The organism is Candidatus Methanomethylophilus sp. 1R26 (genome assembly GCF_001481295.1).
In the GTDB taxonomy this organism is placed as follows: domain Archaea; phylum Thermoplasmatota; class Thermoplasmata; order Methanomassiliicoccales; family Methanomethylophilaceae; genus Methanomethylophilus.
In genome coordinates this window covers 1-56,676 of the sequence record NZ_LOPS01000048.1, presented here as the reverse complement: position 1 = coordinate 56,676, position 56,676 = coordinate 1, and the positions used below count along the sequence as shown (strand labels likewise).

The following is a 56,676-nucleotide window of genomic DNA, read 5'->3' as shown; positions in this document are numbered from 1 at the left end:
TGTAGTATGTGTAGCCTGTGTAATCGGCCGCCGGCACCAGAGCTGACGGGCCTGTGCTGCGCGCCCACGCGACTATCTGATAGTCGGACACGTCGGTCTGAGAGGGGTCTGAGGACTTCCACTCCCCTCCTTCCATCACGTAAAATCCCCAGGATATGTTCAGCTCGTTCTCGGACCCGTTGACAGAAATTACCGCGCCGTTCACGCGGTTGACTGTATATCCTTTGGACCCGCAGACAATGTCCAAGGCCGCATCTCCATCCGTGCCTTCTGGAAAATCCGATTCAACCCATTCGACGTTCCAGTGCCCGAAATCGAGTATCAGCCCCGATTTAGCGTCCGACGACGTTTCAGTGAGGCCTACGAAAGGGAGAGATGCCACAACCAGGGCCGCAATCACTGCAGATGTTGCGATCTTGATGTTGAGCGCTCTCAGTGAGCCCCCCTCCTGCGGATATAATACAGTGCCAGCATTACCGCGGCAAAGATGATTGCAGCGGCCGCAGCGACAGACGCAAGAGGCAGTCCATCGTCGCTGCCGCTGCCGCGGACCTCGATCTCGGCAGCAGCAGGAAAGGCCTTCGATCCTATCTCTGGCTCATCGCCCTCGAACACAGCATGCTCGAGCGCAGTGCATCCCCAGAACGCACTGTCCCCGATCTTCCCGAGCGATGCAGGAAAAGAAACCTCGCATAGGGATCTGCAGTTCTCAAAAGAATTCGAGCCGACGTATTTCAGGGACTTCCCAAAATCTACGTTCTCCAGCGAAGTGCATTCACGGAAGGCGCTGTCCCCGACGGATGTCACTCCATCCGGCAGATCCACCGACACAAGGGCAGGGCACATGTAGAAGGCGCTGTCCCCGACAGATCTCAGAGTTTCCGGGAGAGCTATCCTCTCCAGTCTGTCCCCGTACTCGAAGCAGTGCGCAGGAATCTCTGAGATTCCAACGCCCACAGTTATCTGGATCGCCCCGCGGCAGAGTCTGAAGGAACCGTCGCACAACTCGGTAACCGAATCAGGTACGGTTATAGACGTCAGGGATATGCACTCCCTGAACGTCTCGAAACCTATCCTCCGGACAGAAGAGGGAAGATCGATGGATTCCAGCGAGCCGTCGCTGCGGAACGCCTCGTCCATGATGTCCGTAACGCTTCCGGGGATGGAAACAGATTCCAACGCCCCCTGATAGAAGAACGCTCTTTCGCGTATTAAGCGGACCCCATCGCTGATTGATACTGTCTTCAGATCCGTCCGGTGAACCTTGTTGTTGTCTCCGCTGTCCGATGCGCCGAACGCATAAGGTCCGATAGAATCGACCGGATATCCTCCGGCCGATGACGGTACAGTGAGCGAGCCGGACGCCGAGACCGTTCCGGAAATTATCATTGCTTTTCCGCCGATGACTGCGCAGACGACCGAGGAGCCGTCTTCGGAGCCGACAGTGCATGTCTCGATCGTATCGCTGTCCTTGCCCCAGCCGGACGTTCCGGGGAGGTGTGCCGATCCTTCTGGGACATCCCCTTCCGGCCTGTCGCCGAGGAATATCTCCTCGGAGCCGGCCGGAAGGCCGAGCTCCCCACAGTCCGAACAGTGCCCGGCACTACGACCGTCGGAGACCCAGAGATCCCGGACATAGCGCCTCCACCTATCTCGGTGACATTGTATCCTTCGAGAGCGGCCGGTAGGAACACAGTATCCTCGGATGATGATACCGACTTGAGGGTGCAGCGGTATGGATCGGAAATCCCATTCCCGAAGGTCTCGTATGTAAAACTCGAACCTTCGGCTGAGTACACAGAGTATCCTTCGGACTCGGAGGACAGGGGAACGGAAACGGCCAGGAGTACGGCGGCAAGGACGGCCGCTGCCGCCGCAGGAGACATCCTCATTGTGAGGATTTCCTCCGGTGCATGACCAGGACTGCTGCCGCCAAAACGGCGATTGCAATCACGGCCGCTGCGGCAACAGCCGCTGTCGGCAGCCCGCCGTCGTCATCCGACGACTGGGACCTGACGTTCACGGCATAAACCGAGAGGTGATCCGTTTCGAAGGTTGCCCTGCCGTTGATGGGATCGTACTCCGCCGGCCCGACTTCCACCAGGGAATCCCCGTCGACGCGCCAGACATAAAGATCCCCTGACGGTGCCGTCCCGGTGATATTCACAGTCAGCGTTATCTTTTCGAAGGATGTCTGCTCCTGCCCGCCGCACTTCAGGGTTATAACGAACACCTGCGTGTCCTCCTTCCCTCCGACTGCGCTGTACTGGTCTTCGGTCAGCAATTCTTGGGAGAGATCCCGGGCGAGGGAGAATTCCGCGTCCCCTGCAGACGAGAGGGAGTTCAGCTCGTCGCCGGAAATGAGGATGTTTCCCTCGTTGCCGACCATTTTCAGGGAGATTCCAGCGTCCGACGCTTGGCCATGTCAGAGGCGGTGATCTTTCCATGAACAACAAGCGTCAGGTCCGCACTGCCCAGATCGCCTGTCTTCAGCGAAGTTAGGCTGTCGATCGCCGCCTCCGCAGACAATCCTCCCTGAACTTCGGCGGAGATGGATGATCCAGAACCGGACTTGGAAATGGTGAGTTCATATCCATCGGCATATCTGACCTCTGAGTCGGTAGCGGACACCTTCCCGTCCGAGTCGGTCGTCTTCTCAATCACGGTGTAAGACAGCACCTCCCCTTCGGAATCCCGGTTATAACTGGTCGCAGTCTCCACCGTGCGGATGAGGCTCCCCGAAGAGTCATAAGCATACCTAGTCACCGCCCTTGACATCAGATGGCCGGCCGCATCGGAAACGCTGATCTCCGAGGACAGGCGGTTGCCGGAAGAATCTGAGGATTCCACGGTCTCCGTCCGACCGCTATCCGAGAACACCGTCGTATCGGTCTTGGTGCCTGTCTTATTCCCGTAGAAATCCACCACAGTCATGTTGCGAGTGACGGTCCTTCCGTCCTCTGAGGCAACCGTCGAATCAGTCTTGTCCATACGCACCGCATCTGGAGTTCCCAAAGCGATGGTTCCGGTAGGTTCCTCGGAAGTGGTCCTGAGCCAGAGCCCGAATACGCTGTCTACGGAGATGTCGTAGAGGCCGAAGGACAACTGGTTGTAGGTCCAATTGTCGGGGTCCGCGAGATTTCCGGACGAAAGGTCGTAACGGTACTGCGACCAGTAGGTCCAAGTCCCGTACCCTCCGCCGCCCGCGGAACTTTCCTTGGTATCCTGCCATCCCAGGAAGTCCAGGAACCACCCGTACATGTCGGATTTGATCCCGTACTGGAAGAACTGTTCGCCTCCGACATACCATGTCACGCGGTCAGTGGCGGTGGTGTCGATATTGCAGGAGTACTGCGAGAAGAACTCGTTGTAGACCGCATGTGCCAGAGCATCATTGTTGTTGAAGCCGTTGCCGTAGATCCAGAATCCGGCCTTCATGCTCTCCCACCCGACTTGGTCATAAATGGCTCTCATCCATCTGTTGCTGTTCAACTGGTCGGTCCATTTGTCCCATCTGAGGAAGAAATGGACAGTGTACTCCACATCGATGTCCGGGGCCTGGTACGTGTTCCTCCCGTCAGCGGTCTTCACCCTCTCAGAGAATGCGACCGCGAGGCTCGCACCGGAGTGGCAGTCCGAATTGGTGTTGGATACTGGGTTCCAGCCCGTAGGAGACTTCCATATGAACACGACCCAGGATGAATCCTCTGTGTTTTCCTTCCCGTCGATGCTCTTGATCTGCCCGTTGGCCTTAACCTCCAGACTGTGATGTCCCTGTGTGCTCACGGCATCGGTAACAGCGGCGCGGACGGTCGTCCGATTGGAACCACTGATAGTGAAGGTGTCATAGGTTCCGTCCTCTTTGACCAGATAAACGTGGGTCTCCAATTCGAGAGGATCGTCTGGAACCGCATCGGAGCCCTCGTCGGAGACCGCCGAGATGGAGATCGAGGCAAGGGCGACTGCGGCGGCTGCGAGGATGAGGACCTTGAACCAGGCTTTCATGCTCTCGCCCTCCTGCGGAACAGGAACCCGGCCGCGAACAGGCAGGCTGCAATTGCAGCTATGACTGCGACGGCTGCGACAACGGGGAACGAATCTCCATCGTCGCCGTCCTCTTCCGGCATATAGCCTAAGGCATAGAGCGACAGATGGTCTGCCTGGAAGGTCATCACCCCATCGCTGTACGATGCGCCGGGAATCTCGGTAACGGTGCCGTCGTCGCCGATACGCCATACTGCGGGCGAAACACCGTCACGCAGGGCGATGCTGCAGCTCACCGAAACGGAAACCGCGCCAGCGATGCTGTGAATGACGTCCCCTCCGCTCCTGAGAGTGATGTCGAAGACCGCAGCGTCCCCTGCGACCTTTCTCTGGACGTCGCTCATGGAGGGAGAGGAGATAGACTCGAACGCCACATCCCCTGACAGGGCCCCGAGGGTCTGGGGACCGAGCGTGATCGTTGTGTTCCCGTAAACCATTGTGACTGAGGCCCCAGCCGAATCGGCATAGGCGCTGTCTTCCGCCGTCAGCGAAGAACCGGTCCTGAACATCAGGTTCCCGGCATCGCTCCCGAGAAGGGCGACCGCGTCCGCACAGTCGGCTATCGACGTTCCGTCCGGAACTTCGATGATACAGCTTCCATCGCCCCGGAGGACATCGAAATTAATCAGCCCGTCGGTCACATCGGAGGAGACGGTGTCGGTACCGATCTTCTCATTAGTTGCATGTTGGAACTTCTGCACGGTGATGTCTGTACGAACGGCTGAGTTCAGGGTCTTCCTGACCGTATGGGTATCCGTGCGGATGCCTGAGATCTTATCAAGGCTGTTCTCGGTCGTGTCCGATATCACGACTCCGCCGGTCCCGCTCTCCGTGACTGTGGACGAGTAGTACTCGATGTCTGCCGTCTTGGTCCCGTCCGCAGCGGTGGTGACAGTCGTGCTCTCCGTGACTGTGGAGCCGTCCGACTCCGAGGTCTCAGAGTGGAACACGGTTTCAGAGACTGTAGCGCCTTCAGCGTCGGTCACGACGATAACGGTGTCCCTCACGATCGACTTGCCGTCTGCACTGGTAACGATCTTATCCGAAGTATGTTCCAGGCCGCCGCCATCAATCGCCTTCACAGTCTCGGATTCTACGATCCTGTTCCCGTTCTCGTCAACGGTGGACTTCGGGAGAACGTTCACGTTGATCTCGAAGGCCCTGTCGGCGACGACAACTGTTACGACTGCAGTACCGACGGTTATACCAGTGACAGTAAAGCTGCCGTCTTCTTTATCGACCTTTACGACGCCTTCGTCCGACGTTGAGATGGATGCTACGGAAACATCGACCGTCTCAGTTCCCTCGAATGGCACATTCATCGTTTCCGGCAGAGGGACATCGTCGGCGGTGGGCGCGCTGTCCCTGTAGATCATGACATGGCCGACGGCATCGTCCATGGAGCCGGTGCTTCTGAGGTTGCATTTGATGTATTCCCCCTTCAGAAGGTAATACCATCCTGCGTCTCCTGTGGCGTCCGTGTGTTTGTTCGAACCGTCTGCAAGAAGGATGACATACCTGTACTGAGCGTTGATCGCAGAGCTGTCTCTCGATGTCGCCGAATAATCAGAGGTAAGATCGGAAACACTGTTCCATGTGTTTCTGGCCACGCTCATTCCATAAATGCGGTAGGTCTTCTCGCCCATGATCGCGGTATCTTTGTCGATGATGCATCCGGGATAGAGGCTCTCCACTACCGCCTTCGCATTGACTCCGGTGCCCGAGGACACGGTCGCCGATGTTCCGTCTATGGTTATCACGTTCACGGTGAACTTGCTCGCTGTTGTGTAGCAGTCGACCTTGCCGCTGTCAATGTAATAAATTAGTTCGCCGTTAGGGCCGGCGCGAACCGCCTGAGACCCCCACTCAACCACAGGAGTGTCAAATTTGGTGTAATCGGAGGCGAGCGACCATTTCCCGTCCTTGTATTCATCGGCGAAAAGATAGACTCCCTGCCGCGAACTGTCGTACGGGAGCATATAGATGTACACCTTCCCTTCGTCTTCGTAGGCGGTGTTGACCACCAGCCCTCCGTGTGAGAAGGGGACGTTGTTCGATATCGCAGACTCGGGAACGGGAGTGCCGTCCTCAGCGATATCGTACGCAATGAAACTGTTGCTTCCTGGGTCTTCGTCCGGAACTGCCCTCACCAACAGGTATCCGCGCCCGTTGTTTATGACCAGCCCCGATGCAATCCCTTTGAAGGTATCGCCGGAAGGGGTCTTGATATCCTGATAGTTCGGAGTGCAGAACTTGCCTTCGCCGAAATCGAACTTCACCCACATGATTGCTGAGTTCTTGTTTTCCAGCCCTTTGATGACTCCGTCGAAGAGCCCGGCACAGTACGCTGTCAGATAGAAATACCCATTATAGAATGTCAGCCAACCGTCGTCCCACGGCATCCCAGTGAAGCCCGTGAGCTCCTGGGTGACAGATTCCTCGGTCTCCATGTTGAATGCGGTTATCGCTCTATACCCCGTGCTCCCGACCATCGTTGTCGCTTCCAGGAAGAATATCCACCCGTTCTTCACGATCAGCGAGGAGTACTGCCCGTACTGAGCGAACAGCTGATATCTCTGCAGCGGGTGGCTCTCATTCTGCCCGTATAGGTTGATCTTCGTCCCGGAACTGTCCAGGTCCTTGTCCGGTTCGGCGCTGGTCTTGAACATGGAGAGATATCCGGTGCCGTTGTCGATGCAGCCGTAGAAATAGCCGTCGTAATACGTCGCGAACCTCAGTGTAGATGGGATATCATATAGGTAGTTCAGATTGAGATCGTAGGCCTTGTATCCAGTCGTGTCCAAGATGGTGCCGTTTCCGTAGCTTATGTAATGGTAATAGTTCATCGCCAGACTGTCGGATTCGACATAATGGAGGATGGCGCCGGTCGCGATATCGATCTGGTAAAGATACCCTCCGGCGCGCGTATAAGCCCAATCGCCGACGATCAGAGGGGTGCAGGGCGCACCCTGCCAGACTCCGTCGGTCTTAGTGAAATTCTCGCTGCCGACCGACCATATTTTCACAAGAGTGTCGTCCTCACGGGGCATGCCCTCGACATCGATGATGCTGAAAAGATTAGTGGATGGGGAATAATTCCTCGTTTCCGCAGTGACAGTGATGTCGCTTGCGACGCTCTTGATAGTTATCGAGGAGCCTTTCTGGGTATATTCAGAGTCGCCGATAACGGCCCACCCCGTGAACTCGTATCCGGTTTCAGCCTCGAATTCTAAGGTCATACCGTTCTCAAACGCGGCGGATCCGAAGACGTTCCCGTCGGAGTCCGTGATGATCCCGTGTCCGGAAACCGCAGTGACCGTATACTCGCCCTGCGCATCGGATTGCGGAGAGCACAGCACCGCTACGGCCGCCAGCAAAGAGACCACAACAGCCGCAAAAATCAGTTTCTTCGTTGACATGATAGCTCATCCCGAGTGTCGTCGGGAAGGGATGAATCCCTCCCCCGGAAAATTTCATACCCTCCTGGAATAGGCGTAGACTATTCCAGCAACCAGGCAGACCGCTACGGCCGCCAGTGCGACCGCCATGATGGCCGTGCTGTCATCTTCATCATCGCTGCCCGTGTCTATGTGGCCGACGGCGTACAGAGAAGACAGGTTCCCGGTCGCGAAGGTGACAGTGCCGTCGGAGTACTGGGCCTCGATCGTCTCTGCTACCGAGCCGTCCGAAATGCGGTAGATGCTCACGTCATCCGCACTCTGACCGTCTTTCAGGGTGTAGGGAACGGTAACGGTAACGGTGCCGCCGTTGAGGTAGGTATTGCTCCCGAAACCAACGGCGTACACGGCCGCATCCTTCGTCAATGCAGCGGTCTCATCATCGAGATTCTCCATCGCCCGGATAGTGAGCGTTCCAGCGTTCAGCGCAGCCACGGCCTTGCTGTCGAAGGTGAAGGTACTGTCGCCCATCGAGACTCTGAGGAATGCACTGTCGCTCGAGGCATAAGATTTCAGAGTTCCTATGCTCTCGTCGGTAAGAGTAAGGTTTCCATCCGTCTCCGCATTCAGCGAGATGACCCCGTTCACAGGTGCAGGAATATACAGTTTCCAGGATGCCTTGAGGGTCAGGTCCCCTGCCGGCATGGTCTCAGGCACGGAGTACGCTGCACCGTCCTTCAGCCAGCCTGCGAAGGTGTATCCTTCCTTCGTCGGTTCGGGAACCGCGATCGCAGTTCCGCAGTCGGCGACTATCGAATCTATAGCCGAGCCCCCGTTGGTATCGAAGAAGATTGTGTAGCTGTTGGCGGTCCAAACAGCAGTCAGCGCTATAGTCAGAACCCCGTCCTCGCTCACTGCTTTCGATAGATCGATGGTGCTGATCAGGGAGCCGTCACTGTAGGTCCTGTTTCCGTCAGACCATCCGGCGAAGGAATAGCCGGCCCTCTGGAACCCGTTGAGGCTCAGCACAGCCGTGGCGTATCCTTCGTCCTCTACGGTGAACCTCTGCATCTCCGTAGTTCCGGAAACTGGATCATCGGATACAAACGAGATAGTGTAACTGTTTACGATCCAGACAGCAGTAAATGTCAGTTCCGCATCCGCTTCCGAGGTGAGGTTGAGGATATACGCTTCATCTGCGAAGACAACATCCTTGAACATCCATCCTCCGAAAGAATAACCGTCTTTCGAGAAGGCATTGGCCGACAGCTTGGTGTTTTCACCGTATGTGACGGCCTGGTCTGCCATGTGCCCAGACCCCCCGTTGGAAATGAACTTCACCGTGAATGTATTGGGAGTCCATTTAGGGTACATTCTGAGCGTATGATCAGGCATCGTCCCGGTAGCTTCCACGGGAACAGTGAAACCGGCATCGGAATACCATCCGCCGAAAGTGTGCCTATTTTTCTATCAGTGTCACGGAATATTCTGCTCCGTACTCAAGATACATGCTCTTGACGGGGCCATTATTCTGAACCGTGAACAAATACGACTGCAGATTCCATCCGCAAGCATATAGGGTGATGCACCCGTTCGATTCGGATGTGAGGTTCAAGACATTTGCAATATTCCCATAATCCTTCCCGGAACCATCCGCTTCCGTGTTCCAAGTGGCCAGAAGATAGCCCGTCTTCTCGAATTTGCACGGAACCAGGTTCTGGGCAACTCCATAGACGAATTCCTGAGTGTAAGGCTCTCCGGTCGCGCCGTTGGGCTCGAAAGCAACAATGTAACGATTGGGAGTCCAATGAGCATAGAGCGTAGTCTCCGCCGACTGCGGAACCCAGGCCCCGTTTTCTATCTTGTTCCCGTCCGCCTCCGAATCGAACCAGCCGGAGAAGGTGTACCCTAAGCGGGTTGCAGTCTGGGTGAAGACAAGCGCCGATCCGCTGGACAGGGTCAGGGTCTGCGTTCCGCTCAGCATTCCGCCGGCGGGATCGAAGATCACCACGCATTGAGAGGACTCTACCCACTGCGCATACAAAGTTACCGTTGCGCCGTCCGCCGAAGCCAGATTGACCACAGCGGAATTATTGGCATACAGTGTGCCTGTTCCGTCGGCAGCGGTGTTCCAGCCGCTGAACACACTGCTGTCTTTCGTGAAAACGTTCGGATTCAGGCGGATGCCGTCCCGTAGGCCATGGTCTGGCTCTCCATAGTGCCTTCGCCTCCGTTGGGGTTGAAGGCCACCGTATAGGAAACTGGCGTCCATTTCGCGTACAGCGTCATATCTCCCGCTGGCACAGTTATCGGCGACGAAAGTATGCTGAGCAGGGCGCTGTCACTGCACCACCCTGCGAATATGTAGCCTTCGCGCACAGGGGCGTCCGGGAGCAGCATCTCCGAACCATATGCCGCAGTCTTGCTTTCTATCGCGGATCCGCATTCGAATCGAAATCGATGGTGTACATCACTGCTGAGGTCTTGGCGTAAATAGTGAGATCGGAACTGACAGGCCCCGCAGCATAGGCTGTCGATAACTCTGCATCCGTATACCAGCATTCAATGCTGTTTCCCGTTACCGAGATCGCCGGGACAGAGAAATTGCCAGAGAGGGGCGATGCGCACAGATAGGCTTTGCCTCCCGCAATGCATCTGACGGTATGGGTTTTGATCAGCTTCTCCCCGTCGGACGCGAACGCGCAGCCCTTGATGTTATCGGCTGACGCAGATATAGCAGTGGTTCCGTCAGAATCGAGGAGAGATATCGTGCCGAAGGCAGAACTGCCAACTTTTGCCAATGATGCCGGGAACGCAATGTTGAGTGAAGTGCAGCCGTCGAAAGAGCTCTTCCCGATGGAACTGACGGTTTCCGGCATGACGATATACGATAGAGATGCACAGTTTTGGAATGCATAATCGCCGATGGATTCGGTATTGTAGAGGTATACCTTTTCCAGGGACATGCAATTTTTAAACATGTTCTTTGTAACGTTTCCGTAAATCGATATCTCCTTCAGACTGCTGCATTCAGAAAAATCAGACGTTATCGTCGTATTCTCGTTGGTGATGACAGTCTGCAGGGCCGCGTGACCGAACAAGGCGCCAGTGACTTTTGTGTCGGAGAGATCCAGATACTCGAGAGCAGGGCAATTGAGGAACGGTTTACCTTTCAGTACATCTATGCTCGTCCAGGTAACCGACTTTAGCATGTCGCAGTTGGTGAACAGGTTCCCTGAGCCTTTGTTGATAATATTGGGCAGTTCGACCGATACCAGCGATGCATGTGCATAAGTATTGAAGAAACTGTTCGAGACCATGGTGACGGTCGCATCTGCGTCCTCGAATGCGATGTCAGTGATGCTTCTGCAGCGATCGAACGGTATCGAACTTTTGCTGTAACCGATCTGAGTGACCGATGAGGGGATCACTATTTTGCCGACCGCGCTCTGAAGACATGAATAGAGGATCGTTCCGTCATTGCTTATTGCCAAAGGCCCGCACTGGTTCCAGAGCGTGAAATCAGGGCCGGTGTAGACGATTGCATTAGGGCAGTCGGTTGAAATCATTCCGAAAGCAGATTCGTCTGCAGAGACATTGTTCAGGGTTATCGATTCAAAACTTTCGCCTTTGAAAACCCCTACGTTCAGTTTTACAACTGTCGAATAATCCCCTACAGAAATTTCCCTTATCGATGTGTTTGAGAATGCGCCCTTGCCGATGTCGGCAACAAGGGGGGGAAGACTGATTGATGTAAGGCCCGTATTATTAAAGCAAGCGTCACCGATTGTTTGAAGGTTCTCCGGAAGAGTCAGAGCGGTGAGGGATATACAGGAACTAAACGCATTATCACCCATAGCAACTATACCTGCTGGGAGCGTTACATCTGAGATAGCGCTGCAAGTATTGAATGATGATTTGGGCAATTCAGTGATGTTGGCCGGAAGTACGGCTTTTTCAAGATTTTTGCAAAATGCAAATACGCCCTCGCCCAGTGATGTGACGGAGTCTGCTATTTTGACAGTTTTAATTCCTGAATATTTGAGCGCGTAATTTCCGATATACTGCGCACCGTCAAGAACCTCGATGCTGTCGAGCGAAGTATAAGAGAATGCATATGCTTCGATGTTGACCGAAACAGAGAAACTTCCGGTTTTCGAACGGTCGAAGAATATGACGTTACCTGCAGAATTGTAAACGGCCCCGTTTTCGGAGCGATAATTGGGATTGCTGTCTGAAACGGTGATCACTTTGATGTCTGCCGGCCATATTCCGATAAAGGTAGATTTCCCATCGCCGTCGTGAAGATCTGAGATTTTAGATGGGACGCATATCGATGTGAAACTGCATCCTTCGAAGACCCTGATTCCGATGCTTTTCAGATTTTCATCCAGAACCACGCTTGCCAGACTGCTGCAATTCATAAATGCACAATCATAAACGGCTTCGACGCTGTCCGGGAGCACTAACGATATGATTTTCGTACCAGCGAACCCGGAGGCACCGATTCCTTTCAAAGCGGTACAATCCTCAAAATTGACATCCTTCAGGGAACTGGACGAAAATGCGTTCTTCCCGATTGTTGTCAATGAAGATGGGAGGGTAATCTGCTGGAGAGAGGTGCAGGAGGCAAATGCATTGTCATCTATTGTTGTCAATGAAGATGGAAGGGTAATCTGCTGGAGAGAGGTGCAATTGCTGAAGAGGTTGTTTCCCGTCGACTGAATTCCCTCTCCAATAACAGCAGAAGTGAGACTGCGGCATATTTCAAATGCGCTGGCACCGATAGTGAGTTTATCGTTCTTTTCGATGACTACAGATTTCAGGGAGGAATAATTTCTGAAAGCTTTAGCCTCGATATGAGTCACATAATATGTTTTCCCATCATCAGTAGTTATTGTCGCCGGGATGGTGATGTCTGCAACCGACTTGTCTCCTCCGGTAACGATGGCCTCATTTGTATCGCCGGTCAGAAGCCCATATTTCACCCCCCTGTTTCATAAGTTCCATCATACACGTCCCCCGAAGAATCCGGAGAAATCAAAGATCCCGCGGCCACGATAGCAGTTATAAATAAACCCACAATCACAAGTTTAACATCAATATTCACAACTCTCACTAATCCTACCCATCCCGGTTAACACCCCCTTTGGGGGGAAATGGTTTACAGGATCAACCGGCAATTCGCAACTGTTGAATCGTCCTTTATCGGCCCTGATCAGACCTCGAATTTCAGAGTGTCCGAGTTCGGAAGTCCAGGGAAGGCAGGCATGACACTGCTGCTCGGCGATTCCCAGAATATTAGGCCGATGTACTGCGACTCGACAGATGTGATGTATGCCATGGTGGTATTGTTGAAGGCCCACCCCGCATCGTTACCTGATGTCGCATGGTACTGTGCCCAGTAAATCCAAGATCCATTGGTTCCCTCATAAGTGCCGAGCCCCAGGAAAGTATCTATCCATCCGTAGGAACTTGCGGAGAACTGCCAGCCATCATTTTGACTGCAGAAATATTCGAACGCAGTCAGCGCATTGAAATCGTTCGAGCCGAAGGCTTGTGAGTTGTAAGTAACGCTGACCCAGAAGCCTTCCTGAATCTCATCTTGCGTTACGTCGGCGGGCAAGTTTTCATTATTGAAGTAGGAGTAGACTCCGGGGTATATTTTGATGAAGTAGTAGAACGTGCTGGCAGTTTCAGTGGGTGCGCTGAATACCACCACGATGCCTGACGCGTAGTAGTTCGTGCCGCTGATGTACGCTTCGATTTCGAGGGTTCCGACAGCCTTCCCGTAAACGGTCACGGAAGAGACACCAGTCATGGTGTAAGTGTCGGTGGTGTCGCTGAAAGAGACGAGGGTTGTACCGTCGTCGAGGTCATTGAGTTTCCAGCTGATGCTGCTTGCGGAATATCCGCTCGGGATAGTGGAGAGATCCACAGAGAACGTGGCGGAGTGGCCGTCCCCGGACGCGACGTAAACGATCGCGCTGTCGTTCGTGAGGTCGAGCACATTGTCGCCCGTGAGTGCAGAGGAGTCGTCAGCGCCTTCGGAATAGACCAGAGGCGCCGCGGCCATCATAAGTGCTACAGCAAGGGCTATCATAATGTATTTTTGTTTCATTTTCTCATATCCTTTGGTCTGTTGTGTCCGGGACACGGTTCCGGTCTGCGGCCGCATGTGCCTTCTCTTTACAGCACCGTGCAAGCGCTCCGTTGCAACCTGCCTCCGGGTCGGTCCGTACAGGTCAGTCCTGTGCCGACATTCAAAAATCCTGCAGTGTATCTTTATATCCACTCATTTTTGGTTGGTTTCTTTCCGCAACAGTCTACACCAAGAAACCCCGCAGCTCGAACCATCACGCAGGACACTTCACATTAAGATGTGCCAGACAAACAGATTTTACAAAACCAGAACGATAATCCAGACCGTATCGTGCTTCAGCATCAGATACCATGAGAATAGTATCAGATCATCATACACGTATTGGAATAATAATCCAACAAATCATCCGACAAGGCTCAGCGCGGCCCCTACCGCCGCCGCACGGGCATCCCTGAGCGTCGGCCCTCCGCCTATGACGAGAGCATCTCCCTCGGCCAGGGACACCGAACCGCGGATGGCCGCGGCCGACCGCGGATCGTTCGCATCAACGTCCCATTCGGGGGCCATCAGGAGCTTTCCCCCGCGGATTACCCAGGTGGTGCATCCCGAACCTCCCGAGCGGATGCCCGCATCGCGCTGGGCGGTCCCGCTGCCTACCCTTCCTGCGGCACCTGCGACGACCAGCGAGAAGGAGAATTCCCCGATGACGCAGCCCGGAGCGGACACATCTGCGAAACGGATCCCCATGGCACCCACCATGTTCCGGCCGGCGGGCCTTATTGAAATCCCGAACCTCCCGACATCCACGAGACCGTATCCTTTCATCAGATCGACCAGCCTGCGCATGCTCCCCTCGCCTATCTCCAATGCTGCGCACGCCTCCGAACGGCTTACGGACCTGCCGTCCCAGATCATCTTCAGGAGCCCAATGACATCCGAATCATCGAAACGGACAGAAGGACCCCTTCTCCCAGTCTCAATGATCAGCATCCGAGCCGTTCCTCCTGCCGGGGTCCGAACGGAACCTCCAGACTTCCTCCCCGAAGCGCGAGCGCACGACGGACATCACCTTGAACAGGGGGCGCCCGGTCTCGCATGCAATGTCGACGCAGCCCTCCCCTCTGAGATAGCGTTTCTCGATCCAGCGGTCCACTATCTCATCGCTCACTGCGCTGTCCTCGGCCGGAACCCCTGAGAGCGGCCCGATCTTCCACCGTTCCGATTTGCATTTAGGGCATTTCACCGGGCCTCCCGGCCTGCGGGGCTCCCATTCATATCCGCAGACGCGGCATTTGCACCTCTCCGCCGGGACGTTCCAAGAGTAAGAGCCGCATTTGGGGCATTTCTTCGGCTCCGGTCCACGGCTCTCCCATTCGTGCCCGCAGCGGAGGCAAACGCACAGCTCCGGAGCGGAAGCGGCATTGAAGCGCCTGCCGCAGTAAGGGCATGAGCAGATGCCATCCGCATCCATCACGGAACGGAGAAAGGGCTCCTTAGAGATGGGGGCATCCTAGTTGGACATATAATCCAATATGACTCCACTTGATATTTATCTTTCTTTCATGCACTCGTATCGGACTGATGATGTGGCTGCAAAGCGCCTCATTATCGAAGGATTTGATGGATGCGAAAGGACTCGTGTTTAGACTCGGGCCCGCAGAGGATTCAGAACTCGTGAATGACACCTGCAGATCTGAAAACGACCATCGAGACCCTGCATCTCGATGTGATCGTAAATCTCGGAGAGATGGGGATCTACAGGCTCCGGAGCCGGTGCATTCAGCGAGAAGGTGCCGGACCTGAGCATCTTGCTGTAATTGATGCACGAATCGTAGAAAATGCAGGATACGGCAGGAAACAGTTCCCTATGTCCCTGAATGGCCGCTCTGCAGACCTCGCAGAAAGGTACGGGGCCGTCATCAGTCGCGGAGGCAGCCTATGGGGACCACCGCGACGCCGTCCGAGCGCATGTACGCCTGATTGCCGCCGGTCAGCACCATCTTGAAGCTCGGAAGCTTCAGACCTTTCTCTTTGACAAGGCTCTCAATCCTGCACAGGTGCATGGCACCCTCGTCGATCTCCCTGCTGCCGAGCTTCACCTCTGCGAGAGCGTAGCGCCCGTCGTCCAGATGTATCACGGCATCTGCTTCGAGACCGTACCGGTCATGATAATAATCGATGTCCCCCCTGAGAGCGGACGAATATACCCTGAGGTCGCGTATGCACATGCTCTCGAAGAGGAACCCGAACGTGTTGAAATCCTCGACGAAGTTGTCCGACGTTATGCCTAGATAATATGCTGCGATCGACGGGTCCACCAGGTTCCTCTTTTCCGATGTCCTGATGGCCGATTTCGATCTGATCGCCGGATTCCAGGCAGGAACGTCGGATATCAGGTAAGTGTTCCTCAGGGCCGTGATGTACGCATAGAACTTGTCCTCAGACAGGGAGATATCGACATTCTGAACGTCTTTGTATATAGTCTGAAGAGAGGCCATGGTGCAGATGTTCCTGGAATACGACCTGACGATGCTCTTGGCCAACTGCACGTCCTTGCCGTACCTCTCGATACTGAAATCCTCCCCTTCGAAGATCGCTTCCAGGTAGCCTGCCATCCTGTCTCTGCATATCTCCTGACCGAGGCCGAGATTGGCAGGCCATCCTCCGCGGCAGATGCATTCCGCCAGTTTCCTGACCGTGAGATCGGCGGTCGCTCCTCTGAGATCGGCCGTCCCTGAGAACAGGTCCCTGAGGGAGACCGTCCCGTTGGATTCCCCCGATTCGAAGAGGCTCATCGGGTACATGTCCAGGAACCCGATCCTGCCGGCTCCGCTGTGCTTCGTGGATCCCTCCTTGGGGACGCTCGATCCGGTGAGTATGAACTGGCCTGCGCCATTCCGTTCGTCCACTTCGTAACGCACTGAATCCCATATCTGCGGATACTCTTGCCATTCATCGATCAGCCGGGGGGTCGGTCCATCGAGAATCAGGGAGAGATCGGTATCTGCTGCCCTCAGATAGGCCTTGGCATCCTTGCCCTGCATCATGATCCTGCTCTTCGCATACCTGGATGCGGTGGTGGTTTTGCCGCACCATTTCGGCCCTCTGAGGCAGACGGCTCCGAAAGCATTCAGCTGGCTTTCGAAACGTTCATCGATGGCCCTGCGGAGATACTTTTCGGACATGGATGATTCAACGCATTGCCAGTATATTAATTACGGTAATTTGTGGCAATTTCTGCGGTAACTTTGCGGTATCTCAGTACGGAGATTTGCGCTGTTTCAGTACGGTAATTTGCGGTAAATTCTGCGGTAACGTTGCGGTGGATGCGCATGCCCATGAATCCTGGGTCAAGCAAAGTTCAGAATGGAAGCGAAAGCACGATGGCCGGAACCGAGGAACAGAGAAAGAAGATGAAAAACCCTGGCCGGTTCAGTAGGTCTCGAGCACGAGATGGGTCCCGGACCTGAGATAGATCAGGGGGATGCAGAGTTTGCGGGCCCTGCGCCGGAGCTCCTTGTCGTTGGTGAGGATGTAGGCATGCTCCCTCTGGGCGACCTCGAGGACGGAATCGTCCCCGTGCGCCTCCGAGGGCACGATCTCCCTGGACCTCGCCAGCGCCAGGGCCGCCTTCGCCCACTTGCTGTCGAGGTGCTTGAGCTCGCCCACCAAAGGCCCGGGGACGACGAAACGGACGTCCCCGAGGAGGCCGGACACCTCGGCATCGAGGTTGATGCCGATCTCGAACGGCATCAGCAGGGCATTGGTGTCCAGCACTACGGTCTGCATCGGCTCACTGTTCGATCACGCCGTAGCCGATGAGGCGCCACTTGTTAGAGATCCTCCTTGAGATGGCGACCCTCTGGCCCGGCAGGATGCAGACGGGGAGTTTGAGGACGACGTCGGCCTCGCCCTTGCGGGCGCTCCTGACGACGCCGACGGTGGTGGCGATGCCGACGCTCAGCATCAGCGGCTCGCTGCTCTTGATCTCGTCGACGTTGAGCTCGTCGGCGGCGCCGACGACGCGGTCCATCAGGGTGATCTTCATCGTGAAGGAGCTGACCACCTTGGGGGTCTTGCCGGGGAACCCGATGACCTTACCGGTGAGGCCGTCCGATTTGGTGATGGACGGGTCGAGCTCGGTCCCGAGGGCGATGAGGCCTCCGGGGACGACGGACTTGACCGCCCTCTCGCCGGCCTCGAGGGAGACGATCTTCGCGATGATCTTCTCGTAGGTGACCTTCTTGTCGGGAGCGACGACGCGCCTGCCGGGGACGATCTCGATCTCATCGCCGATCTTCAGCTTCCCCTGGACGAGGGTGCCGCCGATGACGCCGCCCTTGATGTCCTCGGGCACGGTGCCGGGGGAGTTGATGTCGAACGACCTCGCGACGTACATGATAGGGTCCGCATCGGGGTCCCTCTTCACCTTCGAGACGATGGTCTTCTCGATGGCCTCGATCAGGAGGTCGATGTTCACGCCGCGGTTGGCGGACACGGGGACGATGGGGGCGTTCTCGGCGACGGTGCCTTTGACGAACTCCTTGATCTCCCTGTAGTTCTGCATCGCCTGCTCGCGGGTGACGATGTCGATCTTGTTCTGGACGATGACGATCTTGTCGATGCCGATGATCGAGAGCGCCATGAGGTGCTCCCTGGTCTGGGGCTGGGGGCAGTGCTCGTTGGCAGCGACCAGGAGCAGAGCCCCGTCCATCAGGGCGGCGCCCGAGAGCATGGTGGCCATCAGGGTCTCGTGCCCCGGGGCGTCCACGAAGGAGACCGCCCTCAGGAACTCAGTGTCCGCGCCGCACACAGGGCACTTCTTCTTGGTGCTGTACGCGGCCGCTCCCCGGCAGTTCGGGCACTTGTAGAACGCGACATCGGCATAGCCGAGGCGGATGGAGATGCCCCTCTTGATCTCCTCGGAATGGCGGTCGGTCCACTCGCCGGAAAGCGCCTTGGTAAGGGTCGTCTTCCCGTGGTCGACGTGGCCGATCATCCCGATGTTGATCTCGGGCTGCTTGGGGACCTTCATTCTTCCTTCTTCTCGCTGGGCGCGAGAAGCTCCTCGACGGGCTTGGGTCCGTACTCGGCGATGATCATGTTGATCTGCACGATCTCAGAGGAAATGGCGGAGCCGCGGGCGGCGACGCGCTTCCTCTGCCCAGGGTACTTCTCGTGGAACCCCTTGCCGTCGGCGAGGAGGAGCATGGTCCTCTTCTTGCCGGGCAGGTCTGCCCTCATGGGGGTCCCGGTCTTGTCGGAACCTCCGGTGATCTTCACTTTGTATCCGGGGAGGCCCACGAAGATACCGTCGACGACTTCCCCGATGTTCTTGCCATCAAGGGAGTTCGCGTAGTTTCCCGACACGGCAACGTTGTAGGATTTGCCGGTCTTCACATCGTTGAGAACGACTTTGAATTCAGCCATTTGAACACCTTTGTGTGAACGACCCATCGGTGCTTGGATTATAAATATTTCTTAAAGGGAAGCAGGGGGAAGGCCGCGGTTTCTTACTTGTATCTTAAATTCAGAACCGCAGTTTCATACCCGTATCTTAAAAACAGACCTGACGCGGCCTATGCGCGGCAGGCCCGGATGGTACGGAGAATTCCGAGCAGGCAGGGGGCTCACATGCCCCAGAAGGGCTCGGCGCGGCGCTTGATGGCCGCGATGTCGCTGAGGGCGAGCTTCTCGTCGTCGGTGAGGTCGGATTTCTGCACCTCTTTGAAGCCGGACTCGATCATGTCGGTGTAGAGGACGCTGCCCTCGTTCACCTGGCGGCCGACGGTGACGCCGTCGATGGCGACGGACACCTCATCGCCCTGAACGGCCTCTTTGAGGACGGTCCCGTCGTCGGCGCGGACGCTCTTGATCTCCCCGCAGGCCCTGCCGTCGGTGTCGATGAGCCCCTCCCCCACGCGGATGCGGCCGGCGAGCACGCGCACGCCGACGACGGCGGGCTTGCTCACGCGGAACACGTGGTCGGGGAGGATGGCGATCTTCGCCGGGAAGGTGTATGCCAGCCTCTTGTCGCTGTCGCTCTGCTTGGAGGACTCCTCGAGCCAGAGCTTGTAATCGTCGATGAGGGCGTAGACGATCTCGTTCGTCATCACCTTGATGCTGTGGGTGGCTATCTCGGCCTCCGCGTCCTTGGACACGGGGACGTTGAACCCCAGGATGACATGGTGCGTATCGTTGCCGTAAGAGCTCTCCAGGACGTCCCTGCGGGTGATCTCGCCGATGCCGTACTTCCTGATGGGTATGCCGGCGGCCTTCGCCTCATAGGCCAGAGCCTCCAGCGAGCCGATGGCGTCGGCCTTGATGGTTATGCCGCGGTCCTCGGTCTCGATCTTGATGGAGGTCTCCTCCTTGATCTCGGAGACGGCCGGGTCCTTGGCGTTCTTCACGACGCGGATGGGGGCGCCGGCGATGACCCCCTCGGCGTCCTGGACGGCGATCTTCACGCCGGCGGCCGCGTGGAGCTCCTTGACGCTGTCGAAGCGGTCGCGGGGGTCGCGGATCTCGTCGAGGGGCTTGGGCTTGAGGATGGCCTTGACGCGGGTGACCAGGGGGGCGCCCCGGGTCCCGATGGCGACGGTGGCGCCGGTCTTGAGGGTCCCGGAGTAGAGGATCATGTCGAGGGTCTGTCCCAGGCCCTTGACCTCCTTGACCTCGAGGATGGTCCCCTTGCCGGGGCCCTCCTCGTTGGCTAGCCTGGACTCCAGGAAGCGCTGTGCCAGGCCGATGAGCATCAGCATGAGGTCGGGTATCCCCTCGCCGGTCTTGGCGGACACCGGGATGAGGGCGACGGCCTTGGTGAAATCCTCGATCCTGTCGTACCTGTCGGCGAAGACGCCGTTCTCGGAGAGCTGGGATATGACGTTGTACATGTGCTCCTCGAAGACCTGGCGGGTGTGGTCCGACTGCTCCTTCTCGGCGAGGACGAACGGCCGGTCCTCGACGGAGTTCCAGCCCTCGATCGTATCGATCTTGTTCAGGACGATGACGAACGGGGTCTTGTACTGCCTGAGGATGCGGATGGACTCGATGGTCTGGGGCATCAGGCCTTCGCGGATGTCGATGACCAGCACCGCGATGTCGGCGAGAGATCCTCCCCTGGCGCGGAGCGAGGTGAACGCCTGGTGGCCGGGGGTGTCGATGAACAGCAGGCCCGGCACCGTGAACCTCTTGGCGCCGATGATGGGGCCGCACATCTCGTAGATGCGCTCGATGGGAACCTCGGTGGCGCCGATATGCTGGGTGATGCGCCCGCCTCGCGGTCCCCGACCGCGGTCCCGCGGATCTTGTCGAGGAGCTTGGTCTTACCATGGTCGACATGTCCCAGAACGCTAACAACAGGCTGCCTGATCGTCGTCATATGATGCCTCCCGGCCGGACCGTCTCGAGCAGGGCCCGTCTAGGGATAATAGTGAAAGGAAAGGGTTTGGGAAGGGGCCTTGCGGCCCCGGGAGCGGGGACAGGCCTCACTCGTAGATCCACTTGTCGGCGTCCCTCTTGTAGTCCACGAGTTCCTCGGGCCTGAAGAAGATGCCGATCTCCCTGGCGGCGGACTCGGGGGAGTCGCTGCCGTGGATGATGTTGACGCCGGTGACCATGCAGTAGTCGCCGCGGATGGTCCCGGGAGCGGACTCCTGAGGGTTGGTCTTGCCCATGAGGTTCCTGCACACCTTGACCGCGTTCTCGCCCTCCCAGACCATCGCGAAGACAGGTCCGGAGGTGATGTAGGCGATCAGGGAGGGGAAGAAGGGCTTGTCCTTGTGCTCGGCGTAGTGCTTCTCGGCGGTCTCCTTGGGGATCGTCATGAGCTTGGCCGCGACGAGCTTGAGGCCTTTCTTCTCGAAGCGGGACACGATCTCGCCGACGAGGCCGCGCTGGACCCCGTCGGGCTTGATCATGGTGTAGGTCCTCTCGATTGCCATGGGGCTTCACTCCTTCTTGTCGGCGGCGGCCTTGGCGGCGGCGTTCTTGAGACGGCTGTCCTTCTCGTCGTGCGCTTTGGCGGTCCAGCGGGTGGTCCTGGCGACCCTCTTCATCTGGATCATGTTCTTGTAGCACTTGCTGGAGTCGAAGTAGAGGACGGTTCCGTCCTTCCTGACGAACATCTTGCCCGTGCCGGGCTCGATGACTTTCCCGCAGAACGAGCATTTCTTCTCTTCTACCATCGAAATCACCTGCCCATTCCGAGTTTCTTGGCCTCTCTCGAGGTCTCCCTGAGCATGAGGATGTCGCCCATCCTGACGGGGCCCATGATGTTCCTGACGATAACGCGGCCTTTGTCGCGTCCGTCGAGGACGCGGACCTGGACCTGCGTGGCCTCTCCGGTCATCCCGGTGCGGCCGATGATCTTGACCACCTCGGACGGGATGCTGTCTGTGTCGACCATTCGGATCCCCCGCTTACTGCCTGAGGTCCTTCACGGCCGCAGCGATCTCGTCGACCTGGGTCTTCCCGTTGCCGGCGTCGACGATGGCGACGGAGGCGGTGGGCTTGGAGAGTCCGATGGCCTTCCCGAGCTCCTCTTTGGAGGGAACGTACACGTAGGGGACGTTCTTCTCGTCGCAGAGGGCGGGCATGTGGGCGAGGATCTCCGGGGGCTCGACATCGGCTGCCATGATGACGATGGCGGCCTCTCCGCGCTCCACGACCTTGGTGACCTCGTTGGTCCCTTTCTTCACCTTTCCGGAGTCGCGGGCGACTTCGGCGAGGGCGTAGGCTTTGTCGGAAACTTCCTTGGGGGTCTCGAATTTGACGTAAACTGCCATTTCAAACTACCTCTTTCGGGCGCTCAAACAGCGCCTTCATTATTCATCGGCTCGATTAGAGCAACTTGACTATAGGGCAGTCCTATAAAAAAGGATGCGTGGAGAAGGATGCGCTCAGCGGCTCTTCGACAGGGCCGGATCGGGATGCTCTCCCAGATAACAGCGAGGAAACCGGCAACTGCGGGATTCAAGCAACGTTGGCAGAACTCCTGCACCGTCGGTCAGGGAAAGACTCCCGCCGGTTACACCTGCATGCAATCAGCGGCATTGAAAACTCAGAAGGCTAAGTGCATCCGATGGCTGAAAGAAAAGCAGGGGGCATGAGCGTATTCAAAAACGCGACGATAGCGATGGCCGATGTTCTGGGTTCTCGCAATTACATCAAAAATGCCGGCAAAGACCCGAAAACCGATGCTGAAAGGCATTACGCTGAGATGCTACACAATCTGATGGCAGATGCTGTGTCATTGTTCGAAGATTCAGAAGATATATCCCTCAAAGCATTCTCGGACAATTTCATCATCTATTCTGAAGACAATTCGCCGAATACAGCCAAGAGGATAGTGCAGGGAATGGCCGGACTTCAGTATAATGCCATCTGCAAATACGGCCTGCTCCTCCGCGGCGGAATAACTGAAGGAAAGATGTATTGGAGCGAGGATGGGGCATACGATGATTTCGTGACAGGGAAGGCACTCCTGCGCGCCCATGAACTGGAGTCCGAAATAGCGGTATATCCGCGCATAATTGTTGACGGTCCGGTCGCAGATAAGATCGATGCCGGCGGTCTCGTTGTAAGGAACGAGAATATTTTCTTTATCAACTACCTCACATACACTAAACTGCAGGAGACGAGCGATTCCCCTGCGCCCTATGCAGAAGACAGCCCATACGAGAACGGCGGGATGATAGCGGATCATGCCAGCGCATTGAAGAAGCATGTCAGCGAGGACCTGGGCCTCAACATCAAAGGGCATGAATGGGACAGCATCAGGGACAAGGATGTATGGGCTCTGGCATATCACAACTACTTCTGCGGCAGGCATTCGGCGGATGCATACCGGATCGACTTCTCAGAAACATATGATGATACTGACAGAATCGTGATCAGGATCGAGGACGGCAACAGCGATGGCGGAAGAGTACAGCGACGAAGATTTCCTGGAGGATGATTATGGCGACCTTTCTGATTCCGATAAAACGGCGCTGCTTGTCATCGGATACAGCAACGGAATCATGAAACCCCGCCTCCAGAAGCTTTCGTTGATCTACGATATGGTCTACGGAGAAGGCAACCCCCCTTCCGACGGGGCGTACTTCCTCGGCGGTTATTCGGACGACCTCGATGGATCCGCTGAGAACATGGTAGAGGACGGGATAGCCTCGGAACATGAGATGAGATACGAACTTACTCCGTACGGCAGGAAACTGCTGAGATTGCTGGAAGAGAATGACGGAGAGAGGAGTCAGAGGATGAAGAATATCGTCAGATGCCTGAAGAGCGTAGACGACCGCCACCTCATAGGCCTGACTTACAGGTTCTGGCCGGCATTGGCCAAAGAATCAGTGATCGCCGAAGCGGTCGCACGCACGAACAGGAACGCGGTGCTGAACGGCAGAAAACTGGATGATTGGAGCAGAGACGAGTTCGCAGACGATATCCGCAGGGGCGCAGAACTGACAGGAGGCGACGCGCATGATAGGGAAATGTGAGATAAAGAGCCGTTTCGCCGATACTGACGGCGGATCATCGATCAAGCTCTCGACTCTGAGAGTGAACGGGTTCAAAGAAGTGGACCGGCTCTGCAAATGCACCGAACGGACAACAGACACGAAGACCCTCGGGCACACAGGCGAGAAGATACTGAACGAATGCTACATCGACCTGACCCTGGACAAGCTCAGGGAACTGGATGACGACAGGTACGCCCAAGACAGGTACATCATGCAGCGCTCCAGATTCCTGGACAGGGGGATGGTCAATGCTCTCGTGATCAAACTCCGTATGCCGTATGGTTCCGAGATGGAGAAGGCCGATTACGATTATCTCTGCTCGCTGCTCACATGGAGCCGCAATGACATCTTCATCATGCCGATCCTTGAATTCGAGGGAACCGCCGACCGCAAGATCATGCCCAGCCGCTACAATTCATTCACGGAGAAGATGCTTGAACTGAAGGATTCCTGGACGGCCAACGCCGATGCGGCAATGGGCGTCCCCCATTATTACTCAAGAAGACGCATCGACGACCTGTTCGGAATTTATGAAAGGAAGGGAGAGGACCCAAGGTTCGTGGCCGTTGATTATAACAACGGGCGCATGGACAAACCGGGCGCTACTGCCGGAACCATCATCAAACACTTCAAAGAGGGAGGGATCGATGATACTTTCCTGTATGCCGTCAACGTCAGGCCTTACAGGAAAGCCGCACGCACAGCAGAGGACATCGCAGGAATATCGGATGCCTGGGACATGTATATGGTCAATTACATGTTCAATGCCGTCGGGCCCACGCATTCGAGGCCTCATTCCGTAAGAGTAGAGCTGGGCTGGAGCAATATGGGGCGCCTTTTCGACGAGAGCAGGATAAAGTACCTCAGGCTCAACAGAAAAGACGACCGCGCGCCTTTCTGCGAGTGGATCGAAGACAGGTACGGCATCGTTCTGGACGATGACCCTATGAAGAACCCCTCGGTATACCAGTACCTGAGAAGATACAACTTCGAGAAGACCAACGCCGCTTTGGCCGAAACGTCTGAGGCGATCAGGAAGAACGATACCGACGAGATTAGGGAATTCATCGCCAAGAGCATGCCCGATGAGGTCAAGGAGCCGCGATTGGGATGCTAAAAGGCGCTGCAGCGAAGCAGCGCCTCATACCATTCATGTACGCACAGTTCCTCTGCGACAGCCAGCATTGAATCTGCAGACCTGATCGAAATACTCGGGAGCCTGGGGCCCATCGAACATCCAAAATCAGTTATAATTACGCAAATCAAATAATTTAAATTTAAAATTTGCAGGTATACGGTAAATTTAAGGACTAAAATATCGATTAGATGATTATGTTGATTAGCTTCAGTGTTACTAACTTCAAGCTTTTCAAAGACACGGCAACCCTTGACATGACCGCGACCGCCGACAGGAAGCTCATTGATAACGTCATGGACGCGGGAATGAAGCGCGGAATCCTCAGAACCGCCTCGGTCTACGGGGCGAACGCCTCCGGGAAGACTACGCTGTTCCAGGCGATGGCCATGTTCAGGAATTTCGTCATGCTCTCTCCCTCCCACATGGACAATTCAAGGCTCAACTATACCCCGTTCGCCTTGGATCCTGACTGTGCGAACAGGCCCACCGGCTTCGAAACTGTAGCGGTTATCAAAGGAGTGAGATACGCCTACTCATTCTCATACAATATCGAGAGGATTACCGAGGAGTCCCTCTTCTATTACCCCAACGGCAGGAAGACGAAGGTATTCGAAAGAGCAGGTCAGGATTTCTCCTTCGGAAGCGACAAAAGGTTCAGGGAGGGCAATGCCAGGAGGGTCAAGGAAAAAGTATTGTTCCTCTCGGTATCGGCACAGTTCAACGACGAGGTCTGCGCAGAGCTTTACAACTGGATATCCTCCGCCTGATGATAATGTGCGGCTACGACCAGGCATTGTCCCTGGATATCCTCACGGACTCCATGTCCAAAGATGAGAGATTCAGGAAACTCGTCCTGAAGGCGTTCAAGATCGCCGATTTCGAAATCACAGACGTGTTCGACAGCAACAAGAAAAAGTCTCAAGCTCCCCCAGGATGGTTCGGAACTCCCTTTCCTCGCTGTGCAGGACCTGAGAGTGAAGCATTCGGTAAACGGCAAGACCGTTGTGTTCCCCATATCTTCGGAATCATCGGGAACCGTCCGCTTCATGAGCGTCATAGGCCCGGTCGTGAGCGCCCTCATCAACGGTTGGACCCTTGTCATCGATGAGATTGACATGAGCTTCCACACCGACGTCTGCCAATGGATAGTGAACCTCTTCCTGGATCCGGCTGAGAACAGGCACGGTGCCCAGCTGATATTCAACACCCATGAAGTGGGCCTTCTCGATCAGAGCATCGTCAGAAGGGACCAGATATGGTTCACCGTCAGAGACTGGAGTACCGGCGCAAGCGACCTGCGGAGACTGTCTGACTATAAGGTAAGAAACAACACGGATATTCGGAAGGCCTATCTCAACGGCAGTTTCGGAGCAAAGCCTTTCATAGCCCCCGAAAGGCTGATGGAGTGAGAAATGCGCAGCTATCCGCAGGTCCCGGTCGTACTTGTAGTTACAGAAGGATACACTGAGAAGACATTCCTTAACCATCTTCGCGAAAGAAACATGGGGTGTTCCCTTACGGTGATGAAGTCACCTGAGGCAAACCCCCGGAAACTCCTTAGATATACTGCCACCCAAATCAAAAACCGTGGTATCGATATCAAGAGGGGAGACAGAGCATTCTGCGTTTTCGACACAGATTATAATCCCCAAGAGGAGTTAGAAAGGGTCTCTGCACAGGCAATCAGGCGCGGCATCAGCCTCATCGTCTCCAAGCCATGCTTCGAAACGGTGTTCCTAGCTCATTTCGGATATGATCTGTCGCTGCTGAGAAATCCGGCGGACACACAGTCGGCCCTGGAGAAGTTCATACCGGACTATTCAAAGACAGGAGATTACTGGGACCTCCTTCTCAAAAAGCGTAGTGCGGCAGAGAAGGCCCTGAGGGGCTGCGATACCGCTGTCCGTTTTCAGGAAGCAGAGAACGGATCCAATATTTTCGAGTTGTTTGATGCCGTCAAAGGATACGGGCGCTGATAGCACGAATAAAGTGATATCCCTTCGCCACGTCTTCAGAGGCATAAGATAGATTTTCTTCGGATACACTTTCCGTATTCAGAGCCCCAATCACTGGCTATATCCAATAAATACAATGCCGGCCGCATGAAACCCCGCGGTTACTGCATTTGCCTGCATGGCCTGAGGCATCGTTTGCGCTCATCAGTCTTAACCGGAAAGGGAATCGGGACGGAACTGTATCGCACCTCTTCAGGCAGGGTCCGCACCCCTGCGCTCCGCGAGATATCTCCTGAACCTGCCGTAGTATGCGAACAGCAGGATCGAGAACGAGCCGAAGTACTGGAATATGCTCCCGATCACGAACTGCACGTTCCATACCGACCAGGTGCCGCCGGCATTCCATACATCGAAGAAATGGGCGAGCGATGAGACCTCTATCCAGCCCGTGCTCACCGCTATCGGGAGCAGATGGGTGCTGAGGGACACTGTCATCACCACCGTCGCACCTACTGCAAGCAGCTTCCACGACAGCATGTAATCGCGGTTGATGGACACTGCATAGACTGCCAGGAGCGGCACGACGACGCATATGTACTGGGTCGCAGGCGGATAGGCCATGGTCAGCGCCATGGTGATCATGCTGCCCCTGAGGAGCGCCGTGTCCAGATCCTTCGCGTCGGCCCTGTAGATCGCGCGAGCCACCAGCGCAGAGGCGGCAATCACCAGCAGGTACACTATGATGCGCGAACGGCCGATGACGAAGCTCAGGACGGATGATGAGCCGCTGCCCGATGATGACCCGGTGCGGTCGCTGATGAAACGGAACGCATCGGCGATGTTGCCGTCGATGATCTGGGGCGCGAATATTATCAGCGCGACGGCTGCAACCCCTGCGGCGGCCATCGCCACATCCGCGGCGCCTGTCTTCAGATCGCCCTTCCTCCTGCTGAGGACATAAGCGACGAGAGGGAACAGCAGGAACACAGGGAAGAACTTCGTCAGCGCCGCCATGGAGAAGCAGGCGCCTCCCAGGAAGTTGCGCCCTCTCATCACGAGGATGACGGACATCATCATGAACATGCGGAGATGGAGTCCGGCATCCCGATCACGGCCGACGACCCGATTATCACAGGGCAGAGATATACGAGGGCGAACGCCGTTGCGGCCTTCCTGCTGTCGTGCGTGAAGTCCCTGGTGAGCACATACGCAAGATATGCCAGCACGGTGTCCGCGATGAGCAGCGGGACTTTGGTGAGGTAGTTGAACGCCAGATACGTCACCGTGGCCGTGGTCTGGTGCTCGCTGTCCTCGAAATAGAAGATGTCCTCGACCCTTACCGCGGACTCCCCCAGACCCAGGAATAGGTTCTGGAACGCATTGGCAAGGCCCAGGATGTACCCCCAGACCGGGGTGTAATAGTATCCCTGATAATCATAGAGCCCGCCGCCGGCGTGATGTTCCTGATCACTATCGCCCAGTAGTTGGAATCGTACACCATCGCAAGGGACATGATCAGGAGCCTTGCGACGAGTCCTGCCAGGAAGATCGCCAGAATAGGATGCTTTATCCCGTCGAGACGCCCGCAGACGGCCCTCCAGGCGCTGCGGACGGCCGCGCCGTATTCAGCCAGAGTGCCACGCCCCGTAGTATTGGTATGTTCCGCCCATGTAGATGTACACTCCCATATGGGACGACGGCACGAATTCGAAAGTGCCGCTGACATTCCCGCGGACCACCTTCCCCTCATCGTAGTCCACGAGCTTCGAGCTGCATGTCAGATGCGATGCGATGACCTGCGCCGGATCGTCGAAGGTGTCCTTCGAGAAGTCCCCGGAAAACACGATGACCTGCCCGCCGCCGCAGGATACCATCGAAACGCTGGCATATGCTCCTTTGGAGAATCCCAGCTGGATGCCGCTCATGCTGCTGATGTCCAATGCGAATCCCAGATGCGAGTTCTTGAGCGACAGCGCGTCCGTGAAGCCGGAGACCTTCCCATCGGCCGTCAGATCGTCCTCGGAGACGTTCACGGCCCCTTCCGTGCCGAAGAACAGCATCTGACCGTTGGCTTCATGAAGGCCGTCGGACGCCACATAGAACCTGCCGATCTCGGAGCCCCACCAATACAGGGACCCGCCCGCATGCACCCAGTCCAGCAGCTTGTCCGACGCTCCGTAGACGCTTCCCGGCAGCGCATAGGACATGACCAGTATGCCGATCCCCGAAGCATTCGCGGTATCTTCGGTTATCGCGAGAAGACCCTCCTCCCCGATGAATTCGACATTGCCGAACCCGCGGTACGCCAGATACTTCCCGAACTGGTCCGTGTCATAGTCCTGGTCGATGCTGTACGGCTTCAGGCCCTGGGACATGCTGCATGCATCGTCGTAGTAGTCGTCGTAGGTGCTGTCCCTGTAGATGTAGAGGGTGTCCACGGGCGCTGTCTCCCCGTTATCCACCATGACGGCATCGAACGCATCGGAACCGTCGGATGTCACCGTGTAAGACGCCGAGCCGGACCCCCAGGCGACCGCGGATCCTCTGGAGATGTCATGATCGTACGTGCAGTACTCCCCTGCGATGACAGCGGCGACGGCGATGACCGCCAGTATCGCCACATAGTCCTTCTTGAGCTTCAGCGTCACGGAATCCGTTGATGTATGCCCCGACGCATATATAGGGTTCCCGAACAGCAGCCGAGGCCGCCCTCAGGCCGAGCTGCGTGGGGGAATTGACATAACGTCCGGCATCTGGCACTGCCTGCCGTCCCGGTGACCGGCCGCGTTCATCGTGCCCAAATTATTATAAATGGCAAACCCTAGACTCACTCCGATGAAAGTATCCGTGGTGGGAACTGGATACGTCGGCCTGTCCCTTGCCGTCCTCATATCGCGCAGGCACGAAGTTGTTGCCGTTGACATAGTGAAGGAGAAGGTCGACCTGATCAATTCGGGAAGGTCCCCTATCGCCGACGCGGACATCCAAGGGTTCCTGAGCTCCGGCAGCCTCAGGCTGAAGGCCACCACCGACATCGGGGAGACCTCCGGTTCGCGCTTCGTGATCGTGGCGACGCCCACGAACTACGACCCGGACACCGGGAAGTTCGACACGTCATCGGTCGAGGGCGCGGTCGCGGAGATCCGCGGGACCTGCCCGAACGCAACGATCGTCATCAAATCCACCGTGCCGATCGGATTCACAGAGGACCTCTGCAGGAGGACCGGAGCGAAGGACATCATCTTCTCGCCGGAATTCCTCAGGGAGGGGAAGGCGCTCCACGACAACCTGCACCCCTCTAGGATCATCGTGGGCGTGCCGGGGCCGGACCCCGAGCTCGACAGGTCCGGCAGGGAGTTCGCCGGCCTGCTCGCAGACTGCGCCGTGGACTCCGATGTCCCGACGGGCGTCATGGGGTCCACGGAGGCCGAGTCCGTGAAGCTGTTCTCCAACACCTATCTTGCCATGAGAGTGGCGTTCTTCAACGAACTGGACACCTTCGCGGAGATGCACGGCCTGAGCTCCAAGGCCATAATCAAAGGGGTTTGCATGGACCCCAGGATCGGGGACTTCTACAACAACCCGTCATTCGGATACGGCGGCTACTGCCTCCCGAAGGACACCAAGCAGCTCCTCTCCGAATACCGCGACGTCCCGAACAGCCTCATCCACGCCGTCGTCGAGAGCAACAACGTCAGGAAGAGCTTCATCGCAGAGGAGATAGAAAAGAGGCTGGCCAAGGGAGCCGCCGTCGGGGTCTACCGCCTCATCATGAAGTCCGGGTCCGACAACTTCAGGGAGTCGTCGATCTTCGACATCATCAGGAGACTGAAGGACGGCGGATACAGGATCATCATCTTCGAACCGACCCTGAAGGGGGACTACGGCGGCCTCAGGGTGGAGCCGGACCTCGGAAGGTTCGCCTCGGAGTCCGACATCATACTCGCCAACCGCATGGACCCTCAGATCGCCCCGTACAGGGACAAGGTGTTCTGCAGGGACATCTTCAACAGGGACTGATACTGTGAAAGTCGCTCTGCTTTGCAGCTGGGGAGGGCACATGCAGCAGATGTTCGAGCTGCGCGATGCCTGGGGGAAGCACGATTACGAGATAATCACGTACGAGAGCGAGCGCATAAAGGGGATGGACGAGCCGCTGATCCGCATATTCCCGCCCTGGATAAGCCGGCTGAAGTTCCTGTGGTCCCTCGGCAAGGCCGTCGTGAAGCTGACGTTCGACCGCCCGGACGTGCTGATAAGCACCGGGATGGGGATGACCGACATCTTCCTGTTCCCTTATTGCAAGAAGATCCTCCGCACATACACGATCTACATCGAGTCCGCGGCCGATGTCTGCAAGATATCAGGCACAGGAGCGTTCGTGCGCAGGTTCAGCGACCGCTTCCTGGTGAAGTGGGAGGAGCTCGCAGAGGAGATCGGCGCGGAGTACAAGGGGGGAGTCTTCTGATCCTCGTGACGATCGGGATGAACGACTACGACTTCGACCCCCTCTTCCGGGCGGTCGACGACCTGGCGCCCCATCTGGGGGAACCGGTGTGCCAGCAGATCGGGCACAGCACCTTCGTCGGGAAGAACACTGAATGTTTCCCTTACAAGAAGGACGCGGAGATGCAGGAACTGTTCGACAGGACGGACCTGCTGATAACCCATGCCGGCGTGGGATCGATCCTCAACGGCATCAACCGCAACATCCCCATGGTGGTGTTCCCCCGGTCCGCGATAGTCGGCAGGAGCGGCGGGCCCGACCAGCAGGAGTACGTGGCCAGGAAGGTCGCCGGCATGGGAAGGGCGGTGGTCATGGAATCGCTGGACCAGCTTCCTGAGAAGATTGCCGAGGCCAGGAACCTGCATTTCCCGCCTTATGTCAAAGACCGGTCGCTCGTCACCTGGCTGGACGCCCTGCTCTCGGAGATCGCCGGGAAGAAGGAAAGACACGAGAAGATCGAGAACCTGAAGAACCGACGGTGCACATGGCGAAGAGCATACACTACATCACAAGGGACCCCTGGTGGGACACCGACAGGACGCTGCTCCCGGAGCTGACCGCCCTGAACACCGTACGCATATCGGTGGAGAACGGCACCGGCAGCCTGAAATATCCCGTCAAAGAGGCATACTCGGCCGCAGAGCTGAACGTCCGGAACGAAAGGTACCATTACTACGACCCGCGGATCCTGTTCAGTACGTGGAAATACTGCAGGAACCTGGCACGCGTCTCGGACAACACCGATGCCACCGTCTTCGTCATGGGCGGGTCCCCGTTCTACCTTGTCTTCAGCTGCCTCCTGCTGGATGCGGACCGCACCGTGATCGCCGTGCACAACTACGAGCAGCACAACGGGGGCAGGAGGAGCCTCGCGGAACGGCTGATATACCGGAAGTTCCGGCACTTCCTCTTCTTCTCCGAGCTTCAGAAGAAGGCGTTCGGCAGATCGCACCCGGACATGGACGCCACAGCCGTCAGGATGCCCCTCAAGACCTTCGGGGCTGCGGAGAGGAAGGAGGGGAGGGGAGTGCCGCGTTTCCTTTTCTTCGGGTTCATCAGGGACTACAAGAGGCTCGACCTCTTCATAGAGGCCGCCGAGAAGACGGACGCGGATGCGGACTTCATCATCGCCGGCAAGGGAGACTGGGAAAAGTACGATGAGATGATCGGGGACGACCGCCGCTTCATATGCCGCAGGGGGTTCATCTCCGACGGGGAGGCCGCGGAACTGTACGCCTCGGCGGATTTCCTGGTCCTCCCGTACCGCGACGCCACCCAGTCCGGGCCGGCGCTCACGGCGATGTCGTATTCGCTTCCGGTCATATGCTCCGACATCCCGTTCTTCTCGTCCATCGTCGAGGACGGCGTCAACGGGTTCTTATTCGATGCGGGAGATGCGGACGCGCTTGCGGCAGTGATGGAGAGGGCCGCCCGCATGGGCCCGGAGCAGTATTCCGCCATGAGGGAGGCGCAGAGGGCTAAAGCGGCGGAGTATTCGTCCGGGCCCTCTCCCGCGAAGGCCGTATCGGATTATATCGAGGGCCTCAGGCGAGGCCGCAGGAGGGAGGGGGCGCATGGTGGAGACCGATCGCACATTCTGGCAGAGGACATCGCTCAATGCGGTCACCAACATAATCCGGACGGTCGTGATGGCCCTGATCGGCATCATGCTCGTCCCGTACTACCTCGACGAACTCGGGATGGCAACATATGGGATCATACCGCTGGCCACCACCATGACGTCGTACGTCATGATACTCGCGGACTCGCTTGAATCTGCATGTGCCAGATACTCCACTATCGCGATCCAGAAGGACGAGGAGGCCTCGAAGACCCTCAGCACGGCGTTTTTCGGCGTCGTGCGCGCATGCCTGATGCTGCTGCCCGTTGTCATCATCGTATCGTACGCGTCCCCCTACGTGTTCAACGTCGACGGGAACGCATCGGGCGACGTCCAGATCCTCTTCCTGCTGGTCCTGCTGTCATCGCTCATCGTCACGATGTCGTCCTCGCTGATGTGCGTGTTCACCGCGTTCAACAACACATATCTGGAATACCTTTCGAGGCTGACCTACACGGTCATCCAGGTGGGGCTCATAGTCGCCATGTTCTCCTTCGGGACCCCGTCGCTCGTCTATGTCGGGCTCGCCTACCTGATATCGTCGGCGGTGCTGATCGCCATGAAGTATGTCCTGGCCAAGCATGTCTACCCGCAGATGGAGCTGCGCCGCCGCGGGTACGACGGCACCCTCTTCCGCGAGATGGGCGTGCTGGGCGCCTGGGCGATCGTCTACAAGGTCGGCAACCTCCTGTACATCCAGGCGTCCCTGGTGGTGATCAACCTCTACCTGGGTTCGGAAGCAGGCGGAGGGTTCTCGATAGTCTCGTCGCTCGTATCGATGATACATACCGCATGCTACTCGGTCACGACGTCGGTCGAGCCCCTCCTCTACAAATGCTATTCCGCGGAGGACTACGGGGACATGTACAAGATCATGAGGACGGGCGTCAAGTTCGTGGCTCTGCTGTTCGCCATGCCCATCGCCTTCGTCTTCACATTCTCCGCGGAGATCCTGACTGCATGGGTCGGTTCCGGCTACACGTACCTGAGCGGCATGCTGAGGGTCGCGCTGCTCTGCGACGTCATGTTCTGCGCGGCATCCGTGGTGAACAGCCTGTCGACGCTGTACCTTAAGGTGAACGCCCTGGCCAAGATCACCCTGGTCTTCGGCCTCCTGAACGTTGCCGGCGCATGCGCGTGCTGCAGTTCACGGACGAGGGGGACGGCGGGGTCATGTGGGCATACACGATCTGCACGCTGGGATATCTCATCGCCAACGTGCTCTACATCGAGGATTTCACCGGCATAGGGCGCTTCGCTCTCATACGCCCGATAGCCTTGGGATATCTGGTGATGGGCGCGTGCATCCTGCTGTTCTACGGGCTGGAGGCCCTGGTGGAGGTCCCGGGGGAATGGATCCCTATCATCATCGTCTTCCTCCTGCTGTTCGCAGTATACGTCCCGTGCATGTTCCGCGCCATCACCCCGGAGGAGCGCAGGGCCGCTTCCATGATGATGCCGAGGGCGTTCTCCAGCATCTTCAAGAGGTTCAGCTGACGGCACGGAGGCCGCGGGCTGAGATGTCCGGAACGTGAGCGCCTTCTGCATTATCCTTTAATATCTTCAATGTGAACATGCCCCCGATGCCCCAACTGCGGAGGATCGAGGACAGATATCTCATCTGCATCAGCGCCGTCGTCTTCCTGGTGCTCTTCGCAGCATTCGGATTCCTGTCCAAGCATCCCACAGTCGACGTACGCGATTACTACATGTACGTCCGGCTCATGGATGACGGCCAGGTCCCGTACCTGGACTTCAATCCCGGCTATCCGCCCGTATCGATGCTGATCCTCTCCGTCCCGTACCTGCTCTCCTCTGATTTCAGCGGGTACTGCGTCGCATTCGCCGCGATGACGACCGTATTCTTCTTCCTGACCGGACTGGTGCTGATCAGGACCCTGCGTAACTGCGGCATCGGAAGGACGGCCCCGGTGATCCTTTACCTCATCATATCGGCGATGTTCTTCTCCCGCGGCATATGGAGGTTCGATATCGCGGTATGCCTCCTGACCGCGCTGTCCCTGATGCTGTTCCTCGAGAAGCATTACTTCTCCGCTACGGCGATTGCATTCATAGGGGCGCTGACGAAGATCGCTCCGATACTCCTGGTCGCAGTCTTCCTGATATACGCCGTGAAGAACAGGGAATGCAGAAAGCCCGTGCTGGGCTGCACAGTGCTGTTCGCCGCCGCGACCTCCGTCGCAGTCGGCGCGCTGGCTCTTGCGGGATGCGACATGAGCGCAGTGTTCTCCTTCCTCAATTCCAACATGAGTCGCGGATTCCACAAGGAGAGCACCGTGGCGCTCATCGCCATGATCGCAGATGCGCTCGGAGGCCCTGCGGCGCACTTCGAATATGCGAATTCCACACTGAACGTCGTATCTCCGCTGATAGACGGGCTGTCAGGCGTATGGCCTTACGTCACGGCATGCGTGATGTGCATCGCTCTGGCCGCTGTTGCATACGCCATCGTCCGGAGCGGCCGTCCGAGCGATGCCCGCTCCGCCGCGGAGGACCTATGCCCGAGCGTGCTTCTCCTGACCGTCGTCCTTCTGCTGATATTCAACGTCTTCAGCACTTCCTTCATACTCTGGCTCTTCGCATTGATCCCTCTGTGCGCGGCCCTTTCAGACGGCCGCGGATTCCGCATGATCGCCGTCTCCTCGGTCTTGATGGTATGGCTTTCCATAGCATTCCTGGCAGACGGAAACTATGCTGTGCTCCTTCTGCGCGATATCTGCCTTGCCGCCATCGCGGTTACGGCGTCGAAGAGCCTGTTCGATAGGGAAAGGATAGGGAGATGCGGCGGCCGCGGATGCACAGTTAAACAGAGAAAAGCCTGAGTCTGGGTCTTCGAACCGCCGCCGTCATCATTTCCGGCATGAACCGAACTCCTTTTCGAAGCATTCCTCGGCTCCAGCGACGGAGAAGTAACGCCCGACGTACTCTGAATGCCTGACGGATTCCGCCTCTGCGGCCGCACGGTCGGTGTAGAGCCTCACGACCTCCTTCGCGAAGGACTCCGCGTCATCGAACGCGCTGATGTAATCCCCGATGTCCATCAGGCCCTCCAGCCCCACCGACGTGGAGACCAGGGGGATCTTCATGCGGAGCGCTTCGACCGCCTTCCCCTTGACGCCTGCGCCGTAGCGCAGCGGCACCACACACACCGCAGTGCTGCGGTAGAACGCATCCAGCTCCGAGTCCGGAAGATGGCTGTGGAAGATCACATGATCGGACGCCTGGGACATCAGGTCGTCTGGCGCGTTGGAGCCTATGATGTGGAGTCTTACATCCGGCAGTTCCGAGAGGATCTTCGGGAATATCTCTCCGAGGAACCACCGCATGGCATCGGCATTAGGCCTGTGATTGAAGCTTCCGACGAACATGATGTCCTTCTGGCCGGCATAGTCTCTGTGTCCGATGTCGGGCCGGTCGTAGCAGAATATGGGGAAGACCGAGACATCCTTCAGACCGAATTCACCCTCTAGGATCTTCGCCTCATCGCAACTGACGGTGATCACGCGGTCCGCATCGTGCATCTGCTTCTGTTCTTTCTTCCTCATCCTTTCGGACTCGCGAAGACGGGCCTCGTCCCCGGTGATCTCATACTCCCTTCTCAGCCTCAGGCAGTGGAGGTCGGCGAGGTTGTAATGCACAGCCGCCTTGGTATTCTTCTTTATGAAATCCAGGTATTTCTCCGCGTTCTCCGGCCTGAAGATCATGACGTGATCGATCGCGTAGCCGTTATCGGAGATCCATTTCTTCCATCCGAATACGTACTTCCTGCCGTAGAGTACTTCGACTCCCATCTTCTGATAGATCGGGGTGTAGACGGGGTCGTAGCTGAAATCATCAGGGATGAATTTGACGCAGTATCCCATCCTGCACAGGACGCGGATGTAGTCGTACACCGTCCGGTTGCCGGCATTGTCGTCGAAACGCGGAATCCCGCTGTCGATGAAGAGTATCGTCTTCCTGTGACATGCCCTTTCACGGGCCTGGAATGCACGCTCCCCTTCCGGAAGGTTCTCCTCTTCGAGCGTGCATCTCCATTTATCGCGGAACTTCTCCGTGTTCACTGCCTGGTAATGTTTTATCCCGGAATCGATGCGCCTGCCGTTGCTCATGCCTTCGAAATGAATTACCTCTGAAAACGGCTGATATCTCACGATCTTGCCGAGCTTTCTGATGCCGAAGGCAAGATCGCTGTCCTCGCAGTATGCGGGTGCGTAACGGGGATCGAATCCGCCCAGGGCGTCGAAGAGGTCCTTCTTCACAAGTATGGCCGCCCCGCTGGCATAATCAACATCGCGGACATAGCAGTATTCCGGATCGGAGGGATCCATACCGTTGCCCCAGTTGCAGGCGCTGCCGTCCTTCCATACGATGCAGCCGGCCTCCTGAAGGCTTCCGTCCGGATAGAGGAGTTTCGAACCGACGATCCCTGTGTCGGGAGATGCCTCCATCATGTCCACTGACGGTCTCAGCCAGTCGCCGATGACCAGCGTATCGTTGTTCAGGAAGAACAGATATTTTCCGCGTGCATGCTTGGAAGCGTTGTTGCAGTTGAGCGTGAAACCGAGGTTTTTCTCGGTTACGGCGACCTTGACGCCTGGAAGGAGTTCGCTGAGCTTCTCGGTCCCATCCTCTGAGTGATCATCGGCGACTATGATCTCATATGGGACGTCGGTATGCGAATCGGCTATGGACCTTATGCATTGATAAGTCATCTCCACGCCTTTGTATGTTGGTATTATGATGCTTACGGCAGGGTTGTCGCTTACTCCGGAGGGACTCTCCGCGATTTGAAGGCCGCAATAGTGCGTTACAATCCCGCTGAGGTCTTTCTTGTCCTGAAAATACGGCTTGAGATAACTGCTGTATATCCTGAAGACCGTTCCGCGCACTCCGCGCTGTTTCAGACTGTACGTAAACTTATCGTAATAATCCCTGATCATGAGCGTCAGTGCCTGCAGTTGGACCGTCCTGTGCGGTTTGGTTTGATCGTCATCGCATATTCTGAAATAGAATTGTCTTTGCTGACAGATGAACTCGAACAGTAATATAAGCACATATGCGGAGTTCAATGGAGACCGTCAGAACCGATTATCGTCAGAGGAAAGACCTTGCTATTTTTCGATGGAAAAAAAATTCTGCGTCCAATCAACATTATTAATACCTATTCAAGATTTGATGATTGATGAACTCTGAGGGGGAATTGAACAAAGACGTAGCGGAAATGAGATCGGCCCTTTTGGAAAGATACTCCCGCATCTATAAACGGGACCTTTCGACCGTAACATCCTTTTCCGCTGACGCCAAAGGCCGTTCCGTCAACACTCCCGGTAAGCGCTCTGTTATCAAAGATGCTCCTCAGTCTGCACAAACAATATCGGCACGGATAGTTCCGGAGAAAAACAGCCTCAGAGAAAGATTGGATTCGTACTGGTTCTATTTCAAAAAAGCAGCATATGAGAAAGGAACTTCCGAAGCCATCAGGATTGCCTATCGCTACGTCTTCCGTAAAGGTAACGAGCCTGAACGCAGCATACCCCAGCAGGTCCAAGAGGCCCCGAAACCGTACTCTCATTTGGACGCTGCAGCGTTCCCCTCTCTTCAGGCGCACAGCAGCTATCCGTTATTGTCTTTCCCGAAGTTCGATGATCCTCAGGTATCGATAATAATTCCTGTGTACAACCAGTGGAACTACACGTACTTCTGTCTGAAGTCAATCCTCGAAACCTGCAGGCAAACAACATATGAGATCATAGTCGGCGATGATTGCTCATCAGATAAGACTGCAGAATTGGAAAAGTACGCGGAGAACGTCATCCACATCCGCAATCCTGAGAACCTCAGATTCCTCCGCAACTGCAACAACGCATCCAAATACGCACGCGGAAAGTACCTGGTATTCCTGAACAACGATACCGTCGTGATGGAGGGCTGGCTTGATTCTCTTGTAAAACTCATAGAGTCCCGCGATGACGTCGGGATGGTGGGCTCGAAATTCCTCTATCCGGACGGAACCCTTCAGGAGGCCGGCGGCATCGTTTGGTCGAACGGCGACGGCCTCAACTATGGGAGAGGAAATGACCCGTCGGATTATAAATACAATTATGTGCGCGAGGTCGATTACATCTCCGGCGCATCCATACTCATCCCCAGGTCCCTCTGGAACGAAATCGGCGGATTCGATCCCCGTTACACGCCGGCGTATTTCGAAGACAGCGACCTCGCCTCGAGATAAGGAAACGCGGACTGAAAGTGCTGTACCAGCCACGCTCCGAGCTTGTACATTTCGAAAGGACCAGTTCCGGGGATTCTGCATGGGCCCTCATGAAAAACAACAAAGTCAAATTCTTGAGAAATGGGGGGATGTCCTGCGTACGGACTCGTTCTTCCCGAACGGACCTGCAGATGTCCAGAGGGGACGCTCCAAATGGAGAAAGTCCGTATTGTTGATCGATGATATGCCGATCCATTTCGATGAAAATGCAGGTTCGAAGACAATTTTCAACTTCCTGCAGCTCTTCATCGGTCTCGGCTACGATGTCACATTCTTGAACGACAGCTGCTGGGGATATGACGGCAAATATACTGACATACTGCAGCAGATGGGCGTAGAAGTCGTCTACGGCAACAAGTACTGGCATAATCAAACTGATTGGATGGATAAAAACGCAGGAAGGTTCGACCTCGTCCTCCTCAGCAGACCGAACATAGGCATGAAATACCTGGATCGGTTCAAACACGAACCGAACTGCAAGATCGCATATTACGGACATGATCTGCATTATGTCAGAGAAATGCGTGAATACGAACTCACTGGGAACAAAGAGCTTCTGGATCGGTCTGTGAATCACAAGATAGAGGAGCTTCATCTGCATGAGGAGGCGGACATCTCCCTCGTCGTGAGCTCTGATGAGAAGAGGATCGTCGACGGAGAGCTCGGAACCGCCAGAACCGTCGTTACGCCGATATTCTTCTACAAGAACATCCCATACAAGGAACCGGATTTCGACCGCAAGAACGGCCTCCTGTTCGTAGGGGGATTCGATCACACTCCGAATGTGGACGGCATACTTTGGTTCGTCAAGGAGATCCTTCCGCTTGTCAGGAAAAGAATCCCGGGGATAAAACTGACAATCGCTGGCTCCAATCCGAAGAAGAAAATACTCGACCTTGCAGGCAAAGACATCACCGTGACCGGATATCTTCCCGATGATGAACTCGACAAACTTTACGATGCCTCACTCATATCGATAGTGCCGGTCAGGTTCGGGGCAGGGGTCAAGGGAAAGACAGTGGATGCGATGCATCACAAAATGGCCGTCGTATCCACTTCCATCGGACTGGAGGGGCTTCCTGGCATAAACGACTGCATCCGTCCGCATGATACCCCCGAGGAATTCGCAGATGAGATTGTTCGGCTCTGCAGCGACAAAGATGCCGTCAGAAAGGAATCCCGTGCAAATTACAGCTATGTTATGAATAGGTTCTCTTACGATGCGGCCCTGGACCTGTTCCGTTCGGTGTTCGGAGACGGACACAAGGAAAAACACAGACCGATCCGCATCCTTGACATCGTCTATTACATGGCCTGCCCGCCCAAATCGGGAGGCGCGCTCAGGGTGATCTCCCCTCTGGAAAAATGGATGCGGACTGCGGATTGGAATTTGACATCGTATTCTCCAACGGAGCCCGGGAAAACATATCGCGCTGCGAGCAGTATCTGAACAACATACCTGCAGTAGGTTTTGCGAAGGGCATCCTCACAGACCAATACCTGAACAATATAAACGGCAAGCCGAACGATATCCCTGAAGATGTGTGGAACACCATGAGCATGGAGCTTATGGACTATCTGAGAGAGCTTGTAACGCAGATACATTACGACATCATACAGATCGAGCACAGTCAACTGTCCTGGATCGTTCCGGAACTTAGAACTCTCAGCCCCGAATCGATATTCGTTCTGGACTCCCACAACATAGAGTATCGGAAGTTCGAGACATGGATGCCGTACGCAAAACCCGATGAGGCCCAGCATATCTCGGAACAGCTGTCGGAGATGAAGGCCTGGGAGGAGAGGATGTGGCAATGGTATGATGCGGCGATCTCGATTTCCGCTGAGGAATGCGGAATTCTCAAGTCAGGCGGACTGCGCAGAGTAGCCACGGTGCCTACGGGCGGCGGAGTGGATTTGAACAAATACGCCCCTGAGAAGATGATCGAAAAACCCATCGATATCCTGTACATAGGAACCATGAACTGGTATCCTAATGCCCACGGCCTGAGATGGTTTATCGAGAAAGTTATACCGCTCATAGAGAGAGAACGCCCCGGGACTGTGTTCCATGTAGTGGGATCGGGAAAGCCGGAAACAGAGTTCCTGAATACACTGAAGGCAGATGTCCCAGTGAAATTCTGGGGCTTCCAGGGGGATGATGCCTGGTTCTTGCACAGAGCGAAAGTGTTTGTGATCCCCCTGTGGATCGGCGCAGGTGCCAGAGTGAAACTCATTACCGCATGGGGAGCGGGCACCCCTGTGGTATCCACTACGTTCGGCGCCGAAGGGTCGGATGCCAGGGACGGCGAGAACATCCTGCTGGCGGACGATCCTCAGGCATTCGCGGATTCGGTGCTGAGACTTCTGAACGATAGAAAGTACGGCGAGAATATTGCTCATGCGGCTTTTGAAACAGTGCGCGAAAAATACACCGTCGAACGGTGCGCCGATATGCTCATCGTTTTTACAGGGACCTGGCAAAGAAGGACTGAAGGGATCGCTGTCTGCCCGAACCGAGCATGAAATCGGAATAAGCGTCGCAGACTTCCTTGCTGGGACCCATCATCTTTATGCGCCCGTTATCGAGCCAGATAGTCCTGTCGCATATGCCGGCGGCCTGTTCAGGGTTCTGCGTCACCAGAACGATGGTCACGCCGGACTCCTTCAATTCGCGTATCTTGTCCATGCATTTCTTCTGATAGGCTATGTCCCCGACAGAAAGAATCTCGTCGACGATGAGTATATTGGCGCTCACGTTGATAGCTATAGAGAAGGCGAGCCTCATATACATCCCGGACGAATAGTCGCGGACCCTCTCGTCTATGTGCTCCTCGATCTCCGAGAAATCGAGGATGTCCTGCATCCTCTCGTCGGTCTCCTTCTTGTCCAGACCGAAGATGGATGCATTGATGTAGATGTTCTCGCGGCCCGACATGTCCGGATGGAATCCTGCGCCGAGCTCGATCAGGCACGAAATCCTCCCCTGGGTCTCGATGGTCCCGCTGTCGGGACGTATGATCCTGGTGAGGAGTTTCAATATGGTGCTCTTCCCGGAACCGTTGCGTCCGATTATACCCAGTGCCTCTCCCTTCCTGACATCGAATGAGATATCGTGAAGGACCTCGCGGGCCTCTGCTTCTTCTGCTTGTAGTATATGACACGGTCCTTGAGGGACATGGAGCGGTGGGTGCCGAACGTCTTCGATACGTGCTTCACCTCGATGGCGTCATCCCCGTCCATCACAGCACCTCTGCGAAGTCCGGAGAATACTTCTCAAACACAGCGGTGCCGATGAGGAGCATGATGACGGAGGCGGCAACAGCGATGATTGCATCCTCGATCCCCGGAACGGCCTTCCAGTACAGGCAGTCCTGGAACATCCCTACTATGTATGTCAGGGGATTGATGTCCAGCATCGTTTGGAACGTATCGTTGTCGATAAAGTCCTTGACGTACATTATCGGCGTTAGCCAGATGAGCATCATGAGAATGACGTTGACCATGTACTGCACATCCCTCATGTAACGTCGGCCGCGGCCAGCAGGAGGGACAGACCCAGAGAGAAAACGAAGAGGCAGAACACAGCCACCGGGAGGGACGCCAGCGCCCATCCGTCGAACCCGTGGCCGCCCACGGCCAGGATCAGCAGGGCAATGCCCATCGAGATCAGGAAGTTGATGAATTTCGAAATGACCATCGACAGCGGGATGACGGTGCGCGGGAAGTATATCTTCGAAACCAGTTGAGAATTCTCTATTATCGATCCAGAACTGGATAGGACCGCATCGTTGAACATCGTCCACGGAACCATGCCGACGATGATGTACACGTAATAATGCTCGATGTTCTGCCTGAAAACGACCGTGAACACCATGATGTAGACGAGTATCTGCATCAGAGGGAGAATGAAATTCCAAAGGAACCCAAGAAGAGAACCCTTGTACCTCCCTCTCAGATCCCTCCTTACCAGGTTCCAAACCATAGATCTGTAATCATACAGTTCTCTGATCCAACCGAGCATCCCTTTCACCTAGTTTGTCATTTTATAAAAATATGCTTTCAACCACCGGAATCGCACCGTGCAGTTGCTCTTCCGTTCTGTCGGACGGCTGCCGCTGCGGATGGCGGGGCCAGCGCCCTTATCATATTCGATGCATCGGCCCCGATCTGTCAAATAATTTTAAAAAAGGCAATGAGCGTGCTGTTCACTATATGAAAGGAATCGTACTCGCAGGCGGTTCCGGGACGAGGCTCTATCCTCTCACGATAGCGTGCTCGAAGCAGATGCTCCCGGTCTATGATAAGCCGATGATCTTCTACCCGATATGCACGCTCATGAATGCGGGGATAAGGGATATTCTTGTCATATCCACGCCGGCGGACATCGGGAAGTTCGAGCGTCTCCTGGGCGACGGATCGGACTTCGGGGTCCGCCTGTCGTATGCCGTGCAGCCCTCACCCGACGGCCTCGCCGAGGCGTTCCTGATCGGGAAGGAATTCATCGGCGGGAAGGCATGCGCCATGGTCCTCGGCGACAATATATTCTACGGAAGAGGACTCAGAAAGCATCTCCTCAGAGCCGCCGATGATGCCGAGCACGGCAGGTCCACCATCTTCGGCTACAGGGTCCCGGACCCGGAGCGTTTCGGCGTCGTCGAGTTCGATGCCGACGGAAATGCCGTGTCCATAGAGGAGAAGCCGGAACATCCGAAATCGGATTACTGCGTGACCGGCCTCTACTTCTATCCGTCGGACGTCTGCAGCAAGGCGGAGACGATAAGGCCTTCCGCCCGCGGCGAGCTCGAGATCACCGACCTCAACTCCATTTACCTATCCGAAGGCAGGCTGAAGGTCCAGCTGCTCGGCGCAGGATACCGCTGGTGGGACACTGGGACATTCGACAGCCTGATGGATGCGGCCAAGTACGTGCAGGCGAAGACGCTTCATTACGGCACCACCATATGCTCCCCGGAGGCAGTCGCCTACAGCAGCGGATGGATAACGCGCGGGAAGCTCTCCGAGATAGCGGATAGATATCAGAAGACGTCCTACGGCAGATATCTGAAGAGCCTTCTGGAGGGATGAGCTACGGGCAGGATAGAAATCACGGAAACGGGGATAGACGGGCTCCTCGTCCTGAGGCCGGAGGTCCACGGGGACTCCCGCGGGTACTTCACCGAGACGTACAACCGCAGGGACATGGAGGACGCGGGGCTGGATTACGACTTCGTGCAGGACAACCAGTCAAAGTCGTCGAAGGGCGTCCTCCGCGGGCTCCATTACCAGATCGCCCACCCGCAGGCCAAGCTCGTGCGCGTGGTCGAGGGCGAGGTGTACGATGTGGCGGTCGATCTGAGAGTCGGGAGCCCTACGTACGGGAAATGGTTCGGCGTGATCCTCTCGGCGGAGAACATGCGCCAGTTCCTCATACCCAGGGGGTTCGCCCACGGATTCCAGGTGCTGAGCGAAAGCGCCGTGTTCTGCTACAAGTGCGACGACTTCTACCATCCCGGGGACGAAGGCGGCATCAGATGGAACGACCCCGACCTGAACATCCCCTGGCCGGGAGGGGACGAACCGCTGCTGAGCGAGAAGGACCGCGTCCAGCCGTTCTTCAGGGACCTGGTGAGACGATGGCGGCATACCTTGTCACGGGCGGAGCGGGGTTCATCGGATCGAACTTCGTCTACCACCTCCTGCGCACGCATCCTTCCGACACGGTCGTCTGCCTCGACTCGCTGACGTACGCCGGGAACATAGAGACTCTCGGCCCCGCCCTGGAATCCGAGCGCTTCCGCTTCATCCGCGGCGACATCCGCGACCGCCCGACAGTGGAGAAGGTCTTCTCCGAGCAGCATCCGGACCATGTCGTCAACTTCGCCGCGGAATCCCACGTGGACCGTTCCATCAAGAACCCCCAGATATTCCTGGAGACGAACATCATCGGCACCTCGGTGCTGATGGACGCCGCCGTCGGGCACGGAGTGAAAAGGTTCCACCAGGTGTCCACCGACGAGGTCTACGGGGACCTCCCGCTCGACCGCCCGGACCTCCGTTTCACCGAGGACACGCCTCTGCGCACCTCGAGCCCCTATTCCTCCTCCAAGGCAGGCGCGGACCTGCTCGCCATGGCCTACAGGAGGACCTACGGCCTTCCCGTCACGATATCGAGGTGCTCCAACAATTACGGGCCGTACCAGTTCCCCGAGAAGCTCATACCGCTCATGATCTCCCGCGCCCTGAGGGACGAGCCCCTCCCCGTCTACGGGGACGGCCTCAACGTACGCGACTGGCTCTTCGTAGAGGACCACTGCCGCGCCATCGATGCGATCCTCTCCGGGGGACGCGAGGGCGAGATCTTCACGTCGGGGGTAACAACGAGATGCGCAACATAGACATCGTGAAGCTCATACTGCGCGAGCTCGGAAAGCCCGAGAGCCTCATCTCGTACGTGAAGGACAGGAAAGGGCACGACCGCAGATATGCCATCGACGCCTCCAAGATACACCGGGACCTCGGATGGGTGCCCGAGACCTCGTTCGGCGACGGGATGAAGAAGACGGTCGAATGGTACCTGGACAACCGGGAATGGTGCGACCGCATCCTCGACGGCAGCTACCTCAGGTCGAACGGGGCAGTCAGATGAGGGTGCTCGTCACCGGCGCCGGCGGCCAGCTCGGCCATGACGTCACCGGCTGCCTGAAGATCCGCGGGGACACCGCGATCGCCCCCTCGCACGAGGAGATGGATATCACCGACCGCTCCGCCGTCGATGCCTGCTTCGCGCGCGGACATCCGGACGCGGTCATCCACTGTGCCGCCTGGACGGCGGTAGACCTCGCCGAAACGCATGAGGCCGAATGCAGGAACGTCAACGTCAATGGGACGATGAACCTGACCGAGGCCTGCAGGAGCGCGGGGATACCGATCCTGTACGTCAGCACGGACTACGTCTTCGACGGGACCCTGGGACGCCCCATTACCGTGGACGACCCGACCTGCCCCGTGAACGTGTACGGGTTCAGCAAGAGGGACGGGGAGACAGTGGTCAGGACATACCACAGGCATTACATCGTGCGCACCTCCTGGGTCTTCGGCAGCAGCGGCAGGAACTTCGTGAAGACCATGCTGTCCCTCGCGCAGAAGACGGATACCGTGAAGGTCGTCGACGACCAGATCGGGTCCCCGACCTACACGGCGGACCTGGCGCCCCTCCTGTGCAGGATAATCGGCAGCGGGAAGTACGGGACGTACCACGCGCATAACGCCGGATACTGCAGCTGGTGCGGCTTCGCCCGCGGGATCTTCAGCGCCGCCGGCGTACGGACGCAGGCCGTGCCGATATCCACCCGGGAGTACCCGACCGCCGCCCGCCGCCCTCCGGACAGCAGGCTGGACACCTCGTCCCTGACCGAGGCGGGCTTCGGCCAGCTTCCGGAATGGCAGGACGCGGTCGCCCGCTACGTTCGGTCAAACCCTTATATCGAATGACCCTATGGCACGTGAGGATGGGCCATGACTGCTAAGGATGATAGGAAGGGGCATTCTCTTCTCGGCATCGTCCTCGGGAGCCCTCTGAGAGCCGTCAGATGCATCAACAGGACGAACCTCAGGATGTTCCGCTCCGTTGTGCACTACAGCGGATTCCGTGTGGCGGTCAGGACGGCCCGCAACGTGCTCTCCAACTCCATGGACGATTACCGCCGTGCGGAGGGCATGTCCACGTACGGGGATGAGGACAGCGGCATCCCGGAGAAGATGGAGCTCCCGTTCTGCGCCGATCCCGAAGTGTCGATAGTCATCCCAGTCTACAACAAGGTCGAGCTCACCCTTTCATGCATCAGGTCGATCATCGACAACACCTCCGAAGCGGAATACGAGGTCCTGGTCGCCGACGACGGCTCCACCGACGCGACCGTATCCATAGGGGACCGCGTGTCGAACCTCATCGTCGTGAAGGACGGGGCCAACCGCGGATTCATCAGGAACTGCAACAACGCCGCGAAGCATGTCCGCGGAAAGTTTATCCTGTTCCTGAACAACGACACCGTCGTCAAAAAGAATTGGCTAAAACCGATGCTAGACCTGATGCACTCCTCGGACAGCATCGGGATTGTCGGATCGAAGCTCATCTACCCCACGGGGGCTCTCCAGGAGGCCGGAGGGATCATCTGGATGGACGGGACCTCGATGAACTACGGCAAGGGCCGCAACCCCAACGAACCGGAGTACAACTACGTCAGAGAAGTCGACTACGTCTCCGGCGCATCGCTGCTCGTGCGCAGGAACCTCTTCGAACAGCTCGGAGGGTTCGACGAGCTGTATGCGCCTGCCTACTGCGAGGACAGCGACCTCGCGTTCAGGGTAAGGGAGGCGGGCTTCTCGGTCATGTACCAGCCCCTCTCCGAGGTGGTGCACTTCGAGGGCATGACGCACGGCAGGGACGGATCATCCGTCGTCAACAGGTACCAGTCCGAGAACATCGTCAAGTTCAGGAACAGGTGGGCCGACCGCCTGTCCGCCGATGCCTGCAGGCCCTGGACCGACATCTTCCATGCACGCGACAGATCGCAGTCCAAGAAGGCCATCCTCGTCGTTGCGCAGCACACGCCGAGCGGCAACCCGTCCACCAGGTACAATCACCTGTTCTCCGCTCTGAAGATCCTCGCGGAATCCGGCTACAACGTGAAGTTTGCTCCCGTCGACTTCCATTACGACGAGACGGACACAGTCCGCCTGGAGCAGCTGGGGATCGAGGTCCTGTGCGGCGTGCGCTACCGCGACGATTGGAAGCGCATCCTGCATGAGAACCGCAGGAACATCGACTACATCTGCGTGTTCGGGTACGATGTGGCCGACCACTTCATGCGCGCCCTGGACAAGAACTCGAAGGCGAGGATCTGCTACATCATACCCAGGAACATCACGCTGGGATTCGAGAGGGAATACGACATCACCCAGGACTCGTACCCCCTCATGTCCATCGCCAAGACGAAGAGGCGCCAGCCCCGCCTCATTAAGAGAGCGGACATCTGCGTGGTATCGGACAGAAGGACCGAGGACTACGTGGCCTCCAGCTGCCGTTCGCCGATGATCGCCAGGGTGCAGTCCGCCGCGTACCCGGCTGACCGCCCCGGGTTCGCCTCGAAGGGCCGCGGCATGCTCTTCGTCGGTTCCATGTTCTGCGGGGCCGATGCCGATGCGGTGACATGGTTCGCCGAGAAGATGATTCCTCTCCTGAGGGACCGCTTCGGAGGTTCCGGGGCCGCAATGCCTGTACTCCATGTCGTGGGAGAGGTCCCGGGAGACTGGGAATCCATAGCGGAATCGGGCAATGTGGTGTTCCACAGCGCCGTCAGCGCAGAGAATTTCGCATCGGTGTCGTCCGAATGCGCAATGTACGTGAACCCGATGCGCTTCGGTTCCGGGATCGTCCCCCATGTGGCCGACGCCCTCGCCGCCGGTATGCCGGTGGTGTCCACATCGGTCGGCCTGGAGGGACTTGACGGCCTCGAATATCCCTCGTTCGATGACCCAGAGCTCTTCGCGGACGAGATATTCAGGATACTTTCGGATCCGGAATATTCGGGGCTCCTCGGCGGGAAGGGACGCGCATACGCCGACGAGCACCTTTCGGAAGAAGGGTTCAGGAATTCGATAAAGAAGCTTTTCGGCTGAAGGGGCGCTCTCAGTCATCCCTTGCGCCTACCCCTGTGAACTGCACAGGGCATCCTTCAGGACCGGAAAATCCGTGTCTGAATCACTGCTCGTCGTCGGTCTTCTTCACGAAGACGGCGTACTTGCTGATGATATAGTTCAGCACGATCTCGATGATCGAGATGATTATCTTGGCGGGGAACCCGTCGACCCCCAGGAGCTCGAGGTCGAGGCCCATGTCGTACAGGACGGGGAACCCGCAGATGTTGATGGCCCCGGTGAAGGCACGGCCCACGACGAAATAAGTGGCCTCTTTGCTGACGGTCTTCCTCTTCCTTGTCTGGCTGCCGAAGACGAAGGTCTTGTTGAGCACGAACGCGACGATGACCCCTATGATCCAGGAGGCCGCGTTACTGTAGACCGGCGCGATCCCGAGGAGGACCAGGGCCGCATAGACGCCCCAGGTGATGGCAACATTGAGGGCTCCGATGAAGAGATAGCGCATGACCTCCCCGTGCTTCCCGTAGAAAAGACCGTCGAAGAAATCCCTGAGCCCCATGCCATCGCCTCACAGTTTCTTGGTCGAGCCGACCATCTCCCACACGCTCATGTTGTCGCCTCCCTCCTCCACATGCTCGCGGGCGATGCGGCGGCATTTCCCTTCCAGCCGAGCCACATACAGCATCTTAAGCGGGTGGAACCCCAGCTCCTTGAAGCATGCAAGGGCCGCCTTCAGAAGGTACCGTTTGTTCCACGTGGGGATGCTGTAGCCGTACTTCTTCTGCATCACGCATTCGCCTATGTTTACACGAACACGCTGCTTGATGAAATCTTCCTCTGTCTCCGGGCCGCGGTTCAGAACTATGCTGTCCGGGACGTAGACGCATATGTACCCGGCATCCTCGAGCTTCATGCGTATGAGGTCCTCGTCCGACTGCATGTCGGTCGGAAGGCGGGTGCCGATATCGCGGAACGCTATCAGCTCGCCGATCTTCGGATGCTCGAGCGCGAGCTGGTGATGGACGCGCCACATGAGATTGACTGCGAAACCGATCTTGGTGTCCGTGCCGTTGGTCGGGACAGGATGGCCTCCTGTGATGCCGACCTTGGGGTCGGCGAAGGGCTCGACCAATTTCTCGAGAGAATCCTCGGTACCGAACGCATTGTCCGCGTTCAGCATGACCACGAGGTCGCATGACTTGTTGTCGAGGTAGCAGTTTATGGCGGAGTTCTTGCCCTCTCTCTTCTCCTGCCTGTAGAGACGGAGCGTGGAGAACTCCGCCTGCAGCCCTTTGACGATATCGTCCGTCCCGTCGGTGCTTCCGCTGGAGACCACCAGAACCTCCTTCACCGAAACGCTGCTGAGTTTCTGGGAGTAAACGGAGCGTATGGACCGCTCGATGATCTGCGCCTCATTGTAAGCGCATATCCCCACAGTCACCTCTAAACCGGGCATTATACTGCACCGATTTGCGATATCCTATAAAAAGTGTCCATGATGCGGACGCAATCCCCCATAATTAATAAAACAACAGTGCGCATATTGAGCACCAAACACGCAGCGTGGCAGTTCTGTCCGCTGTGCCAGAAAGTGAGATCCGATAAAATGGTCTATGTCGATCCTTATGTGAAGAGCGCCTTCCGCAAGAAACAGCCAGAGGGAAGGGGAGGGTTCATACGCCTCGACCAGAACGAGAACCCGGACGGGCTCCCGAGATGGCTGTTCGACGAGGTCATGAAGGACATCACCCCGGAGATGCTCGGCATGTACCCTGAGGAGGGGCCTTTCATCGAGAAATATTCCAAAATGATAGGGATCCCCGCCTCTCAGGTGACAATCACTGACGGCAGCGTCGTGGCCATGGGGTACATGATGAAGGTCTTCGGAGAGCCCGGGAAGGACCTGGTGGTCGTACGCCCGACCTTCAACATGTACGGAGCCTACGGAGCGCTCAACGGGATGAAGTTGAGGGAGGTCCCCTACCGCGACGGCTACAGGATGGACATCGGTGACATCCTCTCGTCCATCGACGACAATACGGGCATCGTCGTCCTCGTGAACCCCAACATGCCGATAGGCAACTCCTATTCGCCCGAGGAGGTCGAGGCGGTTGTGAAGAAGGCCGCGGAGCACGGGGCCATGGTCGTCATCGACGAAGCATACCACTACTTCAGCGATACCCAGTCGTCCGTACCGCTGATATCAAAATATGACACGTCGCGGTCCTGCGCACCTTCTCCAAGATGTTCTCCCTGGCCGGCCTCAGGCTCGGCATTGTGATGTCGAACGAGGAGAACATCCGCTGCGTCAACAACTGCGCCCGCATTACACCGTGAACGCGGTCACCCTGGCCTTCGGCGAGGCCGTGGTGGACAACATCGACAGGCTCCTGAAGGAGGAATCCGAGAAGTTCGCTAGAGGCATGGAGTACATAACCGGATGGCTGGACTCCCGTGGCTATTACTACGTCCCCAGCAGCGGATGCTTCCTCTGCATCCGCCCCAAGCACAGGGATGCGGCGTACATCACCGAGGAGCTGAAGAAGCGCAACATCCTCATCCTCTGCGGCGGCAACAACATAGAAGGGCTCCTCCGCCTGACCGTCTGGGACGAGAAGTACATGAGGATGTTCGCTGACGCTATGGACGCAATAGACAGGGAGCGATCTCAATGAGGACGGTCGCTGTCATCCTGGCCGGAGGGGTCGGGAAGAGGCTGGGAGCATCATGCCCCAAGCAGTTCCTGGAGATCCGCGGGAAGCCGGTCATCGTCCACACGGTGGAGAACTTCCAGAGGAATCCTTCGGTGGATGCGGTGGTGATCGTATGCGTCCCCGATTGGACAGACCACATGGCCAAGCTCGTCGATGAGTACAAGCTCACCAAGGTGGAGGCCATCGTCCCGGGCGGGGAGACCTCGCACGATTCCACCCGCAACGGCATCTTCCGCCTGCGCAATGAGCTCGGGAAGGGCGACTTCGTCATAATCCATGATGCAGCGCGCCCCATACTCCCGCAGGCCGCCATCGACGAGATGCTGCGGGTCGCCAGGGAGAAGGGCAACGCTTCCCTTGCCATCCCCTGCTACGAGACCGTCATCTACACGGACGACCAGAAATCCGGCGACAAAGAGCTGGACAGGAACCGCCTGATGCGCGTGCAGACCCCTCAGGCCTACGAGTACTCGGACCTTCTGTCCCTGTACGACCGCGCCGAGGCCGAGGGCAAGCACGACTTCATCTATGCGGACCTGGTGGAGATATACTACGGCAGGCGGGTGTACTTCTCCAAGGGATTCGCCAACAACATCAAGATAACCAAGCCGGAGGACATCCCCCTCTGCGAGTCGCTGATGTCCTTCTCCGAGGACCAGCTCTTCAACCTGTGATACCGTGGACGGTCTGAAGCCCTGGGAGATGAAGCGCCCCGCCTGCGAGAGAGCGGTCGACGAATATGCGCGCAGCGGCATGACGGTCGGCCTCGGGACGGGGAACTCGGCCAACTTCGCGGTCATGCGCCTGGCGGAGATGGCCCGTGAAGGAGCCGGCTTCGTCTGCGTAGCGTCGTCAGTGAAGACGGCGGAGCTGGCAAAGAGCCTCGGCCTGAATGTGGCGGACATCTCCTCCGTCGAAAGGATCGATGTGACGTTCGACGCGCCGACGAGGTGGACCCGGAACTCAACCTCATGAAGGGGCTGGGCGGTGCGCTGCTCAGGGAGAAGATAATAGCCGCTTCGACGGCCCGCGAGGTCATCATCGCCGATGACATCAAGCTCGTGGGAAAACTCGGCGAGAAGGCCCCGGTGCCGGTGGAGGTCTGCGCTTTCGGCAGCGCCCTCACTGCGGAACTGCTGCGGAAGCTCGGATGCGAGCCCGTGCTCAGGATGCAGAACGGAGCCCCGTTCGTGACCGACGGCGGCAACCTGATCTACGACTGCCGTTTCGGCCCGATAGAGAGCCCCTCCGAACTGGAGGCGGATATCGACCGCGTCCCCGGCGTGATCGAATGCGGGATCTTCCCGAGAATGGCTGACTCGGTCTTCATTTACCATGGGGACAGCGATACGTTCGAAGAACTCCGCCGCCCTCAGATCTGATGCCGGCACGCGTATATCTGGTAGGCATCGCCGACGGTCACGTAGACACAGAGCGTGCCCGAGGCCCCGTTCTTGTCCAGCGTCCCGGAATCGCTCCCGTGCGCCGTGCCCGAGCAGGTATCCAAGAGAACACTGCACCAGCACAGGCCGGCCGAGGCAGCAGAGGCGATATCCTCCGCCTGGAAGAGGGAGACCCCGCCTGCAGCGATGCATATCTGTCCGGAGCCTTCCCTCACGAATGTCAGGGTCCCTCTGTTCCCGGACGTATATCCGGCCGTGAGAGATTCCATCCCTGTCCCGGACATGTCGGGGGCGTTCATCAGAAGATCGCCCTTGAGCTGCAACTCCTTTCTGAACGGCCCCTCGGTATCCGCCGGATCGTCTTCGGCAAGATATTCGGCCGTTCCGGTGAAGAAGGCCCTCCCGCCGGCGTATTCGTACCCATCGCGGGCCATCACGTAATCGCCGGGGGCCGGCCCTACCCAATAGACGGTGCCGCCCGCTTCCATCCATTCCAGGGCCGTCCCGCCGGAGGACCCGTCGTAGACCGTTATCGGGAACGCCCCGTACACCATCACCAGGCCCTTGCCGGCAGCGGTCCCCTCATATATGTCGGACTGCAGCGCCTCGGCGAGGCCGTCCATGTCCATATAGACAGTATCATCGATCCCGCATACTCTGAGAGCGGTCTCGGTTTGTTCCAGATAGAACCCGGGCTCGTCCATGCGGGACAGGAACAGGTCGCTGCCGTCGCTGTACTGGGACGTGCGCCCTTCCTCGAGGAAAAGGTATACTGATGACACCGGGACATAATCTCCGCAGGAGATCAGGGACGCAGCATACTCGTGCGAACCGTTCACTGTCACGGTATATTCTGCATAATCTCCGGCATCCGACGCCGAGGACCCGTAACCGTAGTCGTCAGGAAGATAGGCATATGCCTCTCCGATGAAGATCACGGCGCAGATCGCAATGACGACGGCAGCCTCGGCCGCTCTCTTCCTGCCGATATGCGAGCCGAAGCTCATTCCGAAACCCTCCCGAACGGGGCACGGAAACGCTCCACCAGCATGCTGAAACGGGTATCGCGCCGTCCCAGCAGATCAAATGCTGCCAGGGCGATGAAAAGCCACACGGCCGCGGACCATATCAGTGCCAGCACGCCCTCGATGAGGTGTACAGGCAGGCCCTCTGCGAAGGACACGGACAGAGATGTGAAGGTATCGCAATCGATCAGCCCGTAGTAAGCGCAGGACAGGCAGAGAAGGGTGAACCCTGCGTGGACTGATGCCTCGAAGAATGAGAACAGACCCAGTCCCCAGTAGGATACTGAATACCCGCGGCGGTCCGGGGCCATCTCCATGCAGAGGATGATGAACCCTATGACGGACGGAGCGTACTGGTAGCCGCGGTTCAGTATCGCTGCGACGGCGATGAGCAGGCCGGCATAGAGGTACACGGCCGTTCCTGCTTCATCTTTGTCCATGTGCCAGATGCGGCGCGCAGTCAGGACCATGAGGGCCAGCAGGAGCAGCCCGACGAGGGCCTGGCGAAGCGATGTGGCGGCCCCGTAGAGAGAGCTGAAATCGGTTTCCTGCCTGTCGGTCAGGAATACGAACGCATCATCGATCTGACCGTTCATGATCTGCGGCAGCAGAAGGACGGCGGAGACCGCCGCCGCTCCGATCGCAGCAGATACGGCTCCTCCTGCCCATTCCCTGCCGCGAACCGAACGGAGGTATGCAACCAAGAGAAGGACGCAGACAGCCGGGAAGACCTTCAGCCAGACAGCGAAACCGAACACGATGCCGGCCAGCAGCGGCCTGTTCCTCCCGGCCAGCGCGATGCATCCGAGAATGAGGGCGGTCGATATGCAGTCGAACTGCCCCTGCACCGAGGACATGTAGATGGTGATAGGGCAGAAGCACCAGAAGGCCATGGCACGGACTGCGCGGGATGCGTCCCCTGTCCTGCTGAGGACGATGCGGTACAGCATCCATCCGACGGCCACATCGATGACGTCCAGAGGGAACTTGATGGCCATGTTCATCTCCGGCGATATGACGAACGGGCGGTAGCTTCTGACGCCCTCCAGGGGCAGCAGGCCCTCGAAGTAATCTCCGAACAGAGGCACGGCTCCGACCGCCTGGATCAGCATATCGAGGAACGACAGAAGGTAGCCCCAGACGGGCGTGTAGTAGTTCCCCATGACCCCGTAGATGTCGTTCCCGCTCTCGACGGACGCCATTATCCTCGGCCATGCGGACGTGTCCCCCATATGGGTGACGGAAACCGTGCAGGAAAAGCGGATGGCAAGCGCGAGTATCGCTATCAATGCAAGCTTCTGCTTTACCGGGATCTCTGACCATCTGCCCATGAGGCTTATCAATAGCTTCCGATGAACGCCCCTGTAAAATACATTGCGACTTATTCCGGACGATATAAGATTACAAAGCCTTGCTCCGTCATTATCGAATATAGATTGTGCCGACAGGATGTTTCTGTCCGCGAGGGGTGCTCCCCCTAAATACTGAACACAGTATCAGTGAAGCAGGCAGGGGCGGCAATGAACATCGGGCAGAGCATCTATGACCTCTTCGGAGGGAACGGCGAGATCGGTATACTGCTCTGCATTTTCCTCATATTCCTGCTGGATGCCCTTGTGATCCCTACGCTCCCGGAGCTCTTCTTCGTGATCGGCTTCATGGCCGGCACAGAATACACCGACGTCCCCGTCCTGTTCGGATGCGAGCTCATATCTGCTGCAGCGGCGGCCGAGCTGATCGGTATCTTCTCGCTCTATTATGTCGTGGAGCACATCCGCATCCCGAAGAAGGTCGAGAAGGCCGTCGGAGCCTACACGGACTTCCTGGTCCTCGGCGACGAGCGCCTCCTCCTGCTGAACAGGGTGGCGCCCATGATCCCGTTCGCCGGGGCGTTCATCTCCATCATGAAGTGGAACCCTGCGAAGTGCGCTTTCTACATCGTCCTCGGATGCGTCCTCAAATACGGCATCATCATGCTGCTGAGCGACTTCTTCTACGGGTTCTTCGACAGCGGAGATGCGCAGACCTTCACGCTGATCATGATCTTCGCAGTCATAGGGGCCAGTATGGCCCTCTCGCTGTACCTCAAGAAGAGGAACGGCATAGGCAACGGCAAAGACCCAGATGCCTGAAGCACAGGCGTTCGGAGCTTAGCGACCCTATAAATAAGGTTCTATAACATTTCGTGTGGAATCGGGCAGAGGAGCAGGCTCATAACGACCTGCAGCTGTCGCGGAAGAACACTATCCTTCCGAGACGCATCTCCTTCCCGTAACCTCTCGCCAATCCCTTGGAC

59 protein-coding genes and 4 pseudogenes (1 of these 63 only partly in view) are annotated in these 56,676 nt (G+C 57.1%); 28 read left to right on the top strand and 35 right to left on the bottom strand.

What is annotated here, in order from left to right:
- The 23 genes and pseudogenes from AUQ37_RS08440 to rpl7ae all read right to left on the bottom strand — a co-directional run.
- A protein-coding gene (locus AUQ37_RS08440; protein ID WP_058748219.1) for an ABC transporter substrate-binding protein crosses the window boundary here: on the bottom strand, positions 1-247 show its beginning. It extends 959 nt beyond the left edge of the window; only the first 247 of its 1,206 coding nucleotides appear in the window; the start codon lies at positions 245-247; its stop codon lies off the left edge, out of view.
- Positions 248-432: 185 nt separating this feature from the next.
- A complete protein-coding gene (locus tag AUQ37_RS08435) occupies positions 433-1,389 on the bottom strand; it encodes a leucine-rich repeat domain-containing protein (RefSeq protein WP_058748218.1) in 957 nt (318 codons plus the stop codon).
- Positions 1,390-1,888: 499 nt separating this feature from the next.
- Positions 1,889-2,389 (bottom strand): hypothetical protein, encoded by a 501-nt coding sequence (locus tag AUQ37_RS08430; RefSeq protein WP_058748217.1) that lies wholly within the window; start codon positions 2,387-2,389, stop codon positions 1,889-1,891.
- A 2-nt stretch (positions 2,390-2,391) separates the two neighbouring features.
- A complete protein-coding gene (locus tag AUQ37_RS08425; protein ID WP_058748216.1) occupies positions 2,392-4,005 on the bottom strand; it encodes a hypothetical protein in 1,614 nt (537 codons plus the stop codon).
- Positions 4,002-7,463: a hypothetical protein gene (locus tag AUQ37_RS08420; RefSeq protein WP_157844384.1), complete on the bottom strand. Its 3,462-nt coding sequence runs from the start codon at positions 7,461-7,463 to the stop codon at positions 4,002-4,004. The genes AUQ37_RS08425 and AUQ37_RS08420 overlap by 4 nt, the downstream gene beginning before the upstream one ends.
- Positions 7,464-7,517: 54 nt before the next feature.
- Positions 7,518-8,816 carry an InlB B-repeat-containing protein gene (locus AUQ37_RS08415; protein ID WP_255354913.1) on the bottom strand — a complete coding sequence of 433 codons (1,299 nt, stop codon included), beginning with the start codon at positions 8,814-8,816 and terminating at the stop codon, positions 7,518-7,520.
- Positions 8,802-8,888, bottom strand: a pseudogene (locus tag AUQ37_RS13780) (hypothetical protein); the annotation flags it as partial. The gene AUQ37_RS08415 and the pseudogene AUQ37_RS13780, both read right to left, overlap by 15 nt.
- A gap of 13 nt (positions 8,889-8,901) precedes the next feature.
- Positions 8,902-9,453 carry an InlB B-repeat-containing protein gene (locus AUQ37_RS08410; protein ID WP_235585044.1) on the bottom strand — a complete coding sequence of 184 codons (552 nt, stop codon included), beginning with the start codon at positions 9,451-9,453 and terminating at the stop codon, positions 8,902-8,904.
- A gap of 33 nt (positions 9,454-9,486) precedes the next feature.
- Positions 9,487-9,714, bottom strand: a pseudogene (locus AUQ37_RS13775) (hypothetical protein); the annotation flags it as partial.
- Entirely contained in the window at positions 9,618-9,842 is a 225-nt protein-coding gene (locus AUQ37_RS11570; protein WP_058748212.1) for an InlB B-repeat-containing protein, read from the bottom strand. The pseudogene AUQ37_RS13775 and the gene AUQ37_RS11570, both read right to left, overlap by 97 nt.
- Positions 9,843-9,871: 29 nt before the next feature.
- Positions 9,872-12,430, bottom strand: a complete 2,559-nt coding sequence (locus tag AUQ37_RS08400) for a leucine-rich repeat domain-containing protein (protein ID WP_058748211.1) — start codon at positions 12,428-12,430, stop codon at positions 9,872-9,874.
- Between the two features lie 230 nt (positions 12,431-12,660).
- Positions 12,661-13,737 carry a hypothetical protein gene (locus AUQ37_RS08395; RefSeq protein WP_157844382.1) on the bottom strand — a complete coding sequence of 359 codons (1,077 nt, stop codon included), beginning with the start codon at positions 13,735-13,737 and terminating at the stop codon, positions 12,661-12,663.
- Positions 13,738-13,947: 210 nt separating this feature from the next.
- Positions 13,948-14,535, bottom strand: coding sequence for a DUF4443 domain-containing protein (locus tag AUQ37_RS08390; protein WP_157844381.1), 588 nt, complete (start codon positions 14,533-14,535; stop codon positions 13,948-13,950).
- Positions 14,522-15,019, bottom strand: coding sequence for a hypothetical protein (locus tag AUQ37_RS08385; protein WP_157844380.1), 498 nt, complete (start codon positions 15,017-15,019; stop codon positions 14,522-14,524). The genes AUQ37_RS08390 and AUQ37_RS08385 overlap by 14 nt, the downstream gene beginning before the upstream one ends.
- Positions 15,020-15,464: 445 nt before the next feature.
- A complete protein-coding gene (locus AUQ37_RS08380; RefSeq protein ID WP_058748207.1) occupies positions 15,465-16,730 on the bottom strand; it encodes an ATP-binding protein in 1,266 nt (421 codons plus the stop codon).
- Positions 16,731-16,977: 247 nt separating this feature from the next.
- The gene (locus AUQ37_RS08375) at positions 16,978-17,334 is read right to left on the bottom strand and encodes a PIN domain-containing protein (RefSeq protein WP_157844379.1); all 357 of its coding nucleotides are present in this window, start codon (positions 17,332-17,334) and stop codon (positions 16,978-16,980) included.
- Between the two features lie 4 nt (positions 17,335-17,338).
- Positions 17,339-18,580 carry a translation initiation factor IF-2 subunit gamma gene (locus AUQ37_RS08370; RefSeq protein WP_058748206.1) on the bottom strand — a complete coding sequence of 414 codons (1,242 nt, stop codon included), beginning with the start codon at positions 18,578-18,580 and terminating at the stop codon, positions 17,339-17,341.
- Entirely contained in the window at positions 18,577-18,975 is a 399-nt protein-coding gene (locus AUQ37_RS08365) for a 30S ribosomal protein S6e (protein ID WP_058748205.1), read from the bottom strand. The genes AUQ37_RS08370 and AUQ37_RS08365 overlap by 4 nt, the downstream gene beginning before the upstream one ends.
- 200 nt (positions 18,976-19,175) lie before the next feature.
- Complete coding sequence (gene infB / locus AUQ37_RS08360) at positions 19,176-20,762, bottom strand: translation initiation factor IF-2 (RefSeq protein WP_235585043.1); 1,587 nt, start codon at positions 20,760-20,762, stop codon at positions 19,176-19,178.
- A gap of 270 nt (positions 20,763-21,032) precedes the next feature.
- The gene (gene ndk / locus AUQ37_RS08355; RefSeq protein ID WP_058748237.1) at positions 21,033-21,482 is read right to left on the bottom strand and encodes a nucleoside-diphosphate kinase; all 450 of its coding nucleotides are present in this window, start codon (positions 21,480-21,482) and stop codon (positions 21,033-21,035) included.
- A 12-nt stretch (positions 21,483-21,494) separates the two neighbouring features.
- On the bottom strand, positions 21,495-21,731 hold the full coding sequence (locus AUQ37_RS08350) for a 50S ribosomal protein L24e (RefSeq protein ID WP_058748204.1): 237 nt from the start codon (positions 21,729-21,731) through the stop codon (positions 21,495-21,497).
- 5 nt (positions 21,732-21,736) lie between these two features.
- Positions 21,737-21,952 carry a 30S ribosomal protein S28e gene (locus AUQ37_RS08345; protein ID WP_058748203.1) on the bottom strand — a complete coding sequence of 72 codons (216 nt, stop codon included), beginning with the start codon at positions 21,950-21,952 and terminating at the stop codon, positions 21,737-21,739.
- A 13-nt stretch (positions 21,953-21,965) separates the two neighbouring features.
- A complete protein-coding gene (gene rpl7ae, locus AUQ37_RS08340; protein ID WP_058748202.1) occupies positions 21,966-22,331 on the bottom strand; it encodes a 50S ribosomal protein L7Ae in 366 nt (121 codons plus the stop codon).
- Between the two features lie 296 nt (positions 22,332-22,627).
- Between rpl7ae and AUQ37_RS08335 the strand changes: the two genes are divergently transcribed.
- The 6 genes from AUQ37_RS08335 (at position 22,628) to AUQ37_RS08310 (ending at position 27,179) form a co-directional block, all read left to right on the top strand.
- Positions 22,628-23,503, top strand: a complete 876-nt coding sequence (locus AUQ37_RS08335; RefSeq protein ID WP_157844378.1) for a hypothetical protein — start codon at positions 22,628-22,630, stop codon at positions 23,501-23,503.
- Complete coding sequence (locus AUQ37_RS08330) at positions 23,463-24,044, top strand: hypothetical protein (RefSeq protein WP_058748200.1); 582 nt, start codon at positions 23,463-23,465, stop codon at positions 24,042-24,044. The genes AUQ37_RS08335 and AUQ37_RS08330 overlap by 41 nt, the downstream gene beginning before the upstream one ends.
- Positions 24,028-25,182, top strand: a complete 1,155-nt coding sequence (locus AUQ37_RS08325) for a hypothetical protein (RefSeq protein ID WP_058748199.1) — start codon at positions 24,028-24,030, stop codon at positions 25,180-25,182. Before AUQ37_RS08330 ends, AUQ37_RS08325 begins: the two co-directional genes overlap by 17 nt.
- A 275-nt stretch (positions 25,183-25,457) precedes the next feature.
- A complete protein-coding gene (locus AUQ37_RS08320) occupies positions 25,458-25,970 on the top strand; it encodes an ATP/GTP-binding protein (protein WP_058748198.1) in 513 nt (170 codons plus the stop codon).
- 192 nt (positions 25,971-26,162) lie between these two features.
- Positions 26,163-26,612, top strand: a complete 450-nt coding sequence (locus AUQ37_RS08315) for an ATP/GTP-binding protein (RefSeq protein ID WP_058748197.1) — start codon at positions 26,163-26,165, stop codon at positions 26,610-26,612.
- Positions 26,613-26,615: 3 nt separating this feature from the next.
- A complete protein-coding gene (locus AUQ37_RS08310; RefSeq protein ID WP_058748196.1) occupies positions 26,616-27,179 on the top strand; it encodes an RloB family protein in 564 nt (187 codons plus the stop codon).
- Between the two features lie 231 nt (positions 27,180-27,410).
- Here AUQ37_RS08310 and AUQ37_RS08305 read toward each other — a convergent pair whose 3' ends face one another.
- The 3 genes from AUQ37_RS08305 to AUQ37_RS08295 form a co-directional block, all read right to left on the bottom strand.
- On the bottom strand, positions 27,411-28,241 hold the full coding sequence (locus AUQ37_RS08305; RefSeq protein WP_058748195.1) for a glycosyltransferase 87 family protein: 831 nt from the start codon (positions 28,239-28,241) through the stop codon (positions 27,411-27,413).
- Positions 28,232-28,441 (bottom strand): hypothetical protein, encoded by a 210-nt coding sequence (locus AUQ37_RS08300; RefSeq protein ID WP_058748194.1) that lies wholly within the window; start codon positions 28,439-28,441, stop codon positions 28,232-28,234. Before AUQ37_RS08300 ends, AUQ37_RS08305 begins: the two co-directional genes overlap by 10 nt.
- Positions 28,442-28,783: 342 nt before the next feature.
- A complete protein-coding gene (locus AUQ37_RS08295; RefSeq protein ID WP_058748193.1) occupies positions 28,784-29,806 on the bottom strand; it encodes a hypothetical protein in 1,023 nt (340 codons plus the stop codon).
- Between the two features lie 187 nt (positions 29,807-29,993).
- Between AUQ37_RS08295 and AUQ37_RS08290 the strand changes: the two genes are divergently transcribed.
- From AUQ37_RS08290 to AUQ37_RS08260, 7 genes are all read left to right on the top strand, one after another.
- Positions 29,994-31,178, top strand: a complete 1,185-nt coding sequence (locus AUQ37_RS08290) for a nucleotide sugar dehydrogenase (RefSeq protein WP_058748192.1) — start codon at positions 29,994-29,996, stop codon at positions 31,176-31,178.
- A gap of 49 nt (positions 31,179-31,227) precedes the next feature.
- Positions 31,228-31,626 carry a hypothetical protein gene (locus AUQ37_RS08285; protein WP_157844376.1) on the top strand — a complete coding sequence of 133 codons (399 nt, stop codon included), beginning with the start codon at positions 31,228-31,230 and terminating at the stop codon, positions 31,624-31,626.
- Between the two features lie 5 nt (positions 31,627-31,631).
- Positions 31,632-32,222: a glycosyltransferase gene (locus AUQ37_RS08280; protein WP_058748190.1), complete on the top strand. Its 591-nt coding sequence runs from the start codon at positions 31,632-31,634 to the stop codon at positions 32,220-32,222.
- Complete coding sequence (locus AUQ37_RS08275) at positions 32,150-33,439, top strand: glycosyltransferase family 4 protein (protein WP_058748189.1); 1,290 nt, start codon at positions 32,150-32,152, stop codon at positions 33,437-33,439. The genes AUQ37_RS08280 and AUQ37_RS08275 overlap by 73 nt, the downstream gene beginning before the upstream one ends.
- A complete protein-coding gene (locus AUQ37_RS12655) occupies positions 33,321-34,535 on the top strand; it encodes a lipopolysaccharide biosynthesis protein (protein ID WP_235585047.1) in 1,215 nt (404 codons plus the stop codon). The genes AUQ37_RS08275 and AUQ37_RS12655 overlap by 119 nt, the downstream gene beginning before the upstream one ends.
- Positions 34,460-34,783 carry a hypothetical protein gene (locus AUQ37_RS08265; RefSeq protein WP_162262215.1) on the top strand — a complete coding sequence of 108 codons (324 nt, stop codon included), beginning with the start codon at positions 34,460-34,462 and terminating at the stop codon, positions 34,781-34,783. Before AUQ37_RS12655 ends, AUQ37_RS08265 begins: the two co-directional genes overlap by 76 nt.
- An 86-nt stretch (positions 34,784-34,869) precedes the next feature.
- Positions 34,870-36,129, top strand: coding sequence for a glycosyltransferase 87 family protein (locus AUQ37_RS08260; RefSeq protein WP_058748186.1), 1,260 nt, complete (start codon positions 34,870-34,872; stop codon positions 36,127-36,129).
- Between the two features lie 27 nt (positions 36,130-36,156).
- On the opposite strand, the gene AUQ37_RS08255 is transcribed toward AUQ37_RS08260, so the two are convergent.
- Complete coding sequence (locus AUQ37_RS08255; protein WP_082662487.1) at positions 36,157-38,247, bottom strand: glycosyltransferase; 2,091 nt, start codon at positions 38,245-38,247, stop codon at positions 36,157-36,159.
- 242 nt (positions 38,248-38,489) lie between these two features.
- On the opposite strand from AUQ37_RS08255, the gene AUQ37_RS09705 reads away from it, so the two are divergent.
- From AUQ37_RS09705 to AUQ37_RS08240, 3 genes are all read left to right on the top strand, one after another.
- Positions 38,490-39,539, top strand: coding sequence for a glycosyltransferase family 2 protein (locus tag AUQ37_RS09705; RefSeq protein ID WP_082662486.1), 1,050 nt, complete (start codon positions 38,490-38,492; stop codon positions 39,537-39,539).
- A 79-nt stretch (positions 39,540-39,618) separates the two neighbouring features.
- Positions 39,619-41,028: a glycosyltransferase gene (locus tag AUQ37_RS08245; RefSeq protein ID WP_082662485.1), complete on the top strand. Its 1,410-nt coding sequence runs from the start codon at positions 39,619-39,621 to the stop codon at positions 41,026-41,028.
- A complete protein-coding gene (locus AUQ37_RS08240) occupies positions 40,962-42,104 on the top strand; it encodes a glycosyltransferase family 4 protein (protein WP_162262213.1) in 1,143 nt (380 codons plus the stop codon). The genes AUQ37_RS08245 and AUQ37_RS08240 overlap by 67 nt, the downstream gene beginning before the upstream one ends.
- Here the strand turns inward: AUQ37_RS08240 and AUQ37_RS08235 are convergent.
- Genes AUQ37_RS08235 through AUQ37_RS13145 form a run of 4 tightly spaced genes read right to left on the bottom strand, consistent with a single transcriptional unit; the run spans position 42,046 to position 43,563 of the window.
- On the bottom strand, positions 42,046-42,651 hold the full coding sequence (locus AUQ37_RS08235) for an ABC transporter ATP-binding protein (protein WP_235585046.1): 606 nt from the start codon (positions 42,649-42,651) through the stop codon (positions 42,046-42,048). The genes AUQ37_RS08240 and AUQ37_RS08235 overlap by 59 nt on opposite strands.
- Complete coding sequence (locus tag AUQ37_RS12650; protein ID WP_157844371.1) at positions 42,651-42,821, bottom strand: hypothetical protein; 171 nt, start codon at positions 42,819-42,821, stop codon at positions 42,651-42,653. Before AUQ37_RS12650 ends, AUQ37_RS08235 begins: the two co-directional genes overlap by 1 nt.
- On the bottom strand, positions 42,821-43,102 hold the full coding sequence (locus AUQ37_RS13150; RefSeq protein WP_058748180.1) for an ABC transporter permease: 282 nt from the start codon (positions 43,100-43,102) through the stop codon (positions 42,821-42,823). Before AUQ37_RS13150 ends, AUQ37_RS12650 begins: the two co-directional genes overlap by 1 nt.
- Positions 43,099-43,563 carry an ABC transporter permease gene (locus AUQ37_RS13145; RefSeq protein WP_255354915.1) on the bottom strand — a complete coding sequence of 155 codons (465 nt, stop codon included), beginning with the start codon at positions 43,561-43,563 and terminating at the stop codon, positions 43,099-43,101. The genes AUQ37_RS13150 and AUQ37_RS13145 overlap by 4 nt, the downstream gene beginning before the upstream one ends.
- Positions 43,564-43,793: 230 nt before the next feature.
- Between AUQ37_RS13145 and rfbA the strand changes: the two genes are divergently transcribed.
- The 5 genes and pseudogenes from rfbA to AUQ37_RS08200 all read left to right on the top strand — a co-directional run bounded on the left by rfbA (position 43,794) and on the right by AUQ37_RS08200 (position 49,259).
- Positions 43,794-44,666 (top strand): glucose-1-phosphate thymidylyltransferase RfbA, encoded by an 873-nt coding sequence (gene rfbA, locus AUQ37_RS08220; protein WP_058748178.1) that lies wholly within the window; start codon positions 43,794-43,796, stop codon positions 44,664-44,666.
- Between the two features lie 12 nt (positions 44,667-44,678).
- Positions 44,679-45,203: pseudogene (gene rfbC / locus AUQ37_RS08215) on the top strand (dTDP-4-dehydrorhamnose 3,5-epimerase); the annotation flags it as partial.
- Positions 45,204-45,214: 11 nt separating this feature from the next.
- Positions 45,215-46,227, top strand: a pseudogene (rfbB, locus tag AUQ37_RS08210) (dTDP-glucose 4,6-dehydratase).
- Positions 46,224-47,072 (top strand): dTDP-4-dehydrorhamnose reductase, encoded by an 849-nt coding sequence (rfbD, locus tag AUQ37_RS08205; protein ID WP_058748177.1) that lies wholly within the window; start codon positions 46,224-46,226, stop codon positions 47,070-47,072. Before rfbB ends, rfbD begins: the two are co-directional and overlap by 4 nt.
- A gap of 24 nt (positions 47,073-47,096) precedes the next feature.
- Positions 47,097-49,259: a glycosyltransferase gene (locus tag AUQ37_RS08200; protein WP_058748176.1), complete on the top strand. Its 2,163-nt coding sequence runs from the start codon at positions 47,097-47,099 to the stop codon at positions 49,257-49,259.
- Positions 49,260-49,341: 82 nt separating this feature from the next.
- Here AUQ37_RS08200 and AUQ37_RS08195 read toward each other — a convergent pair whose 3' ends face one another.
- A complete protein-coding gene (locus AUQ37_RS08195) occupies positions 49,342-49,797 on the bottom strand; it encodes a GtrA family protein (protein ID WP_058748175.1) in 456 nt (151 codons plus the stop codon).
- A 9-nt stretch (positions 49,798-49,806) separates the two neighbouring features.
- Positions 49,807-50,694 carry a glycosyltransferase family 2 protein gene (locus AUQ37_RS08190; protein WP_058748174.1) on the bottom strand — a complete coding sequence of 296 codons (888 nt, stop codon included), beginning with the start codon at positions 50,692-50,694 and terminating at the stop codon, positions 49,807-49,809.
- A gap of 150 nt (positions 50,695-50,844) precedes the next feature.
- On the opposite strand from AUQ37_RS08190, the gene AUQ37_RS11565 reads away from it, so the two are divergent.
- The 6 genes from AUQ37_RS11565 to rpiA are packed head-to-tail and all read left to right on the top strand — an operon-like array spanning position 50,845 to position 53,334.
- Positions 50,845-51,519 (top strand): aminotransferase class I/II-fold pyridoxal phosphate-dependent enzyme, encoded by a 675-nt coding sequence (locus AUQ37_RS11565; protein WP_201013880.1) that lies wholly within the window; start codon positions 50,845-50,847, stop codon positions 51,517-51,519.
- A complete protein-coding gene (locus AUQ37_RS13770) occupies positions 51,483-51,575 on the top strand; it encodes a hypothetical protein (protein WP_201013879.1) in 93 nt (30 codons plus the stop codon). The genes AUQ37_RS11565 and AUQ37_RS13770 overlap by 37 nt, the downstream gene beginning before the upstream one ends.
- A complete protein-coding gene (locus tag AUQ37_RS11555) occupies positions 51,572-51,913 on the top strand; it encodes a hypothetical protein (RefSeq protein WP_201013878.1) in 342 nt (113 codons plus the stop codon). Before AUQ37_RS13770 ends, AUQ37_RS11555 begins: the two co-directional genes overlap by 4 nt.
- Positions 51,910-52,626: a 2-C-methyl-D-erythritol 4-phosphate cytidylyltransferase gene (locus AUQ37_RS08180; protein WP_058748173.1), complete on the top strand. Its 717-nt coding sequence runs from the start codon at positions 51,910-51,912 to the stop codon at positions 52,624-52,626. The genes AUQ37_RS11555 and AUQ37_RS08180 overlap by 4 nt, the downstream gene beginning before the upstream one ends.
- A 4-nt stretch (positions 52,627-52,630) precedes the next feature.
- Entirely contained in the window at positions 52,631-52,927 is a 297-nt protein-coding gene (locus tag AUQ37_RS12640; RefSeq protein ID WP_235585039.1) for a ribose-5-phosphate isomerase A, read from the top strand.
- Entirely contained in the window at positions 52,903-53,334 is a 432-nt protein-coding gene (gene rpiA, locus AUQ37_RS12635; RefSeq protein WP_235585038.1) for a ribose 5-phosphate isomerase A, read from the top strand. Before AUQ37_RS12640 ends, rpiA begins: the two co-directional genes overlap by 25 nt.
- On the opposite strand, the gene AUQ37_RS08170 is transcribed toward rpiA, so the two are convergent.
- Both AUQ37_RS08170 and AUQ37_RS08165 read right to left on the bottom strand, forming a co-directional pair.
- A complete protein-coding gene (locus AUQ37_RS08170; RefSeq protein WP_058748172.1) occupies positions 53,325-54,362 on the bottom strand; it encodes a hypothetical protein in 1,038 nt (345 codons plus the stop codon). The two genes, rpiA and AUQ37_RS08170, sit on opposite strands and share 10 nt — an antisense overlap.
- Positions 54,359-55,711: a glycosyltransferase family 87 protein gene (locus tag AUQ37_RS08165; protein WP_058748171.1), complete on the bottom strand. Its 1,353-nt coding sequence runs from the start codon at positions 55,709-55,711 to the stop codon at positions 54,359-54,361. Before AUQ37_RS08165 ends, AUQ37_RS08170 begins: the two co-directional genes overlap by 4 nt.
- 189 nt (positions 55,712-55,900) lie before the next feature.
- On the opposite strand from AUQ37_RS08165, the gene AUQ37_RS08160 reads away from it, so the two are divergent.
- Complete coding sequence (locus AUQ37_RS08160) at positions 55,901-56,512, top strand: hypothetical protein (protein WP_058748170.1); 612 nt, start codon at positions 55,901-55,903, stop codon at positions 56,510-56,512.
- The last annotated feature ends 164 nt before the right edge of the window (positions 56,513-56,676 follow it).

Excerpts from the sequence above, each read along its gene's own strand:
- AUQ37_RS08435 (WP_058748218.1), bottom strand. The coding sequence starts at position 1,389 with ATGATAATTTCCGGAACGGTCTCGGCGTCCGGCTCGCTCACTGTACCG.
- AUQ37_RS08200 (WP_058748176.1), top strand. The coding sequence starts at position 47,097 with ATGACTGCTAAGGATGATAGGAAGGGGCATTCTCTTCTCGGCATCGTC.
- AUQ37_RS08195 (WP_058748175.1), bottom strand. The coding sequence starts at position 49,797 with ATGGGGCTCAGGGATTTCTTCGACGGTCTTTTCTACGGGAAGCACGGG.
- AUQ37_RS08365 (WP_058748205.1), bottom strand. The coding sequence starts at position 18,975 with ATGGCTGAATTCAAAGTCGTTCTCAACGATGTGAAGACCGGCAAATCC.
- AUQ37_RS08310 (WP_058748196.1), top strand. The coding sequence starts at position 26,616 with ATGCGCAGCTATCCGCAGGTCCCGGTCGTACTTGTAGTTACAGAAGGA.
- AUQ37_RS08290 (WP_058748192.1), top strand. The coding sequence starts at position 29,994 with ATGAAAGTATCCGTGGTGGGAACTGGATACGTCGGCCTGTCCCTTGCC.
- AUQ37_RS08370 (WP_058748206.1), bottom strand. The coding sequence starts at position 18,580 with ATGAAGGTCCCCAAGCAGCCCGAGATCAACATCGGGATGATCGGCCAC.
- AUQ37_RS08415 (WP_255354913.1), bottom strand. The coding sequence starts at position 8,816 with ATGTACCCTAAATGGACTCCCAATACATTCACGGTGAAGTTCATTTCC.
- infB (WP_235585043.1), bottom strand. The coding sequence starts at position 20,762 with ATGTGCGGCCCCATCATCGGCGCCAAGAGGTTCACGGTGCCGGGCCTG.
- AUQ37_RS08335 (WP_157844378.1), top strand. The coding sequence starts at position 22,628 with ATGGCTGAAAGAAAAGCAGGGGGCATGAGCGTATTCAAAAACGCGACG.
- AUQ37_RS08420 (WP_157844384.1), bottom strand. The coding sequence starts at position 7,463 with ATGTCAACGAAGAAACTGATTTTTGCGGCTGTTGTGGTCTCTTTGCTG.
- AUQ37_RS08255 (WP_082662487.1), bottom strand. The coding sequence starts at position 38,247 with ATGATCAGGGATTATTACGATAAGTTTACGTACAGTCTGAAACAGCGC.
- AUQ37_RS13770 (WP_201013879.1), top strand. The coding sequence starts at position 51,483 with ATGTTCTCCCTGGCCGGCCTCAGGCTCGGCATTGTGATGTCGAACGAG.
- AUQ37_RS08330 (WP_058748200.1), top strand. The coding sequence starts at position 23,463 with ATGGCGGAAGAGTACAGCGACGAAGATTTCCTGGAGGATGATTATGGC.
- AUQ37_RS08320 (WP_058748198.1), top strand. The coding sequence starts at position 25,458 with ATGACCGCGACCGCCGACAGGAAGCTCATTGATAACGTCATGGACGCG.
- AUQ37_RS11570 (WP_058748212.1), bottom strand. The coding sequence starts at position 9,842 with ATGCTGCTCCCGGACGCCCCTGTGCGCGAAGGCTACATATTCGCAGGG.
- AUQ37_RS08375 (WP_157844379.1), bottom strand. The coding sequence starts at position 17,334 with ATGCAGACCGTAGTGCTGGACACCAATGCCCTGCTGATGCCGTTCGAG.
- AUQ37_RS13150 (WP_058748180.1), bottom strand. The coding sequence starts at position 43,102 with ATGAGGGATGTGCAGTACATGGTCAACGTCATTCTCATGATGCTCATC.
- AUQ37_RS08390 (WP_157844381.1), bottom strand. The coding sequence starts at position 14,535 with ATGCTGATCATTGAGACTGGGAGAAGGGGTCCTTCTGTCCGTTTCGAT.
- rfbD (WP_058748177.1), top strand. The coding sequence starts at position 46,224 with ATGAGGGTGCTCGTCACCGGCGCCGGCGGCCAGCTCGGCCATGACGTC.
- AUQ37_RS08190 (WP_058748174.1), bottom strand. The coding sequence starts at position 50,694 with ATGCCCGGTTTAGAGGTGACTGTGGGGATATGCGCTTACAATGAGGCG.
- AUQ37_RS08245 (WP_082662485.1), top strand. The coding sequence starts at position 39,619 with ATGGGCCCTCATGAAAAACAACAAAGTCAAATTCTTGAGAAATGGGGG.
- rpl7ae (WP_058748202.1), bottom strand. The coding sequence starts at position 22,331 with ATGGCAGTTTACGTCAAATTCGAGACCCCCAAGGAAGTTTCCGACAAA.
- AUQ37_RS08380 (WP_058748207.1), bottom strand. The coding sequence starts at position 16,730 with ATGTCCGAAAAGTATCTCCGCAGGGCCATCGATGAACGTTTCGAAAGC.
- AUQ37_RS08180 (WP_058748173.1), top strand. The coding sequence starts at position 51,910 with ATGAGGACGGTCGCTGTCATCCTGGCCGGAGGGGTCGGGAAGAGGCTG.
- rfbA (WP_058748178.1), top strand. The coding sequence starts at position 43,794 with ATGAAAGGAATCGTACTCGCAGGCGGTTCCGGGACGAGGCTCTATCCT.
- AUQ37_RS13145 (WP_255354915.1), bottom strand. The coding sequence starts at position 43,563 with ATGGTTTGGAACCTGGTAAGGAGGGATCTGAGAGGGAGGTACAAGGGT.
- AUQ37_RS08430 (WP_058748217.1), bottom strand. The coding sequence starts at position 2,389 with ATGGTCGGCAACGAGGGAAACATCCTCATTTCCGGCGACGAGCTGAAC.
- AUQ37_RS08350 (WP_058748204.1), bottom strand. The coding sequence starts at position 21,731 with ATGGTAGAAGAGAAGAAATGCTCGTTCTGCGGGAAAGTCATCGAGCCC.
- AUQ37_RS08165 (WP_058748171.1), bottom strand. The coding sequence starts at position 55,711 with ATGGGCAGATGGTCAGAGATCCCGGTAAAGCAGAAGCTTGCATTGATA.
- AUQ37_RS08305 (WP_058748195.1), bottom strand. The coding sequence starts at position 28,241 with ATGTTCATGATGATGTCCGTCATCCTCGTGATGAGAGGGCGCAACTTC.
- AUQ37_RS11565 (WP_201013880.1), top strand. The coding sequence starts at position 50,845 with ATGGTCTATGTCGATCCTTATGTGAAGAGCGCCTTCCGCAAGAAACAG.
- AUQ37_RS12650 (WP_157844371.1), bottom strand. The coding sequence starts at position 42,821 with ATGGACGGGGATGACGCCATCGAGGTGAAGCACGTATCGAAGACGTTC.
- AUQ37_RS08275 (WP_058748189.1), top strand. The coding sequence starts at position 32,150 with ATGGCGAAGAGCATACACTACATCACAAGGGACCCCTGGTGGGACACC.
- AUQ37_RS08425 (WP_058748216.1), bottom strand. The coding sequence starts at position 4,005 with ATGAAAGCCTGGTTCAAGGTCCTCATCCTCGCAGCCGCCGCAGTCGCC.
- AUQ37_RS08170 (WP_058748172.1), bottom strand. The coding sequence starts at position 54,362 with ATGAGCTTCGGCTCGCATATCGGCAGGAAGAGAGCGGCCGAGGCTGCC.
- AUQ37_RS08260 (WP_058748186.1), top strand. The coding sequence starts at position 34,870 with ATGCCCCAACTGCGGAGGATCGAGGACAGATATCTCATCTGCATCAGC.
- AUQ37_RS08285 (WP_157844376.1), top strand. The coding sequence starts at position 31,228 with ATGTTCGAGCTGCGCGATGCCTGGGGGAAGCACGATTACGAGATAATC.
- AUQ37_RS08160 (WP_058748170.1), top strand. The coding sequence starts at position 55,901 with ATGAACATCGGGCAGAGCATCTATGACCTCTTCGGAGGGAACGGCGAG.
- AUQ37_RS08345 (WP_058748203.1), bottom strand. The coding sequence starts at position 21,952 with ATGGTCGACACAGACAGCATCCCGTCCGAGGTGGTCAAGATCATCGGC.
- AUQ37_RS09705 (WP_082662486.1), top strand. The coding sequence starts at position 38,490 with ATGAACTCTGAGGGGGAATTGAACAAAGACGTAGCGGAAATGAGATCG.
- AUQ37_RS08325 (WP_058748199.1), top strand. The coding sequence starts at position 24,028 with ATGATAGGGAAATGTGAGATAAAGAGCCGTTTCGCCGATACTGACGGC.
- AUQ37_RS08265 (WP_162262215.1), top strand. The coding sequence starts at position 34,460 with ATGTGGGCATACACGATCTGCACGCTGGGATATCTCATCGCCAACGTG.